The following is a 57,671-nucleotide window of genomic DNA, read 5'->3' as shown; positions in this document are numbered from 1 at the left end:
TACAAGTTCAGCGACGCGTTCACTGCTGCGTTCTACGCCTCCAACAACGAAGACGTGTTCAAGAAGCAATACCTGAACCTGAACTACGTTTTTGGCCTGCAGCCTGACCAGTCGCTGACGTTCGACTTCAACGGCTACAACACCAAGCTGGACAAGAACTACTCGGACGCAGCAGCGGCCGGCGAGCGCGACAACAAGATCTGGAGCCTGGCGGCGACCTGGGCAGTGGGTATCCACTCCTTCACCCTGGCCCACCAGCGCAGCACTGGCGAAACCGGCTACAACTACGGCGGTTATCGTAACGCCGGTGGCTTTGGTGATGGCGGCAACACCATCTACCTGGCTAACTCGTACTGGTCCGACTTCAACGGTAAAGACGAGCGCTCGTGGCAAGCAGCCTACGGCGTCGACCTGTCTGGTCTGGTGCTGCCAGGTCTGAGCTACAAGACGGCGTACGTGCGCGGCGACAACATCGACGACGGCACTAACCGTGGTCGTGGCGAAGAGCGTGAAATCTTCAGCCAGCTGACCTACGTGGTTCAGAGCGGCCCGGCAAAAGACTTGTCGATCCGTCTGCGCAACTCGTTCCTGCGTGTTTCCGACAACGCCAGCAACTACAACGGCGATGGCAACGAAACCCGCATCTTCGTCGATTACCCGATCAACGTTTTCTGATGATTGTGGGGGGCGTGCTCAACGCCCCCTCTACTGACGACGTGGGACCGGCTTTAGCCGGGAAGTGGCCGGTACATCCAGTCCATGTTTATCGGCTGGAATGCCGCCTTCCCGGCTGAAGCCGGTCCCACGGCTGTACGCTGCTACGATCCTTCAGGTCAGGCTACTATGTGCCTCACCTTCAGCTGATCCGGTCACGCTTCATGGCCCTCGCTGCACCTCCCGACCTTTCCGACACCGATGTGCCCGTGCAACCGCTGGCGCGGACCTATCCGCGTGGGCGTTTTATCGAGCCTCATGAACACGTCTGGGGGCAGGTGCTGTACGCCACCTCCGGGGTGATGTGGGTCGAGACGCCTTTCGAGGCACTGGTCGTGCCGCCGCAGCGGGCGGTCTGGCTGCCACCGGGCGTTGTGCACGGCATCCGCGTCGTGACTGATCTTGAAATGCGCAATATCTACCTGCGTCCCGCCATCGCTGCGACTCTGGAAAAAACCGTGCAGGTGTTTGAGGTGGGGCAACTGTTGCGTCAGTTGATACTTGGGCTGGTCGAGCACGCCGGGGATCAGGAGTCGGCCTATTACGACGCACTGGTCAGCCTGGCGCTTCTGGAGTTACAGCGCGCCAAACGTTCGATCCTGAAGATTCCCATGCCTGATCATTCCGACCGCCGCCTGCTCAACCTCTGTCAGGCCGTCATGGGCGATCCATCGCTGACGATTCCTTTTGAGCAGCATGCCGAGAACGCCGGAGCCAGTGTTCGCACCCTGGCGCGTCTGTTTCAGAGTGCCTTGGGCATGGGCTTCGCCGAATGGCGCAGACAAGTGCAACTGGCCACTGCCGTCGCCGAGCTGATTCAAGGCGTGCCGGTGAGCACCATCGCCCGTTCACTGGGCTATTCGCCGAGCAGCTTCACCGACATGTTCCGCCGCGAACTGGGCGTCGCGCCGTCGCAGTATCCAGTGGTTTGAGGCCCATTCTGTAGGGCGAATGCAATTTCTGTGGGAGCGGATTCATCCGCGAAGGCGTTATTCCGGACGACGGATTTGCATTGGCTCAACCGTCGCCTTCGCGAATGAATTCGCTCCCACGGATTTTGCGTTCTGGCAGGCACTTCAGATTTTGAATAATCGGCAGCCATGATAGCCAAGACTGGCCGATATCCTGAAGTCCTTGGCCGATGGCCCTCATCGGCGGCCACTAAACTGCGTGCATCCAATGTTTCTGCCCGGTGTTCGCCATGAGCTACCTCATTTCCATTGTTATCGGTATCGCCGTCGGCCTGCTGTACGGCGCCCTTGATTTCCGTTCGCCAGCGCCACCTGCCGTGGCGCTGGTCGGTCTCACCGGCATGCTGCTGGGAGAAAAAATATGGCCAATGGGCAGACAGTTGTTTGCCACCTGGTTTTCCTGATTCATCCAATCGCACCTCTTGGAGCCTCTAATGAACGCACTGCAATTCTCCAAAACCGGCGACCTCGCCGCCCTGCAATACGTTGAGCTGCCAACACCGGTTCCTGCTCAGGGCGAGGTGCTGATCGAGGTCAGAGCCGCTGGCTTGAATCCTAGCGACGTGAAAAACGTCCTCGGGCGTTTCCCTTACACCACGTTGCCTCGTGTGCCGGGTCGGGATTTCGCTGGCGTGGTCATCGAAGGGCCGCAGGATCTGTTAGGCCAGGAAGTCTGGGGCACCGGCAAAGAGCCTGGCTTTTTTCGCGACGGTTCTCACGCACAATTTTTGACCTTGCCGGCCAAGGGCGTAGCGCTGAAACCCAAGGCCTTGAGCTTCAGTCAGGCCGCCAGCTTGGGGGTGCCTTACACCACCGCCTGGGATGCGTTGCAGCGTAGCGGCGTCGATGCTGAAACCCGCTTGTTGGTGATCGGGGCCAACGGCGCTGTGGGCAGTGCCGCGCTGGCACTGGGCAAGATTCTCGGCGCGCAGGTAGTCGGTGCGGTGCGCCGACCTGAGCAGCTGCAGGCTCTGAAAGCTCAAGGTTTCGAGGGTGTTCTGCTGAATGCGCCGGAAGATCTGGCCGCTCAAGTGAATGAGTTCTACAAAGGCGGTGCCGACGTCATCTTCGATACCACCGGCTTCTGGCTACCGGCGGCAGTCCCAGCGTTGGCAACCTTCGGGCGTATCGCGATCATCGCCGCTCCGGTAGACGGCCATGTGCAATTGCCGTCACTGGCGCTGTACCGCAAGGGCGGCTCGGTGGTGGGCATCAACTCGCTGCTCTACGACTGCCAGGCGTGCGCAAAAATGCTCGACCAGTTCGGCCGATATTTCGACCAGGGCACTTTGCCGCTGCCCACCGGCCTGCGCGAGTCGCCCCTCAGTGAAGGTCTGGCGCGGTACGCCGAAGTGAATCAGGGTGCGAGCGAGAAGATTATTCTGTTGCCGTGAGGTACCAGAAAACGACACAGGATCCGTGGGAGCAAGCTTGCTTGCGAAGGCGATATTTCCGGTTCCATAAATGTGCCGGATGTACCTGCCTCTTCGCGAGCAAGCTCGCTCCCACAAGGTCGCGCGAGCATTGGGTTACCGATTAAACCGCTCCACCAATGCCCGCAAGCCGCGCGACGTGGTTTCAAGCTCCGCGCCTCGTGCCACGGCGGCATTGGCGTTGCTGGCCGACTTGTCGAAAGTTGCCGCGACGTTATTGATCTGCCGCGAGATGTCTTCGGCAACGTGCGCCTGCTCTTCGGATGCGGTCGCCATCTGGTGGCCCATGCTGCTGATGCGTGCGATGGCCTCACGAATGCCCTGCAGCGCATCCTGGGCTTCGATCACCTGAGCCACACCTTTGTCGGCTTCGCTGATGCCCAGCTTCGCAATGCTCACCGCTTCATCGGCGCCTTTTTTCAGCGACTCGATCACCGCCTGAATCTGCTGGGTGGATTCCCGGGTCTTGCCCGCCAAAGCGCGCACTTCATCCGCCACAACGGCAAAACCACGGCCTTGCTCGCCCGCCCTGGCTGCCTCGATGGCGGCGTTGAGTGCCAGCAGATTGGTCTGGTCAGCAATCGCCTGAATCACGCCCGCAGCCGACATGATCTGCTGGGTTTCATTGGCCAGGTTATCCACTGCATTGCTGATATTGGTGACCGTCCCCGCGAGCCGCTGAATCGCATCACGTGAGCTGCCAGCCACTTTACTGCCCTGTTCGGCCAGTTCGTTGGCGGTGTTCGCTTCGGTAGCGGTGTACTGCACATGCTTGGCGACTTCGTTGATCGATGCGGCCATTTCCGTCATGGCGGCTGCGGTCAGGTCGGTCTCGGCGCGCTGCTCCAGCAAGGCATGCTCACTCTGCGTGGACAGATGAGATGAATGCCCGGCAGCTTCGGATACCTGCGCGGCAAGGTCGCTCAAACGTGTCAGTGCGGTTCTGAGGCGCGCGTCTTCACTGATCAGAATCATCTCCAGGCGTGCGTTGGTGCCATAAGCGTCACTGTAAGTCAGGGCACTGACCGGATCGGTGAAAGCTCCCGGCGCACTGCGGATGATGCTCCCCAATTGCTGCTCGAAGCGCGCATAAGCCCAGCCTCCCAGCGCCAGGAACAAGACGGCGGTCGCCACCTGCGCAACCAGGCCGGGGAACAACACATTGACCCCGACACCCAGAATCGCCGCGATAGCGGGGACCGCCATCATGCTCAAAAACGCCCCTACATGACGCGAGGCCGTCACGGCTTTCTGGCCGGCACGCAGCCTGGCATAAAGCGCCTCAGCCCGGGCAACCTGCTCACGAGTAGGCTTGACCCTTACCGACTCAAAACCCACCAGGCGACCGTCTTCGAGGATCGGGGTGACGTAGGCGCTTACCCAGTAGTAATCGCCGTTCTTGCAACGGTTCTTGACGATGCCCATCCAGCTTTTGCCAGCCTTCAGGTAGCTCCACATCAGGCCGAAGACCGCTGCCGGCATATCTGGATGGCGCACCAGATTGTGCGGACTACCGATCAGCTCTGCCTGGGAAAAGCCGCTGATTTTGGCGAATTCCTCGTTGCAATAAGTGATTTTGCCTTTGGTATCTGTCGCTGAAATCAAGCGTTGTTCAACGGGGAAGGTTTGTTCTGTTTGAGTGATGTGCTTGGCCATCTTCAGCATCCATATGAAGTTATTGCAGGCGCCGTGAAACCCACTCGTAATGAATGGTTTCGGCCTTGGGTATATGCGGGTTAAGGATTAAATCCTTTAAAAACGGTAGTTTGGTGGATTTGCCAGGAATGCCCCATAGTGACTTCAGATAGGCCATTTAATCGGATAGCTGCTGTGCACAGCAGCAAACACACTCAAATGATGGGGGGAGTATAGATAGCGCTGTGCGCTTATCAAATGTCCCTTGAGGTTTCGTTGCGGTCACGAGAATTAACCGTGGATGCCTGCGTATCGGCTGCGAGGCGGGGTTCTGGAGGGGGAGGTGATAGGTGGTTAAACCCGTCGGAATCGAAACGCTAAGTCTGTAGCGCACGAGCAACGCGAGGCCGCGGTGGCGGTGTGTCAGGCAAACCGTTATCGCTGTCTCGCGTTGCTCGTGAGCTCCTGAAGGACTGTTTTTGCGTCGCGCCCTCACAACTTAAACGTGTCCACAACCCCCCTTAGCCGCGCGGCTTCCGAGTCCAGTTCACCGCAGGCCTTGAGCGTTGCGCTGAGGTTGTCGGTGGTGTGGCGGTTCAACTGGCTTATCTCGTGCACATCTCTCGTCAGCTGGCCGACGGCGGTAGTTTGCTCTTCAGTGGCGGCTGCGACTGTCAGGCACATCTCATCCATTTCACTGATGCTCGACACCACGCTCAGCAGGCTGGCGCCGGCCTGGGTTGCCACCTGGACACTTTGACTGCCGATTTCATGACTTTGCAGCATGGTTTGAGCGGCCTGGGTGGCACCAGTCTGTAGCGCCTCAATGACGGCGCGGATCTCCTCGGTCGCGTTTTGCGTGTGGTGGGCCAGGCTTCTGACTTCGTCCGCTACCACGGCAAATCCGCGCCCGGCCTCCCCAGCTCTGGCCGCTTCGATGGCCGCGTTCAAGGCCAGCAGGTTGGTCTTGCCGGAAATAGTCGAAATGACTTCAAGAACCTTGCCGATATTGGAGCTTTTGATGTTGAGTTCTTCGATCTGTGAGCGGGTCAGCTCGATGTTTTCCTGCAAGCGATTCATGGCGGTCACGGTGTTTTCAACCAAGCCGCAGGTCGAGTCGATTTGCGAACGGGCGTTCGAAGCGCCTTTGGATGCCGCCGAAGCACTTGACGCGATCTCCTGCGCCGCTGCGCCCAGCTGTTCGATCGCGGCCGCAACGCTGGTCGTATAGCCCGACTGATGCTCGGATTTTTCCACGGAGGAATTGGACGCTGACAACACCCGTCGCGTGGCCTCGCCCAATGCGTGGGTGGTCGAGGACACTTCGGTGATCGAGGCGTGAATCCGGTCACCGAAGCGATTGAAGCTGGTCGCCAGTCGCCCGAACTCATCGTTCGAGAGAATCGCCAGTCTGCGCGTCAAATCACCATCGCCTTGAGCGATATCTTCCATGGCGTGGCCAATCACATGCAGCGGCCGCATTAGCACACGAATCAGCAACCCGAGCAGCAGCAAGGTGATCAGGCCCGCTACAACGGTAGCGATGATCGCCGAATTGCGGAACGCGGAAACGCTGGCCAGTGCCGCTTGTTTGTCCAGGACGATACCGATGAACCAATCCTGCGATGGCAGGCCTTTGACTGGTGAGAACAGGGTGAACTTCGCTCCGTCGGCCGAGACGGCTTCCACCATACTGTCAGTGAGGGCCAAGGCGCTGCCCGGAAACAGCTCACCAAGGGTTTTGCCGATCATGGCCTTGTCGGGATGCACCAGAATCTTGCCCGCCTTGCTCACCAGAAAGGCGTAACCGCTGCCATCAAAGGCCTGAGCGTTGAGCGTCCGGGAAATCGTTTCGATGTTCAGATTCGCGCCTAGAACGCCGAATGCCTGTTGCCCGGAGGGGATGGCCGCGGCCTGAGTGATGATCCGGTAATCGATACCCGCGCCAACGTAGGGCTCGGTCATCGCGGTGCCGTTGGCGATGGCGTCCTTGTACCATTGCCGCTGCCGGGCGTCGTAGTCGGGAGGCATATCTCGCGGGGGGAAGATTTGAAAGGCACCCTCACGAGTGCCTACGTAGGCACCGATGAACTGCTCGTTCAGGACCTTGTTTTGTAATCGGGCGAGGGTGTTTTGCGCGCTGGGCTCCTGGCCTATCAGCTCGGCAATGCTCTTGAGCAGAATCAGTCGGCCGTCGAGCCAGCTTTGGATGTCGTGGGCCATGGATGCCGCCAGCGAGCGGGTGTTTTGTTCCAGTTTTTGTGCGTTGTCATCACGAAGACGAAAATCATTGAATACCGTAAAAGCGCAAAACACCGTCATGATCACTAGTGCGGCGATCAACAATATCTTCTGACTGAACTTGAGATTTTTCATCGCTCATTCTCCGGGAATGGATCGGTAAACCAGGTATCGAAGCGGCTGCCGATAAATCCCCGGGGCACGGATGAGCCGCCCCGGGATTTATTATTGACGAGCGTGAGGGTTCGCTTGAGCAAGTCGGATTGATTGATCAGAGGTACCGCTAAGTGTGAACTGGCTATTGATTGGCGAAGGGCAACGCTGTTACCACAAGGCCAATGTATAACTCAGGATCAGACGCGTTTCATCCAGGTCATTACCGAAGTTGGATCGGACTGTCGCATTGCGGATTTTCAAGCCAAGGTTTTTCAACGAACCGCTCTGGATGACATAACCGATATCCGTGTTGCGTTCCCACTCTTTACCGGAGTTGCTGCCTGCGACCAAAACATTGTCGCCGTTCACATAACGGCTCATGAACGTCAGGCCCGGAATACCCAGGGCGGCGAAGTTATAGTCGTAACGCACCTGCCAGGATTTTTCCTGGATGTTGGCAAAGTCATTGATCTGGACGAAGTTGACCAGATAAGGGTCGCTGTTGGCGATGTAGGGGAACGGATCATCACCGCTCATTTGCTGATAGGCCGCGCTGAACACGTTGGAGCCCAGGGTGTAGGAGACCATGCCGTTGGCGGCGCGGTTATCAAGGTTGCGGAAGTTGCCTTCCTCGGTGCTCTTGGAATAGCGCAGGTCGAATTTCAGCGATTGTTTATCTGCCAGAGGGATCTCGTAGACAACGCCGCCGAAGTATTGCTGATAGACGTTTTCCAGATTGCCGTAGTAAAGACTGGTGCTGAGGGACTTGGTGAAGTTGTACGTACCGCCGGCGAAGCGAAAATCGTCACTGACGCCACCGACACGGTTGCCGCCGAAGTCCTGATAATCAGAGGAGCTGTTGTACTTGATCTGTTGCAGCTTGCCGCCTTGCAGGACCAGCTTGTCGATGTCCCTGGAGGTCAGCATGGCACCTTCAAAAGTGGCGGGCAGCAGGCGTGTGTCGTTGCTCGACACCACTGGCGTACGGAAGGCCAGTGAGCCGACTTTCAGAACGGTTTCCGAGATTTTTGCCTTCGCGGTCAGCTCAAGCTTGGAGTATTCGTCCTGCGAACCGCGGCCGTTCTTCGAGCTGAGATCTGCGGGCAGCAGGCCGGTGCCACCGGAGCCATCGCCGCCGTCAAGCTTGACGCCCATCATGCCGACCGCATCGAGGCCAAAGCCTACTGTGCCTGCGGTGTAACCCGACTCCAGACGCAACAAGGCGCCCTGCGCCCACTCGGCGGCGTTATCCCGTTGGGCCGTGGGTGCGCCATTACGGAAGTCACGATTGAAGTAGAAGTTGCGCAGTTCCACACTGGCTTTGCTATCGGCAAGAAAATCTGCCGATGCCGTTAAAGGAAAAACCAACGTGCAAGTACTTACCCATGCAAAAGCTTTGTTGATCGACATGCTTTTTTACGCTCCAGATAACGGCAGATTTTTATGATTGAGTTTTATCGTTATTTTATGTGCACTGTTTCATCTACGGCTTTCGACGGGCAGCACGCGGCAACGGGGTAATTACCCCGTTGCGCGTACTGTCTGCAAAAAAGAAAAGCGTTTAACTAAACAACTAAGTTATTCAATGCGACCGATAACAGACCCTGCGTCGAAGTAAGCACCCGCCTGTTTGCCGATCTGCACGCTGCCAGCACAAGGCGCGAGAATCGATGTTTCCATTTTCATCGCTTCCACCACGGCGATGGGTTGGCCTGCAGTGACCGATTCGCCATCTTCGACCAGCCATGTGTGCAGGTTGCCCGCCAATGGCGTCAGTACTGCTTTTGCATCAGCTTCGGCTGCCGGGGCCGCGCTTTCGCTCGCGCTGCCAGGGGCACTGACGGCGACACCGCGCAACAGCGCGGCAGGCAGGCCCAGTTCGTGGCGCTTGCCGTCGATCTCGATGAAGGTGCGCAGCACGTCAGGGTCAGCCGACAACGCATTGCGTGGCGCGATGGTGACCTGTTCGGCGAAGTCGGTTTCGATCCAGCGCGTGTGCACGGCGAAGCGATCAGCGCCGGTGAAGTCGTCATGGTCCATGACGGCCCGATGGAACGGTAGCACCGAGGCGATGCCTTCAATTTTGAATTCAGCCAGCGCACGGCGGGCGCGGGTGATCGCCTGTTCCCGGGTCGCGCCGGTGACGATCAGCTTGGCCATCATCGAGTCGAAGGTGCTCGGCACGCTGGAGCCGCTGACCACACCACTGTCCAGGCGCACACCCGGACCCGATGGCGGCAGGAACTCGGTGATTTGCCCCGGCGTCGGCAGGAAGCCTTTGCCTGCGTCTTCGGCGTTGATACGAAATTCGAAACTGTGGCCGCGGGGTGTCGGCGTTTCGCTGAACGACAGCGGGAAGCCATCGGCAATGCGCAATTGCTCAATGACCAGATCGACACCGGTGGTTTCCTCGGTCACCGGGTGCTCGACTTGCAAGCGCGTGTTGACCTCAAGGAACGACAGGGTGCCGTCCTGGCTGAGCAGGAACTCCACCGTGCCCGCGCCGACATAGCCAGCCTTGGCGCAAATATCCTGGGCAGACTGGTGAATGCGCGCGCGCTGTTCCTCATTGATAAACGGCGCAGGCGCTTCTTCCACCAGCTTCTGATTACGACGCTGCAAGGAGCAGTCTCGGGTGCCAACAACGACGACCTTGCCATGTTTGTCAGCGAGGATCTGCGCTTCGATGTGGCGTGGACGGTCGAGGAATTGCTCGACGAAACATTCGCCACGACCGAAAGCCGCTTCGGCTTCGCGCACGGCAGAGGCGAACATTTCGGTCACTTCATCCATGCGCCAAGCGACTTTCATGCCGCGACCACCACCGCCGAACGCGGCCTTGATGGCAATCGGCAGCCCGTATTGCTCAGCAAAGGCCAGCACTTCGGCTGCGCTTTCGACCGGGCCAGGAGTGCCAGCTACCAAGGGTGCGCCGACCAGGTGAGCCAGCTTGCGGGCTTCAACCTTGTCGCCCAGCACGTCGATGGTTTCCGGGTTCGGACCGACCCAGATCAGCCCCGCGTTGATCACCGCCCGGGCGAAATCGGCCCGCTCAGACAGAAAGCCGTAGCCTGGATGGACTGCGTCGGCACCGCTGCGTTTGGCGACAGCGAGCAGCTTCTCGATATCCAGGTAGGTTTCGGCAGGGCGTTGGCCGTTCAGGGAATAAGCTTCGTCGGCATGGCGCACGTGCAGTGCGTCAATGTCCGCGTCGGCATAGACGGCGACCGACTGCACACCGTAGTCGCGGCAAGCGCGAGCGATGCGGACGGCGATTTCACCACGGTTGGCGATCAATAATTTTTTCATGAATTGTTCTTCGCATCGGCAGTTGAAAAAGAGGCTTCTGTGCTGGGCTGCATTTCTTTGAATGCATCCAGCGGGTTGAAGCGAATCTGCGCATTGACGGGTATTTGCCCGGCCAGATCCAAATGGTGGCTGGCCACTGAGCCAATCACCGGATAACCACCGGTCAAGGGATGGTCGGCCAGGAACAGCACGGGTTGGCCGCTCGCCGGAACCTGGATCGCGCCAACGGAGGTGCCTTCGCTGGGCAACTCCTGATGATTGCTGCGCTCAAGCGGTGTATCACCGGCCAGGCGAATACCGACCCGGTTGGACTGTGAGGTGACGCGCCACAACTGGCTGCTCAGACGCTGGATGGCATCTTCGGTGAACCAGTCGCTGCGCGGCCCCATGACCACATCGAGGGTGACAATGTTGTCGGTGGTCGGCAGCTCAAAGGCAGGGGCTTCGTTCAGGGATACGCTGGTGCCGGTAACAGGAGCGGTGAAACCCAGTCGATCGCCCGCCGCGAGCGCTTCAGGCCCGAGCTGTGCCAGGGTGTCGGTGGACAGGCTGCCCAGCACCGGCGTGACGTCAAAGCCGCCACGGATCGCCAGATAGCTGCGTAGCCCGGCCTTGGGTGAACCCAGGCTGACGCGGTCGCCCGCTTCCAGCTCGATGGGCTGGTAGTTGCTGGCAGGCCATTGCAGGCCGCTGGCGTTGGTGATGGTGACCGGGGTTTGCGCTCCAGTGATGGCGATCACTGCACGGCCATGGCAAATGAAGCTCAAGCCGCCGAGCACCGATTCCACGCAGGCCATGTCCGAAGGGTTGCCAACGGCACGGTTGGCCGAACGCAGCGCGCCAAGGTCCAGCGCGCCGGAGCGGGATACGCCTTGACCTGTCTGGCCGGGGCGACCCATGTCCTGCAATACGCTGTGCAAGCCGGGGCTAGTGATTTCCAGATACGTCCCGCTTGGGGCGTCAGAGTTTGCTGGCGTCGAAGGCGCGGGCAAACCGCTGGCTGGCAGCGGACCGGCGTCGGTGAAGCGGACTTTGTAGCCAGGGCGCAGCAGGGCAGGCTCGGCGCGGTTCAGGTCCCACATCTGCAATGGCGTGACGCCGATGATCTGCCAGCCACCGGGGCTGGCTTTGGGATAAACGCCGCTGAAGTCGCCCGCCAACGCCACGGCACCCGCCGGGATACGCGTGCGCGGTGTCTGCCGCCGAGGCACCTGGAAGCCAGCGCCGCCAGTCAGGTACGCGAAGCCTGGCGCGAAACCGCAGAACGCCACGCTGTAGTCGTGAGCCGTATGACGCTGTATCACCTCGGCACGGCTGATGCCCAGCAGGGTGGCGACTTCATCGAGGTCTTCGCCGTTGTAATGCACCGGGATTTCCACCCGACGGTGTTCGCCTTCGCGGCGCTGGCTGAGGTCCCGGCCGGCGATAAGGTTGACCAGCGCCTGACGCTCGATGGCACTGGGGCGGAACTGGATCATCAGTGTGCGTGCGGCAGGAATGATTTCCTCCACACCCGCAATGGGCTCGGCCGTCAGCGCGTCGAACAAGGCGAGGGTCTCGTCCAGATCTTTCAATTCGACGAGCAGGACGTCCAGGTTGACCGGTAGAAAACGCACAGGGAGCTCCTAGACGTGGTAAGTGCTGTCAGGCACGTCAGTGATGAACATATGGCCAGGCGAATGGGTGATAGCGAACGGCACACCCGATGCCATGACCGCAGCCTGAGGCGTGACACCGCAGGCCCAGAACACCGGCACTTCGCCGGGCTTGATGGTGACGGCGTCGCCGAAGTCGGGGCGGCTCAAATCCGCGATACCCAGTCGCCCAGGCTCGCCGACATGGACCGGAGCACCATGCACCGAGGGATAGCGCCCGGAGATACCGCTGGCTTCGGCTACGCGATCAGCCGGAATCGGACGCATGGAAACCACCATTTCCCCATGCAAGCGACCCGCAGGACGGCAGTCTCGGTTGGTGCGATACATCGGCACATTGCAGCCATCGGTAATATGTCGCACTTCGATACCCGCTTCTTGCAGCGCGGTTTCAAAGGTGAAGCTGCAACCGATCAGAAACGCGACCATGTCGTCGTGTTCAGCCCAGGCTGTGGTCGCGTCGCTGACTTCTTCCACCAGCTTGCCGTCGCGCCAGATGCGATACAGCGGGATGTCGGTACGCAGGTCCGCGCCTTCCGCAAGGATGGTGGTCGGGCTGCCGGCGTCGCTGACATCAAGGATCGGGCAGGCCTTGGGATTGCGCTGCGCATAGAGCAAGAAGTCGTAGGCCCAGTCGCGTGGCAAGGCAATCAGGTTGGCCTGAGTCATGCCCGGCGCGATACCTGCCGTGGGCCTGATCAGGCCGCCACGGTAGGAGGCGCGTGCTTCATGGGCGGCGGCGATGGCCGCCTTGCGTGCTCGCTCAAGGGCGTTCATGGGCGAACTCCAGTGAACGGCAGCAGTGAGACGTCGGCTTGTTCCAGAATGCGGCGCAGCTCGCGGGCCATCTCGACCGCTGACGGGCTGTCACCGTGAACACAGATCGAATCGGCTTCGATTCTGACCAGACTGCCATCAATGGCTTCGATGGTGCCGTCCTGAACCAGACGCAACATGCGCTGGGCCACAAGCACTGGATCATGCAGCACGGCCCCCGGCTCACGCCGGGAAACCAGGGTGCCTTGCGGCGTGTACGCACGATCCGCGAAGGCCTCGGCGATGCACTGCAAACCTTCGCTGCGAGCCAGCTCAATCAGGGGCGAGCCCGCCAGTGCCACCAACACCAGCGTAGGATCGATGGCGCGAATGGCTTCGATCACCGCCAAGGCTTGGCGGCGGTCATGAGCGATGGTGTTGTACAGCGCGCCGTGAGGCTTTACGTAGCGCACCGAGGTGCCCGCAGCCTTGGCCAGGCCTTGCAGCGAACCGATCTGGTAAATCACGTCGGCGGTCAACTCGTCGCTGGTCACGTCCATGTTGCGGCGGCCAAAGCCAACCTTGTCCGGGTAGGACACGTGTGCACCAATCGCGACGTTCTTTGCTGCGGCGGCTTTCACCGTTCGCAGAATGCCGGCTGGGTCACCGGCGTGGAAACCGCAGGCGACGTTGGCGCTGGTCACGATATCGAGCATCGCTGCGTCGTCACCCATGCTCCAGGCGCCGAAGCTTTCACCCAGGTCACTGTTGATATCTATGTTTGGCATTTCTTGTTCTCCTTGGCCTCTATCGAACTCAGACCACATTGAGGAAGGCGAAAATCGGCCCAATGGATTTGATCGCCATGTACCAGGTCAGCAGGCAGGTCAGGGCCCCCAGTACCAGCAGCCAGCGCGGGTAATGGTAGCCGCCCATCATGTCGGACCGGCGCCAGCCCACGTAGATGAAGAGGCTCAGACCGATGGGCAGGACCAGTCCGTTGAAACCACCTGCGAAAAGCAGCAGTGCGGACGGCGCAGTCCCCATGAGCATGTAGACCAGCAGCGATATGGCAATGAATACCGTGGTGGCGCGGTTACGACCCTGTTCGGTGATGTTCGGTTTGAACACCGAGATAAAAGAGATGGACGTGTAAGCGGCGCCGATCACGCTGGTGATCGCGGCAGCCCAGAGAATCAAGCCAAAAGCGCGCAGACCGAACTGCCCGGCCGCAGCCTGGAAGGCTTGTGCTGCAGGGTTGGCGCCTTGACCCGAAATGTCGATAACCACACCACTGGCAACCACGCCGAGGATGGCCAGAAACAGCACGTAACGCATCAGGCCGGTAACCAGGATGCCACTCAAGGCTGCTCTGGTAACGACTTCAAGATTCTCTTCGCCGGTTGTGCCACGGTCTAGCAGACGGTGGGCCCCGGCGTAGGTGATGTAGCCACCGACAGTGCCGCCGACGATGGTTGTGATGGTGGCGAAGTTAATCTGGTCAGGCATCACTGTCTGGTACAGCGCTTGACCCAGAGGCGGATTGGACGCAAAGGCAACGAACACCGTCAGGCCAATCATCAACAAGCCCAGCCAGACGATCAGCTTGTCAACAGCGAGGCCGGCACGGTGCGAGGAGAATATCCCGATGGCCAGCAGTGCACTCAAGCCCCCACCCCATTTGGGATCAAGGCCCATCAGCGCATTGAGTCCTAGACCGGCACCGGCGATGTTACCGACGTTGAACACCACACCACCGAAGATCACCAGTATTGCCAGCACATAGCCGCTGCCAGGAATCGCTTTGTTGGCCAGTTCTGCGGCGCGCATGCGGGTGAGGGTGACGATTCGCCAGATATTAAGTTGCACGACGAAGTCGATCAGGATCGACGCCAGGATACCGAACGCAAATGCGGCACCCATTTTCGCCGTGAACGTAGCGGTCTGAGTAATGAAGCCGGGCCCGATAGCGGAGGTTGCCATCATGAAGATGGCGGCTACTAAAGACGCCCGCCGCGTCTTTGTGAACTCTAGAGTGGTCGTTGTCACGGCTTCATTCCTACGGTGAGAGATAAACCGATAGAGCAATGTGCATGCCAGAATCCCAATATCGATCCTAAGCTGTAGGTGTATAAAGGAATTATTGTTGAACAATCCATGCGCCATGGTTGAGTCATCAGCACCATTTTGTTACTTCTTCTCTCGCACGTGCTACTTAATGACGCACGGTGCACGCTTCATCCCTTGTGCCCTGCACTAAGCTCTGATCGAATACCCGGCGCGGTTTTCTCATCCTGGATCCTTTATGAACGACTCTTCTCCCGCTCTTCCTCGTACCCTGGGAGAAACCATCACCCAAGAAATACGCAGAATGCTGGTCGAGGGCGAGCTCGTGCCGGGCCAGCGTCTATCAGAAGCCGCACTGGCGGAAACTCTGGATATTTCCCGTAACACCTTGAGAGAGGCATTTCGCGTCCTGACTCGCGAAGGCTTGCTCACGCACGAGCCCAACCGTGGGGTAACGGTGGCGGTTCCCGACATGAGCTCGATCATCGACATCTATAGAGTGCGTCGCTTCATCGAATGCACGGCGCTAGCCCAAGGCTACCCACAGCATCCCGGCACGGTGCACATGCGTGAAGCGGTGGAGTCTGGCGTTCGCGCCCGGGAAGCCCAAGACTGGGTCGCCGTTGGCACCGCCAACATGAAGTTCCACAAATCAATCGTCGAACTCGCCGACAGCCCACGCCTGGTGGTCTTCTACGACCAGATCTCCGCCGAACTGCGCCTGGCCTTCGGCCTCCTCAACGACCCCAAATTCCTGCACCTGCCCTACCTCGACATGAACGCCTCGATTCTCCAGTGCCTGGAAGAAGGCAAAGCTGGCGAGGCAACCAAGATGCTGGAGTCGTACCTGGTGCAGTCCGAGCGGACAGTGCTGGCGGCGTACGAGCGGAGTTTGAAGAGGTAATGCGGACGTCGTAACCACCGACGGCTCTCATCAAAAAAATAACTATCTGAATTGAAAGGCTCCTTTGTAGGAGCGCGCTTGCCCGCGATGGGGTATGCCTGCAAAAGATGTGTTGTTTGATACGACCCTATCGCGGGCAGGCTCCTACAGAGTCCCCTGGTGCAGTCCGAGCGGACAGTGCTGGCGGCGTACGAGCGGAGTTTGAAGAGGTAATGCGGGCGTCGTAACCACCGACGGCTCTCATCAAAAAAATAACTATCTGAATTGAAAGGCTCCTCTGTAGGAGCGCGCTTGCCCGCGATGGGGTATGTCTGCAAAAGATGTGTTATTTGATACGACCCTATCGCGGGCAAGCTCCTACAGAGTCCCCTGGTGCAGTCCGAGCGGACAGTGCTGGCGGCGTACGAGCGGAGTTTGAAGAGGTAATGCGGACGTCGTAACCACCGACGGCTCTCATCAAAAAAATAACTATCTGAATTGAAAGGCTCCTACAGAGTCCCATGTTTGCTGCGCGACGAACTCACTCCCACAGTGCATTTCAATCTGGATGTAGCCCAAGCGAACAGGGGCCGTGGGCGCCCCAATAAATTTGGCATCGCTCAGCGCTTGGCATCAATCGACCGCTGACATTTTCCGTACTGCACTTATTTGATGATGACGGTGACTTTGCCTTTTGATCGGCCCTGCTCAACGTACCGCAACGCTTCTGCTGTCGATACGAAAGGGAAGGAGCGATCAACGACCGGCTTGATGACACCAGCCTCGATAAGCGAGCTGATTTTTTGCAGTTGTATCCCGTTGGCACGCATGAACAAAAATGCATAGCTCACCCCATGTTTGCGGGCTTTTCTGCGGATGCCGCTGCTCAGCAGGCGCATGACTTGCCCCAGCACCCAGGACAAGCCTTGCTCTCGGGCAAACTGCGCAGTCGGCGGGCCCGAAAGGGAAATGAGCTGTCCGCCAGGCTTGAGAACCTTGATCGACTTCTCCAGGACATCCGCGCCGAGGCTGTTCAATACCACGTCGAAATCGCGCAACTCGTTGGCAAAATCCTGCTGTTTGTAATCGATGACCACATCCGCCCCGAGCGCTCTCACCCATTCGACATTGGCTGTACTGGTGGTGGTTGCTACGAAGGCGCCGAGGTGTTTGGCGAGCTGGATAGCAAGCGTGCCGACACCACCGGATCCGGCATGGATCAACACCTTCTGGCCCTTGCTCAGATGAGCGGTTTCAACCAGCGCCTGCCAGGCCGTCAAGGCAGCCAAGGGGATGGAAGCGGCAGCAGCCATGTCGAGATTTGAGGGTTTTAGCGCCAGCGCGTTTTCGTTCACGGCGATCAGTTCAGCAAAGGTTCCGATCCTTGCATCGGGAGGTCGTGAATACACCTCGTCTCCTGGCTTGAATCGCTTCACCGCCGCACCCGTGCCAATGACCACTCCAGCCAGGTCATTGCCCAAAACCAATGGGAATTTATAGGGAAGAATCAGTTTGAACTCACCCGTTTTGATCTTCGAATCCAGCGGGTTGACGCTCGCTGCGTGCACCTGGATCAGAACGTCATGGTCACCGACGGCAGGGTCGGGCACTTCGCCGATGATTCCATCCTGCTTGCCGTAGCGGTCGATAAAAAATGCCTTCATGTTGCTACCGCTCCTGTCGATGCCGTGAGGATTGGCTGCGGCCGCGCCCGATTGCGGGGCGAGGCCGACCTGCTCTGCGTGAGTCAGCCCTGAGTCAGATAGCGTTCAGCCACGACTGACTGCTTGAGCTGCGACAAAAGACCCTGACGCGCGGTTTGCAGGGCATCCCACCGCTCGCCTTCCTGCAGCGCAGGAATGGTCACCGTTTCGCGACGGTCAAAGCCGACCAGTGCGGCGTCGACCAGATCACCCACCTCCATGATGTCGCTCAAGGTGTTGATGTCGATACCGGCGCGGTCCCAAATCTCCGTGCGCGTGGAGGCTGGCAGCACGGCTTGCACATAAACACCCTGAGGCGACAGTTCCAGGCTCAGACCTTGGGAAAGGAACAGCACAAACGCCTTGGTCGCCCCATAGACCGACATGCCGAACTCAGGCGCCAGACCCACCACCGAACCGATATTGATGATCGCGCCGTCACCTGCTTTGCTCAGGCGTGGCGCGATAGCACTGGCGAGCCGCACCAGCGCGGTGGTGTTAAGGGCTACCAGCTGCGCAACGCTGTCGGTGCTTTGTTCGATGAAGGTGCCGGATTGTGCGGCGCCAGCATTGTTGACCAGGATGCCGATGCGCGCGTCATCCCGCAGGCGCGCTTCGACGGTGTGCAGGTCGCTGAGTTGAGTCAGGTCGGCCTGAAGCACTTCAACGGCGACGTTGTGTTCGCCACGCAACTTCGCGGCAAGGGCGTCAAGGCGCAAGTGGTCGCGGGCGACCAACACCAGATCGTGCCCGCGTTGGGCGAAACGCTCGGCGTAAACCGCGCCGATGCCAGTGGAAGCGCCAGTGATGAGAACAGTTGGGCGAGTAGTCATGAGGTCAGCTCTATATCAGGAACGTGGATTGAGATTGCTGCACGAATAAACCAGGCGCGATCAGTCAGTGCTTAGTTCGCGAAAGGAGTAAACAGAGTCTGGTCGCTCATGGGTGTTTGTTCCGTGCCGGTTGGTCGATGGTCATACCGCTGGCAATTAGGATGATGATCGAAATCTAAACTGTCAACGATTTTGATTATGATCAACATCTATGTATCATCCACCCATGAATTTCAGCGGTAGCGAGGTACCGAACATGCGAGTGTCCAAGGCTCAGGCCCAGGCAAACCGGGAACACATTGTTGAAACGGCCTCAGAGGTATTTCGCGAGCGCGGTTTTGACGGTGTCGGCGTGGCCGACCTGATGGCCGCCGCCGGTTTCACCCATGGCGGTTTCTACAAACATTTCGGTTCGAAAGCAGACCTGATGGCCGAAGCCTCGGCGAACAGCCTTTCGCAATCGCTGGCCAACGCCGAAGCATTGAGCGTGCAGGATTTCATCGATGTGTACGTCTCCAGAGACCACCGCGACGCCCGCGCTACGGGCTGCACCATGGCGGCATTGTGCGGAGACGCGGCGCGTCAATCAGGCGACTTGAAGTCCGCCTTCGCTGAAGGCATCGAGCGCATGCTGCAAACCCTCGGCGAAAAATACCCAACCGGACCCGACGCCGCGCCGGATGAGGCAAGGAAAAAAATGATCGACCTGCTGGCCCGCGCGGTCGGCGCAATCATCTTGTCCCGCGCCTGCCCTGACGACTCGGCGCTGGCTGATGAGATTTTAGAGGTGTGTCGTGGGGAGATGACGGGGTCTTTGGTTCGTCAGGCGTAGAGGGGTGGATATCGGGCTGAAGCATTCTTTGGCTCTGGTGCATCACTGCCTGTGGGTTCAGGAGCTGGCAGGGTTGACCTGCGGTCACTTCTCCGAGAGCACCGGTACCTCCGTTGTCAAAATTCTGAGAGGGACGATGTTGTAGGACTGAGGCGGACTGTTATTGCCCGTTTGGCCGAGAGATTGCTATCGCGAGCTACAGGTGCGGCGGATCAATTGGACCGAGCGCGCAGGCTGAGCGATAGCTAGCCATAAACAAAAGAGGCCCACTTTTGGTGAGCCTTTTCTGGTATTGCGGATGGTGCGGCACCAGGAGTCGAAAAAACCTTAACTACATGATTTTAAGAGATTTATTTTTAGTCGTGTCTATCTCTAAAATTATCCTTTGGCGCTAGGTCTGATTTGATGAGTGTGAGTGGGTCAATCTTAGACCGATTCCCCCGATTCCCCTGAGGCAACAGTAGGGCAGTAGGGCTCTGATGGCATTCGTGCCATTAGGCTTGGAAATCATGCTCAAGCAATGGGGGGATTCAGGGCGAAACGTCAATAGAAAGGTACGGAATGACTGAGTGCTGACGTTTTGCTATCATCTGGCTGCTGCCATTGAGATGGAGTTTTTGGCTCTAATGACTGTGTATACAACCGCTGCGGCTACAAATGTGCCCTGTACTCACGCACTCGTGATTGGTGTTAGCCGATATTTACATCTTTCTGGAGGTGAGTCTACTTCAGACTTTGGCCGTGAGCTGGAGATGGCTCAGTTAACTTCAGCTGCGAGATCTGCCTCTGATTTTGCAGCGTGGCTAATTGACAGTTACCGAAACTCGTCTGCACCGCTGTCTTCAGTTCGTATTTTACTTTCGCCAAATTTTGAAGCTGAAGAGGAAGTAAATGCCAATATTAAAGGCATGCTGACTGCAAGTTCAGAAGCCACCAGAGGCAACGCTGAACTCTATTTCGATCAATTTTCAACATCTCTGGCTAAACATACTGAAAACGTTGGGGTTGTGTATTTTGCCGGGCATGGTGTGCAGTTAACAAAGACGGGTGCAATTCTGTTACTTAGTGATGTTGGCGACCCTGCTCACCCTACAGAGTTGCACGGCTCGCTTGATTTAATGAGCTTGCATAAAAGTGCTAGTCATCCTGGGACAGCCCAAACGCAGTTCTGGTTTGCGGACGTATGCAGGCAGGAGCCTAAAGTCGCAAAGCAATTCGAGTATATGGTTGGTTCAATGCAGCGCAGCAAGAAAAACGGTCACGCCAAGAGCTCTACAATGTTTCTCTCTTCGATAAGTGGTGCTAAAGCTTATGGGCGCCCGGATGGAGTCACTCTATTTAACGAGGCACTTATGAACGGTCTTGTTTCGGGTGAGGCAGCGCAGTCTGATGGAGAAGATGAGTCGCCTTGGGAGGTAACAGCTACAAGTCTCATAGAGTATTTATCCTCTACTGTGCCAAAAAAAGCTAGGGCAGCTGGTGCTGAGCAGTTTGTAGAGAATACAGGGATCATTGAAAACGGCGTGTTGCATTCAATGATCGCTGCGCCAACTGTTGAGTTTGAGGCTGATGTAAGTCCACAGGCTCATCGCGGACACTGCACAAATTTCAATTTGAGATCTTCTAGTTGTACACATGTTGACAGCAATTCTGATTGGCCTTTCAGTACTTTTCTCCCGGCTGGCTTGTACAGCGCGGCATGGAACACTTCGCTTAGTAGTGCAACGTCGCAACGCCAAGCTTTACTAAATGTGCGTCCGCCTAAAAAAGTTTTGTCAGTTAAGCCCTAAGGGATAAGGATATGTTAAGTACTCAGGACAGCTGGGGAGCGATAAATATAATTGTTGACTCAAGGCTAAATTTCGCGGGCGACAAGACTAAAATAAAAATTAGAGATCAACAATTAAGGCTCTACCTCACTACTACTCCTAAACAAGTGCTCGTTCCTCCAGGGATCTATGAGCTGAGCACAGTCAAAGATAATGGGCAAGCTATTACTCAAATAGTTCAGGTCTCGGAAGACGAAAAAGCGGAAGTAAAATTTTACCTTAAAGCGGAAGCTGGTCCCGACGCCAGCCTCTTAGATAAGGATTTTGTCCACTTCATAAGTCCTGCTCCTTCAGGCCCCAAGACATCTGACATCAAGCTTGTTGAAATAACGCAAGGTGCACAGATTCACATGAAGGATGATCGGTGGGTAATTCGACAAGAAAATCCCATGGAACAACTTACTTCGGCTACGTTTGTCACCGAAAAAGGTGCAGTGATTGTTAACTTGCCGGTTAGCGGGGGTAATCACTTTCGCTCAATGTGGTGCCAAGTTTTTTCAAATCGTGAAGATAATTTTACTTATCCAAAGATAAAAATAGCACCAACACGTACTATAGCTTCTTCGATGGAGCAAATGTTAGATTCGGGACGAATATTCTATGCATCACAGGTGGCTTTCAATAGCATGAAAGCGCTTTTGGATAGATATCCAGATCCAACTGGGGCGATGCTAGGAGTAATTGCGCTATTTAAAGTTGGGCAGCTGTATCTTCATAAGCATTGGTTGCAAGAGTTCAATAATCGTTATGAGTGGCTGCCTGATGGGAAAATTTTTCTCGCGCTAATATTGGCAGAGTCAGAGAATGATGAACGCAGCGCGATTGAGCTCATAAAAATTGCGGCTCATCAAAAAATCTTATATAGCGATAGTTTTTCAGTGTTGCTTTCTTTAATTAGAACGCTTCCTGTTGAGAAAAGTCAATTTGAATCCATATTTAATATGGCGACTCTTATCGACTGGCGCTCTAGGTATCTCTGCTACTCCGAGTCGAGTGATCTTGATGTTTGAAATTACAATGCTCCCCGCTAGAGAGGGTGATGCGCTCTGGATCCGATGGGGTGATGTGGATAATCCAAGGCAAATGCTTGTTGATTCCGGAATAAAGGCCAGTGGTAGAAAGTTAAAAAGCTTGATAACGGCAATGCCAGAAGAGCGAAGACATTTTGATCTCATCGTTATAACTCATATTGATTGTGATCATATATGGGGGGCTATTAGCTGCTTCGTGGAACATCCTAAAATCCCTAACTTATCAATTTCTGACTTTTGGTTTAATGGGCGGAATCACCTTGTTGAAGGCCAGCATGCCCTCGAATCACTAGGTCCTATACAAGGAGATGAGCTTTCAAACTGGTTGGAATATTCGGGTCACTGGAATTTGGCCTTTGATAAAAGAGCTGTAAGCACTTCTTCGGATGGGCTGCCAATAAAAATTGTTCTGCCAGGAAACATGGTAGTTACTGTCATTGGGCCCACCCCAAGAAGGTTGCACGAATTAGCTCCTTCATGGCCAGAGGCGATGTCTGAGGCTCTGGAGGATGCCCCTCCTCCTGTAGTAGGCTTAGAAGAGCTTGGCGCAAGAAATAGCATCGATATATCCAGTCTTGAGGATTTGGATGAAGTAGCAGGCGAACAGTTTGTAGCCGATACTAGTGCTACTAATGCCAGTAGTATAACCCTTATCTTAGAGCACGATGGAAAGCGAGTTCTGCTCGCTGGTGACTCGCTAGCTGGTGATCTTGTTGGAGCGTTTGAAAAGTTTACTGATAAGCTTCCAATACGTTTTGATGCTGTTAAAGTTCCTCATCACGGTAGTGAAAAAAATGTAAGCAAGGAGCTAGTGGCTAGTATCAGTTGTGATAAATGGTTGATATCAACAGATGGTAACAAACACCATCATCCTGATATTGCTGCGATTGCCAGGATAATTACTTGCTCCAATGAGCCAAGCATATATTTTAATGTCCCTAGTATTCATAATGATCTTTGGGGTAAGAAGCGCTGGCAAGCTGAGTTTAAGTATCGAGCTTTTTATGGGGATCAAAATAAAGGGCTGACTGTAGAGGTGGATTAAAAATCTTGGTTTGGTGTAAGAAAGATTGAGATGCTTAATCCGGAAATGGTGGCTCTGAATTCGGAGCCCTGCTCCGGGTCGCATTTATGGGTCGCGGAAATACACAAGAAAATTTTTAATGTTAATTTAAATTTTTGGTTTTTTGTCTTGAGTTATATAGCAAAAAGTCCATTGTTTCCCTAATCGTCGAGAGAGCATAGCGCGTTTGGTCACTATGCTCTGCTAATAGATGATTCATAAACCAGTCTAGATGCTTTCTCTGCCAAGTCCACGGTGTCTCTCGCTGCCAGCGTCCCGCAATTTCGACCTAGATGATTTTTGCCTGTCGCACGTGGCGTTGCCGGGTTGCTTGCGAACCGGTAAGAACGCCAGGCTAAGAACAGCTCCATATCGAATGGCTTACTCATGTCCGTCCGCCAATGTAGGCAGAGACCACATCGATCCGACCGTGCCCCAGTTCGTAGCTGATTTGCCTTCGGGCCTCGCGATCGAGGTTCCTATCTACCTGGCAGCATTGGCCATCATTGATAGGTGCGAGGTGTTGGGTGATTTGCTCATACCGTTCACACGCAAAGGCGGCTCTTAACTCGTGGAAGCCTTTGAGGTGGTGTGTTTGCAGGATGTCTCGCGCAGGGCGAACGATTCGTCGATGGAAATCAAGGTAGCATTAATTCTGCGCGATCAAGTTGCGGCTGCCGTCGGGCGAGACTTGTTCAGCGAAGCTCAGCGCCTCACGAATATGATCATTCACCGTAATCCAGCGTGGCGCTGAAGCACCCGAGCGGCCCCCCTTGGTGCCGTCCTGAATGTTAATCCTATCTAGGTGGTTAGCCTCGCGGTTTAACCGTGGCAGATCAGCCGGGATGGCTTCACGCAGGCGCATGCCGGTGGCTCTTGCCAACAGGACGATCGCGGCGGCCCGTTTCTGGTCACGACTGCAAAGTGCATCGACGATCTGCTTGATCTGCTCATTGTCTTGGCCCTGCGGCACTGAGTGGCGAATCCCGGTGCGCTGCATACCCAATGCCTTGCTCGGGCTGGGCAATTTCACGTACTGATCACCGCGAAGCGCCGCCATGGTTCTATTAACGCTGGATAGCCGATTTTGTGCGGTGCTGACGGCGAGATCACCGCGCTTAACCATGTCGCGCAGATACGCCGCATGGTCGGCCAACACCTTTCGATCTATCTGCCGCGCATCATTGATACCTGGCCCTTGTTCGGAGCGGCACCATTTCACGAATGCCTGCCACCGATCACAGTGTGCCTTCACCGTGCCGTAGTGGCCGCCGCCGAACATGTCTTTCAGCGCTTGTGATCCTGCGTAGCTCAATTGCCTGCCGTAGCCGAAATTACGACCATCGTGTCTACCTACTAATGCCATATCGGTCACCTCACCATCTGCTCTCCAGTCCTCGCCCCACGTCATCCCGCCACGAATGCTGAGTGTTATCAGGGATCAAGGCCCCTGCGACCTGTGGGGGTTGTCCACTAACGCGGGACTGGCGGCTCTTTTACGACCGGGAGTTTGGGCATCTCATGATCTGGCCTCCTGAACACTTCCGAGGAAGTGGGCGGGTGGAGGCTGCGCTGGCTGACGAGACCGGTGCCGCGAGATCCTGAGTCGGGTGAAGGCAGTGATGCGATGACCGGGGCATGCCTGACTGTCAGTCAGGTGCAGCCCATTCCATAATCAGCTTCGCTTTGGCGGCTGGCTTAGGTGTCTGTCATGCCGATTGTTACGAGGGAAACGCTGCAGCGCATCGGTAGGTCACGCCATGGAGTTGCCGCAATGAACGTAATGCATCAGATGCGCCAAGAGCGGAGGTGTCATGAGAGCCCTATCGACTAAGGGCTTGGGTGGGACGGTAGGCTGATAATCCTGTTATCCGCACTGGCTCAAGCCCGCCGCTTCAGCTCTTTAACGCGCTTGATCACAAACTGTTCGAATAGCTCGTGCATGCGCACTGCATCGTACATCTCGTATTTGGTAAACGCGCGGATGATTGCGCCGCATATTTCGGGTTCGTCGAGCGTTTTGTTTTTACCGTAGGCTGCAGCGAGAATGCCGTTCATGTTTTGCAGGTAATCCTGCATGGCCGTGTCATTCAGGATCTGTGCATAGACTTCGCGCCAAGGTCTTTTGTCTGTTTCTTCTATGTCGCGGCCGATAAAAATCCAGCTCATATAGAACTGACCATCGAGCTCAAAGCGTTCGAAATAGCAGTCTGTCGGGAATATTTCCCTGGTGACCAACGCATCTCGTTCGGGCGGGTAGGGCGCTGTTTGAGACCTTCGAGGGTTGAAGACTTTCGATGAGCTGTCTACCTGTATGCAGATCACAGGTTGAGGCAATGGGCGCAGTATCTTATTAAGCGTTGCTTCTCTGGAAGCCCCACTCAGAGCAAGGACGGAGCGGAAATATTGTTCCACGCTGGATGCACGGTTGAACTCTTCAACTAGCCAGTCGGATGGCATAAGCAGCTCAGCCGCAAACCGATTCGCTTCGGTTTCCATCAGGCTGTACGCGGCATCGACTTCTGCGTTTTCCAGATGGGAGACGATTGTGCCGTTGTGCCAAGGAATGACGATATGCCCAATTTCATGGGCCAGAGTGAATTTTCGACGCGTTACCGGGGCGCTTGAGTTGATCAGTATTCGGGGTTTGGCCGCTGCGCCGATGCCAATTGTGATTCCGTCAACGCCGAATGGCAGATCAAGGTACTCAAGGTCTCCGTATACGCGGGCAAGCTGTTCCAGGTCGTAGGGCGGTTTAAGGTTACGGATGGCCAACACTCGATTGGCCATCTTCTCTTCTGGAGCCACTAGACTTTGCCCACACTACGCAGCCAGGCTTCAACTTTGGTGGCTTCTGCGACAGACCTTGCACGCGCCGCAATGGCAAACTTGCCTTGAGCTAGCTGAGACTCAAGCGAGGTGCCGTATTTGTGGGCCGTCAGTACAAAAGGCAAAACGGAAGGGGTGGTGGCCCACAGTTGGTACTCTTCCCACTCCATGCCCAGGTATTCATGCAGCTGCATATCAGTCCCTTGGCGACCTTCGTGCCAGTCTTCCACGAACCGGTCTATCTCTTCTTCAAGTACGTCGCCTTTAAGGCAAAGCTCAACAAAATTCATATGAACCTCTCAGTTCGGTTTGATCCTTCGCCCGCGGACGGCCGGTTTTATGGCAAGTCCGGTATGAGGGCAGACCGAGCCAGTAGGTGTCTGAGGCGTGGTTTCGTTTCAAGAAATCATGCAGGCCGTCACGTGGTGGGATTAGGGAAGCGGAAACGAAAAAACCCGCCAGAAGGCGGGTTTTCGGGGGTTCCAGAGATTTTGAAAGCCTTCTCTGGAACCTTGTATGGTGCCGGCACCAGGAGTCGAACCCGGGACCTACTGATTACAAGTCAGTTGCTCTACCAACTGAGCTATACCGGCGTAGCGCGCGGATTATACACAGTGGGTAAAAGCTGGATACCCTTCCCGCCAAAAAAACTGGGAATCTGATCTTTAGAACGCCTCAACGTTTGATGGCGCACGAAATCTCCTTCACGGGCTTGGTGGATAACATTCCTTGTTCTAGGCCGGGCATTGTGACAGTCGGGTAACTGCTGAAGGGGTTTATGCACCATGGATGAGCAGGTTTTGGATGGCCAATTAAGTTCTGACTAGAAGCAAACTGCCGCGGATCACTTCGCCCGCAGCGAATCAACGTCTCCCGGTCCGGGTGCTCACGTCCACCCATACGGCCAACACTAGAATGCTGCCTTTGACGATCATCTGCCAGTAACTGTCGACGTCGAGCATGGACATGCCGTTGTCCAGGCTGGTGATGACCAGCGCGCCTAGGAGGGCGCCGTAGACCGTACCGGAGCCGCCGCGCATGGAGGTGCCGCCGATGAAGCAGGCGGCGATGGCGTCGAGTTCGCCCATGCTGCCGGCCGAGGGCGAGCCAGCGGCCAGGCGTGCTGTGTTGACCACGCCGGCGAGGGCGCACATGACGCCCATGATCCCGAAAATCCAGAGCTTCACGGCTTGCACATTGATACCGGACAGACGTGTCGCTTCCATGTTGCTGCCCACGGAATAGACGCGTCGGCCGAACACGGTCTGGCTGGTCACGTAGCTGAACCCGCCCAGTAGAACCAGCAGAAGCAGGACCGGCACGGGAATGCCGTCGTAGCTGTTGAGGGTCAGGACGAAGCCGGCCAGCACCGCGCCGATCAACAGTACGCGGACTACGTCACGCACCAGTGAGTGTGCCGTCAGGCCGTGAAGGGCGCGATTGCGCCGTTGTTTCCAGGTCAGGAATAACGTCAGTGCAAACAGCAGAATGCCCAGGCCCGTGCCGACCGTGTGCGGCAAATAACCCTGGCCGATATAGACGAGCTCCGGCGACACCGGGGCGATAGTCGTGCCGCCGGTAATCCCCAGCAAAATGCCTCGAAAAGCCAGCATGCCCCCCAGCCCGACGATGAAAGACGGAATGCGTAGGTAGGCCGCCATATAGCCGTTGGCGAGGCCGATCAACAGTCCGCACAGGGCGACAAGGCTCAGGTTCGCCAGCAACGGTATGTGGTAGATCACGTCGAGAATAGCCGCGACGCCACCGAGCAGGCCCAGCAATGAGCCGACTGATAAATCGATCTCGCCGCTGATGATGACCAGCACCATGCCGCAGGCGAGAATCCCGGTAATGGACATCTGGCGCAGCAGATTAGAGAGGTTGCGCGGTGTCAGGAATCCGCCCTCGGTCTGCCAGCTGAAGAACAGCCAGATGAACGCCACGGCAAACACCAGTGCGAGCATCTTGTAGCGGGTGAAGAGTTGTTTGACCTGATTCATTTACGCGGATTTCCGATCATTATTATTCTTATAGCCAGCAGGCTGGCTGAGTGCGGCGGCGAGCAACTGTTCCTGAGTGAGTCCGTGATTGATGAAGTCGCCACGCAACTGGCCTTCGCCGATCACCAGTACGCGGTCGGAAACGCCGAGCACTTCGGCCAGCTCCGACGACACCATGATGATCGACACACCTTCGGCCGCCAGCGCCCCCATCAGCTTGTAGATCTCGTACTTGGCGCCGACATCCACACCTCGGGTGGGCTCATCGAGAATCAGCACCCGGGGTTTGGTCAGCAGCATCTTCGCCAAGACGGCTTTTTGTTGATTGCCGCCGGACAGACTGGTAATCGGCAGGAACGGACTCGCGGTCTTGAGGTGCAGGCGCGAAATTTCCCGATCGATGCTGCCTAGTTCGGCTTCGGCATCAATGCGGGTCAGCTTCGAGTAACTGTCCAGTACGGCCAGGGTGATGTTCTGGCCGACGCCCAGGTCTGGAACGATGCCCTGACGCTTGCGGTCCTCGGGCACCAGGCACAGGCCGGCGCGGATTGACTTGAGCGGCGTGCGGGTGTCGATGAGTTGGCCTTCCAGCCAGACTTCGCCTTCATGGCGGCCGGGGTAGGCGCCGAACAGCGCTGTCACCAGTTCAGTGCGGCCAGCACCGACCAGCCCGGCGATGCCGAGAATTTCCCCGCGCTTGAGGCTGAACGAAATATCGTCGACCCGTTTGCGCCTGGGGTTGTCGACGTCGTAGCAGGTGATGTGGCGAGCCTCGAAAATCACCTCGCCAATGTCGTGTGGCTCGGTGGGGTAGAGATTGCTCATTTCCCGTCCGACCATTTGAGTGATGATCTGTGGAATATCCATGTCCGCCATGGCGGTCGTGGCGATGTGTTTGCCGTCGCGGATCACCGAAATGGTGTCGCACACGGCGGCCACTTCATCGAGCTTGTGGGAAATGTAGACACAGGCAACACCCTTGGCTTTGAGTTCGCGGATGATGTCCAGCAACACTTCGATTTCCGAACGGGTCAGGGCCGATGAAGGCTCGTCGAGGATCAACAGGCGAGCGTGCTTGTTCAGTGCCTTGGCGATTTCCACCAGTTGCTGATAGCCGCCGCCGTACTGCGAAACCGGCAGCGATACGTTCATGTCCGGCACTTTCAGTTCACGCATCAGGGCTTCGGCGCGGTGGATCATCGCCGGATAATTCATACGCCCACCGGGCAGCGTCAGCTCATGGCCCATAAAAATGTTCTCGGCCACCGACAGGTCGGGAACCAGCGTCAGTTCCTGGTGAATGATGACGATACCGGCGGCTTCCGTTTCGCTGATCGATTGCGCCTTCAGGGGTTGACCGTCCCAGAGGATTTCACCGTCCCAGGTGCCATGGGGGTAGACCGCCGAAAGGATCTTCATCAGCGTGGATTTGCCTGCGCCGTTCTCGCCGCATAGCCCGACGCACTCACCCGGCTTGACCTTGATGTCGATGCCATTGAGCGCTTTGACACCGCCGAAGGTTTTGACGATACCGTTCATTTGCAGCAGATAGTCGGACATGGCAGAGACTCATAAGCGGCAGGTACGAGGCCGGTCCGCAGGAGCAAGTTCGCTCCTGCAGGTGACATTACGGGGCGATGATCACTGCCCGGTAATCTGCGCCTTGGTGTAAAACCCGTCTTGTTCCAGCAAGTCGATGTTGTCCTTGGTCAGCGGAGTCGGAGTGAGCAGGATGGTGTCGACTTTTTTGCTGCCATTGTCGTACTGCGAGCTGTAGGCGGGTTTCTCGTTACGCGCCAGTTGCACCGAGAGCTTGGCCGCTTCGGAGGCGATGAGTTTGAGCGGTTTGTACACGGTCATGGTTTGCGTGCCGGCGATCACTCGCTTTACAGCTGCGAGGTCTGCGTCCTGCCCGGAAATTGGCACCTTGCCGGCCAGTTGCTGAGAGGCCAGTGCCTGGATGGCGCCGCCTGCTGTGGCGTCGTTGGAGGCGACGATACCGTCGATTTTGTTGTCGTTGCGGGTCAAGGCGTTTTCAACAATGCTCAGCGCTTCGGTAGGGTTCCATTCCTTTACCCATTGTTGCCCGACGATCTTGATATCGCCCTTGTCGATGGCGGGTTGCAGCACTTTCATCTGGCCTTCACGCAGGACTTTTGCGTTGTTGTCAGTGGGCGCACCACCGAGCAGAAAGTAATTACCCTTGGGCGCGGCGTGCAGCACGCCGCTGGCCTGCATCTCGCCGACCTTCTCGTTATCGAAGGAAATGTAGGCGTCGATATCCGCGTTGAGTATCAGGCGGTCATAGGACACGACCTTGATGCCGGCTTTCTTCGCTTCGGCCACCGCATTGGTCAGCACCGTAGCGTTGAACGGCACGATGACGATGACATCCACGCCACGGGAAATGAGGTTCTCGATTTGCGAAATCTGCTTTTGCTCGTTGGCATCGGCAGACTGAACGAAGACCTTGGCGTCCATTTTCTCCGCCGCGGCAACGAAGTAATCGCGGTCACGCGACCAGCGTTCCAGCCGCAGATCATCAATGGAGAAGCCGATTTTCGGGTGGGCAGCATCGGCCATTACCGGTAGCGACAGCAGCGCCAGGGCGCTGGCCAATAGCGCGCGTTTTACATTCTTCATGGTGGTGCGTCCTTTTATTTTTGTTTGAAAGACACTGCCTGACGATGATTCTCGGGCTAGTACAACTGTAGGTAAGCGTTAGACGCAGCGAGCACAGATTTGTCGTGCGAATGTCACAGCTTTGTTGCGCCCGCAGACTCCGTTGGCGATCAGCGATAGATGAACTGGTTGACGACGTTTTCGAGCATTTCCTGCCTGCCGCTGACGGCCCGCGGATTCAGTTCGTTGGCGAAGGCATGTTCGGCCAATGACTGGAGATTGAACGCACCCGTAAGCACCGCCTGTCCGAACGGCTGCTGCCAGCCGGCGTAGCGTTGATCTTTGAGCTGCTGAAGCTGATCGTTCTGCACCATGGCGGCTGCCCGTTCCAGGGACAGGGCGAGGACGTCCATGGCGCCGACGTGACCATGGAACAGATCGATCTCATCGAGGCTCTGCCGACGAACCTTGGAGTCGAAGTTGTACCCGCCATTCTTGAACCCGCCGGCCTTGAGAATTTCATAGGTGGCCAGGGTCATTTCTTCGACGCTGTTGGGGAATTGATCGGTGTCCCAGCCGTTTTGCGGATCACCGCGGTTGGCATCGATGCTGCCGAAAATACCCAGCGAGACGGCTGTTGCAATCTCGTGATGAAAGCTATGGCCGGCCAGGGTCGCGTGGTTCGCTTCGATGTTGACCTTGATTTCTTTTTCCAGGCCGAACTGCTGGAGAAAGCCAAACACCGTGGCGCTGTCGTAATCGTATTGGTGCTTGGTCGGCTCCTGCGGCTTGGGTTCGATCAGCAGGTCGCCTTTGAAACCGATCTTGTGCTTGTGCTCGACCACCATGCGCATGAAGCGCCCCAGTTGTTCGCGTTCACGTTTCAAGTCGGTATTGAGCAGGGTTTCGTAGCCTTCGCGACCGCCCCACAACACGTAGTTCGAGCCTTTCAGGCGTTGGGTCGCGTTCATGGCGCTGAACACCTGGGCAGCGGCGAAGGCAAACACTTCGGGGTCCGGGTTGCTGGCGGCGCCGGCGGCAAAGCGCGGATTACTGAAGCAGTTGGCGGTGCCCCACAGCAGTTTGATCCCGCTTTCTTCCTGGTGTCGCTCCAGGTGATCAATCATTTGCGCGAAGTGGTTGCGATACTCCTTCAGCGAATTGCCCTCCGGGGCGACATCCGTGTCGTGGAAGCAGTAATAGTCGATGCCCAATTTGGAGAAGAACTCGAACGCGGCGTCGGCTTTGCCAATGGCAAGCTCCATCGGGTCGCCGGCGTGTTGCCACGGGCGCTTGAAAGTTCCTGCGCCGAACACATCGGAACCCGGCCAGACGAAGGTGTGCCAATAGCAGACGGCCATGCGCAGGTGTTCGCGCATGGGTTTGCCGAGGATGATTTTGTCGGCGTCGTAATGACGGAAGGCGAGGGGAGAATCGCTGGCAGGGCCTTCGTAGCGAATCTTGTCGACATCGGGGAAGTACGGCATTTGCAATGTCCTTGTTGTTCTTGGCGGTGTCTCGATACTAGCAACGGCCCCATGCCTGCTGATTGTGAAAATCACCAACGCGGGGTGCGATTTTGCGTATTGAGATTCGTCGTCTGCGCGCCTAGTCTGTAAAAACCGCCTCCGTGAGAAGGGGCCCCGGAACAAGCATAAAAACAATGAAAACAGTACCGCCTGTTCACCGCATCGCACTGTTGTTCAACGGGAGCAAGATCTATGACCGGGGCATCATCAGCGGTATCGGCAACTACTTGAGCAGCACCCGCGCGTCTTGGGACCTGTTCCTGGAAGAGGATTTTCTCTGCCGGTTGAAAGGGATCGAGCGCTGGCAAGGTGACGGGATCATTGCCGACTTCGACGATCCGCTGATTGGCGAGGCGTTGGCCGACCTCAAGTTACCGGTGGTGGCAGTGGGTGGTTCCTATCAGGATGAGCGCGCCTATCCAAAAGGAATTCCTTACGTCGCCACCGACAATAACGCGCTGATCACCCTGGCTTACCAACACTTGATCGAGGTGGGGCTGCAGCGTTTCGCCTGCTTCAGCCTGCCTGAAGCGCAGGTCAATCGCTGGGCCCAGGAACGGGAAAAATCCTTTCGACGACTGATGCAACGTGACGGCTTGCACGCTGAGGTCTATCGCGGCATGGGCACCAGTGCGCCGCTCTGGGACAGCGCCGTCGAACAACTGATCGCCTGGCTGCAAAGTTTGCCCAAGCCCATCGGTATCATCGCCGTCAGTGACGCCCGCGCCCGGCAGTTGCTGCAAGCATGCCTGACCGCCGGGATCGCCGTACCGGAGCAGGTGGCGTTGATCGGTATCGACAACGACCCCCTGACACGCAGCCTGACCCGAGTCCCCCTGAGTTCTGTTATCCAGGGCACCGAAACCATGGGCCGCACCGCCGCGCAGTTACTTCACCACATGCTGCACGGCATGCCGTCCACGGGCACGCACATCCTGATTCCGCCTGATGCGATCAACGTGCAGGTGTCGAGTTTGCACCAACCTTTGGGCAACCCCTACGTCATGCAAGCGCTGCTGTTTATCCGCCAATATGCCTGCCAGGGCATCAAGACGGCGCAGGTAGCGGCTTATGTCGGCGTGTCGCGCTCATCGCTGGAGTCGCACTTTCGCACCGTGCGAGGCTGCAGCGTGCACGACGAGATTCTGCGTTTCAAATTGGCGGCGGCCACCAGCGGGCTGGAAAATACCGACACCGCGATTGCGGACGTTGCCCGCAGTTGCGGCTTCAAATCCGCACAATATCTGCACACGGTGTTCCGTCGCGAGTTCGGATGTACACCGCGTGAATATCAGCAGGGTTTTCAGTCCGGCGTCTGCAGCGATGCCGCCAAGGTTGGCTGAAGTTGTGGTTTTACCCACGCCGCCTTTGGAAGAGACAATTGAAACAATGGAATTGACTTGCATGACACTCGGCTCGTTTCAGTGAGAAAACGAGATGTCGTGTGTCGGTCAATTTGAGAGGTGATCGAGAGATCAGATACAGAAGGGTGTGTAACGTACTGCTTTGTATGGTGCCGGCACCAGGAGTCGAACCCGGGACCTACTGATTACAAGTCAGTTGCTCTACCAACTGAGCTATACCGGCGTGATGGGCGCTGAGTATATAGATATTTTTGTCGCTGTAAACCTTAGCTCACTGATTTCGTTTAAAAATTTTCCGAATGGTTCTGGCTGCTGGGTTCCGCTGGCGGGATTGGGCTGTTGCGGGTGTATCGGCGCGGGATTCGGAAGCTGGAGGGCGGTTGGTCGGGGGCTTTGGGGTTTTGTGGGGTTTTGTGCGTTGGGCTTCAGCTTAGGGGTGTGGGGCGGTTTCTCGGGGGAAAGGTTGTTAAGATGGCGCGTCGCCACGGATAGCTTGTTCAATGCCCAAAACACGCACTTATTACGACGAGCTTAATGTCTCGCGGGATGCTTCGGCTGATGAGATCAAGCACGCCTTCAGGAAGCTTGCGCAGCAGTTGCACCCGGATCGTAACCATACGGCCAATTCCTCGGATTTGATGGCAGTGGTCAATGCTGCGCATGACGTGTTGGCCAATCCGCAGAAGCGTGCCGAGTACGACGCGACGCTGATCCGCGAGGCGCAGCTGGCTCGGCAGGCTGCGGCGCAACGGCGTCAGGCCGGGCCGCCGCGTGGGCCTGCGCAGCCGTCTGCCAAGCCTCAGGCTCGTGCTTCGGCCAGGCAGCAAAACAAGAAAACCAAACCTCCCAAGCGTGGCAGTTCTCTGCGTTGGGCGGCGGTGTTTTTGGTGGCGTGTGGGGCGGGCGCCTGGATGGGTTACGACCGTGATGCGAGCAAGGCTGCGGTGGTGCCGCCGTTAGCGCAAGAGCAGCCGATTGTTGTGCAGCCTCCCGTTGCTCCTGTGCCTACCCCTGCGCCTACCCCTGCGCCTGCCCAGTTGCCGGTGAGCGGGCCGGTAAAAATTGTCGAGCCGGGCGAAACTGAGTGCGTGCCGCCGCCACTTGATCCGCTGGGTGCGCCTTGGCCTGTGGCGGCCAGTTATATCGCGGGGATGCCGATGTTGCGCGATGGCGGCTGGTCGGAGATCACGGTGGATAACACTGGTGGTGACAAGCCGGTTTACGCCAAAGTCACCGACGCTAGCGGCAAGCGGGATTATCGTCATGCCTATATTCCGGCCCGTAGTCGTTTCACGTTCGGGCGGATGGACGTCGGTTATTACCAACTCAAATACAAGATGCTCGACACCGGCTGCGCGTATGCGTCGAGTCGGATTCGTCTGGAAGAGAGTCTGGTAGGTGACCGCATCAAGTCGAGTATGTACAAGCTGACGTTGCGCAAATTGGCGAATGGTAGTTCGCAGTTTTCCAATGTGCGCAGTGAGGAGTTTTGATCGGCAGGGGATCGGGTGATCCAATCGTCCGGATTTGGCCCGGACCAAGCACCCCTCTCACAAGAGTGATCTCAATATTGGCGCGACGACGTGGGACCGGCTTTAGCCGGGAAGGCGGCACTTCAGTCAACAAGCTAGCCAGGGAGTGTGCTGGCCTCTTCCCGGCTAAAGCCGGTCCCACGACGATTCGCGCCAATTAGAGCCCGCTTTTGCAGGACATGTCTCTTTCTTTTGAAGGACTTTTCCGAGAGAATCCCCGGCCTCTTGCGCCTCTCAAATTCGGTCTCTAGTCTGCGCCGGTCGCTGCCCATCAGCGATCGGGTTTAGTCGCCCGGCAGTTGAGTTAAGGCGCATGTGTCACCGTTTTGGTGGCTGTGCGCAGGGCACCTTCGGGTGCGCCGGTTTCTTAGCTCGCCGGTCGACTAACCTGCGTACAGCCGCCACCTTTTCGTTTAGTCGCGACGGGGTGGCAGCCAGACTATGGAGAGCTGAGTCATGTTGAATACCTTTACCGAAATCCCTGATGCCCCCGAGCCGGTGCTCAAGCCGTCGGCCGTCAAGCGGGCGCTGTCGTATTACCTGCCTGTCTGCACGCCGCAAAGTGAAGAAGCAGGGGAGTTCATCGATATCGAGGCCACTCTTAATCATGCATCGGAGTTTTTGCGTTGCGCGGCGGCCACGGCGTCGGAGTTGGGCGAGATGTTGAGCGGATCGAATCGCGATCTGGCGCTGACGGCCATGCACATGGTCGAGATGGCCAAGGTGATGGTGGATCGGTCGCTGGAGTGTGTTGAGGTGGTTTGAGTCGCCGGTATAGAAACTGTGGGAGCAAGCTTGCTGGCGAAGGCAGTAGTTCAGGCTCAAGAGATGTGCCGGATGTACTGACGTCTTCGCGAGCAAGGTGGAGCGCCACCCCGGCCGCTCCCACGGGTATCTAACGCAGTGAATCAGATCAACAGACGCAGCACGTCCGGCATCATGCTCATGGCCGCGAGGTTGTTGATGACCATCATGTCCAGCAGCTTGAGGACCATGAACGCCAGGATCGGTGAGATATCCAGGCCGCCCAGGTTAGGCAGGATGCGGCGCAGTGGGGCCAGCATCGGCTCGGTGATCTGGTTGACCAGTTCAGCGCCAGGGTTGTGGCTGGCAGGGGCGACCCACGACAGGATCACGCTGACGATCAGGGCAAAGAAGAAGATCTTCAGGAACAGCGCAGTCACGCCGATGATCGACCAGATCAGCAAGTGCAGCGGGTCACCTGTTGTGCCGTAAGCCAGCAGGAGGGTCAACGCCATCAGAATCATCTGCACGATAATCGCCAGCACCAGCGACGACATGTCCAGGCCAAACACGCTCGGGATAATCCGGCGCAGGGGTTTGAGCAATGGCTGGGTGGCGCGGACGGCGAACTGGCTCAGCGGGTTGTAAAAGTCGGCGCGCACCAGTTGCAGCACGAAGCGCAACAGGATGATCAGCAGGTATAAGCTGCCAATGGTTTGCAGTATGTAGATTGCAGCGGTGTTCAGTCCGATCATTCGGTCTGCTCCTCAATGGCCTGAAAGAATTACTTGTCCAGTTGCTCGGCCAGTTCTGCCGAACGATGTGCGGCGGCAGTCAGGGCGGTTTCCACCAGCGCTTCGAAGCCGCCAGCCTGGAATGATTTGATTGCAGCTTCCGTGGTGCCTGCTGGCGAGGTTACACGGCGACGCAGCTCGGCAGCATCCACATCGCTGCCAGTGGCCATCAGCGCAGCGCCCAGCGCGGTTTGTTGGGTCAGTTGTGCGGCCACTTCCTGTGGCAGCCCGAGTTTCACGCCTGCGGCAGTCATGGCTTCGATCAACAGAAAGAAGTACGCCGGGCCGCTGCCGGAAACGGCGGTGACCGCGTCCAGTTGTTGTTCTTCTTCCAGCCACAGCGCGATGCCGACGGCCGACAACAGTTGCTCGGCTTGAGCGCGCTGGGCTTCGTTGACTTGCTCAGTGGCATACAGACCGCTGACGCCCTGACGCAGCAGCGCCGGGGTGTTGGGCATGCAGCGCACGATGGGTTGCTCGCCCAGCCAGTTTTTCATGCTGGCGCAGGTGATGCCGGCCGCAATGGAAACTATAAGCTGATGGGGCTTGAGGCTCGAGCGCAACGCTTCGCACACGGCTTTCATGGCCTGTGGTTTGACGGCGATCAGGACCACATCGGCGCCTTCGACAGCTTCGGCGTTGTCAGCAAACACAGCGATGCCGTGTTCTGCAGCGATTTTGCCGCGTGTTTCAGCGCCAGGATCGCTGGCGCGGATCGAATCGGCCTCCACGCCCTGGGCGCGCAGCCCTCCGATCAGGCTGGCGGCCATGTTGCCGGCGCCGATAAAGGCGATGCGGGTAGTGCTCATGTCGGATTCCTTGGGTCAGAGGTCATGGCTGGCCGTAGTCACGGGCGCCAAAAAGGGCAGTGCCGATCCGAACCCAGGTCGCGCCTTGTGCGATGGCGGCCTCCAGATCGTGGCTCATGCCCATGGAAAGGGTGTCCAGCGGCAGGTTCAGTTGCTGTTGCAAGTCACGGACCGCCGCAAAGGCAGCGTTCTGTTCGGCGCTGTCATCAGTCGGTTCCGGGATCGCCATCAGGCCGCGCAGCTGTAGGTGCGGTAATTGGCTGATGGCCTGGGCCAAGGCTGGCAGGTCGGCAGGTGTGCAGCCGGACTTGCTGGCTTCGCCACTGACGTTGACCTGGATGCAGATATTGAGCGGCGGCAGGCCTTCGGGGCGCTGCTCGGACAGACGTTGCGCGATTTTCAAGCGATCCACTGAATGCACCCAGGCGAAGTTCTCGGCGATAGCGCGAGTCTTGTTCGACTGAATGGGGCCGATGAAATGCCAACACAAGGGCAGGTCGGCCAATTCGGCCTGTTTGCTTAATGCTTCCTGCAAATAATTTTCACCAAAGTCGCGCAGGCCAGCCGCGTAAGCTTCACGCAGTGCCTCTGCGGGCTTGGTTTTGCTGACCGCCAGCAAGCCGATGGTGGCCGGATCGCGCTGCGCCGCTTGGGCGGCCGCGTTAATTCGCTCGCTGAGCGTTGAAATGTTCGCTGCTATCGTGGACATTGATTTGCGCCAGCAGGGCTAAAGTCTGCGGCATTCTATGTGATTGAGGAGCTGTATGGATATTACCGAGCTGCTGGCTTTCAGTGCCAAGCAAGGCGCATCGGACTTACACCTCTCGGCCGGGCTCCCGCCGATGATTCGTGTCGACGGTGATGTGCGCCGGATCAACCTGCCTGCGCTGGACGCCAAAGCGGTACAGGAACTGATCTACGACATCATGAACGACAAGCAACGTCAGGATTTCGAAGAGCTTCTTGAGACTGACTTCTCGTTCGAAGTGCCAGGGGTTGCGCGCTTTCGGGTCAATGCTTTCAACCAGAATCGTGGCGCGGGTGCCGTGTTTCGGACCATCCCGGCGAAAATCCTTAGCCTTGAAGAATTAGGCATGGGAGAAGTGTTTCGCAAGATTACCGACGCTTCTCGGGGCCTGGTATTGATCACTGGGCCAACTGGCTCGGGCAAGTCCACCACGCTGGCGGCGATGATCGATTACCTGAACGTCAATCGGCATCATCACATTCTGACTATCGAAGACCCGATCGAATTCGTTCACGAGTCCAAGAAGTGTCTGGTCAACCAGCGTGAAGTGCACCGCGACACACTGGGCTTTTCCGAAGCCTTGCGCTCGGCACTGCGGGAAGACCCGGATGTGATTCTGGTGGGTGAGCTGCGTGACCTGGAAACCATTCGCCTGGCGCTGACCGCCGCGGAAACCGGCCACTTGGTCTTCGGCACGTTGCACACCACCTCGGCGGCGAAAACCATTGACCGGATCGTTGATGTATTCCCTGCGGCGGAAAAGGCCATGATTCGCTCGATGCTGTCCGAATCCCTGCACGCAGTGGTTTCCCAGACGCTGCTCAAGAAGGTGGGTGGCGGCCGTATTGCGGCGCACGAGATCATGATGGGAACGGCGGCGATTCGTAACCTGATCCGCGAGGACAAGGTCGCGCAGATGTATTCAGCGATTCAGACCGGCGGCTCGCTGGGCATGCAGACGCTGGACATGTGCATGAAGGATCTGGTCGCCAAGGGCTTGATCACCCGCGAGGCCGCGCGTGAGAAGGCCAAGATGCCGGATAATTTCTGAGGAGGGGGGCAGCGGCGTCGCAAATTTGTGGGAGCGAATTCATTCGCGAAGCGCGTTTGTCAGGCAATAAACATGTTGGCTGACCTGACGCCTTCGCGAATAAATTCGCTCCCACAGGATCTATAGCGTCGTTGCTTAACGCTGAACAACCCGCAACGGTGCGTTCTGCTTAGGCAAAACGCGTTTAGCCACCATGTAGTGGCTGTTCCAGTACGGTTTTTTCAGCGTATCGACGGTCACGGCCTTGCCACGGCGAGGGGCGTGGACGAAGCGGTCGTTGCCCAGGTAAATGGCGACGTGGTTGACCTTGCGGCTTTTGATGTTGAAGAACAGCAGGTCGCCGGGCTTCAAATCCTTGCGATCCACTTTCTGCCCGTGACCTTCGGCCATGGCGTTGGAGGTGCGCGGCAAATTCACTTCGCTAACGTCGCTAAATGCATATTTCACCAATCCGCTGCAATCCAGGCCTTTACCTGGGGTGCTCCCGCCCCAACGATAAGGTGTACCGACAGCTTTCAGAGCGCGGCTGACTACCGAGTTGCTCTGTTTGGCGTTGGGCGCACCGATGATCTGGGCGTTGGCGACGGTTTTCGAATTCTTGATGGGCGCGTTGCGTTGAATCTTCGCCCGGGTGCTGCGGCCTTTTGGAGAGATGACAGGCGCAGGCTCGTTAACATGATTGGACGCGATGGCTGGCGAAGAATGGGTTTTCGCGGTGTAGCCGGTGAAGCTCGCGGGAAGTTGTTGCTCACGATTGGTGGCATGAGCGGCCAGAGGCATTAGCAGGCAGATGGTTAGCCATGACTTGAAAAATGGACGCATTCGGCAGGGCTCTTGTGGGTTAGCGCGCAACTTTATAACAGCTTTTTCTGTGATTCTGATCACCGTTTACGAATCCAATATGGAGCGATCGTTTCACTTTGCGCGACAAACTCTCGCAAAAACCGCAGCAATCCCTTGTGGTACAAGGGTTTGGAATAAGCGCCAGAGGTTCCTGCCATACGTCGGATGAACACGAGAAAGTCACAATCTTTACGAATATTTTTTTCTATCAACCTAAATGAGGGCGCAAATGAACACCTATCAAGTTGAACCGCAGCGTCAGGACACCCACAGCAAAGTGTTGGGCTACCTGTTGTGGATTGTCGGTTTCACCGGCTCCCACCGCTTCTATTACGGCAAGCCGGTCACCGGTACGATCTGGTTTTTCACCCTGGGTCTGTTTGGCATCGGTTGGCTGATCGACCTGTTTCTGATCCCGAGCATGGATCGCGAAGCAGACCTGCGTTTTACCGCAGGTTCCACTGACTTCAGCGTCGCGTGGATTCTGTTGGCGTTTCTGGGGGTGTTCGGCGTGCACCGCATGTATCAGGGGAAATGGATCACCGGGATCATCTACTTGTTTACAGGCGGGCTGTTTCTGGTGGGTGTGCTGTATGACTTCTGGACGCTGAACGACCAGATCTCGATCAAGAATGCACGGCGTGGTTAACGCAACCTTGTGGGTTTGGATGTCTCAAGGTCGGGCGCGGCTACCTGTGGGAGCGACCGGGGTGGCGCTCCACCTTGCTCGCGAAGGCAGTATTCCTGCCGCAGAAATATATCGGGATGTCCCGGCCTCTTCGCGAGCAAGGTGGAGCGCCACCCCGGTCGCTCCCACAGGTGATCACCAAATCTGTGTGGGGCAAGCACCACACAGGGTTGATCTGAGTCCGTTAGCCCGTATGCGTAATCCGCCCATCCACCAACGTGTAACGCACCGCGCCGGGCAGGCAATGGCCGAGGAACGGGCAGTTTTCGCCTTTGGACAGCCAGGTCTCGCCCGCCACGGTTGAGGCCGCCGGGTCGAACAGTACGATATCGGCTGCCGAGCCCGCGCTGAGTTGGCCGGCTGGCAGGCGCAATGCCGCTGCCGGGCCGCTGCTCAGGCGAGCGATCAGGGTCGGCAGGTCCAGCAGGCCATCTTCCACCAGCGTCATGGCCAGTGGCAGCAGTAGCTCGACACTGCTGATGCCCGGCTCAGTCGCGCCAAACGGTGCCAGCTTGGCGTCGCGTTCGTGTGGCTGGTGATGGCTGGAAATCGCGCTGATCACGCCGGACTTCACCGCTTCACGCAGGCCGTCGCGGTCCGCGCGGGTGCGCAGCGGCGGTTGCACGTGATACAGGCTGGAGAAGTCGATCAACGCTTCGTCGGTCAGGATCAACTGATACAACGCTACATCAGCCGTGACCTTCAGGCCGCGAGCTTGCGCCTGGGCAATCAAGGCCGCACCGCGAGCACTGGTCAGCTGGCTGAAGTGGGCGCGCACGCCGCTTTGTTCAACCAGCAGCAGGTCCCGGGCCAGGGCCACGGTTTCAGCGGTTTCCGGAATGCCGGCCAAACCCAGAAAGCTCGCGGTCGGGCCTTCGTGAGCCAGACCTCCTTCGGCCAGATCGCGATCCTGTGAGTTGAAAATCACCGTCAGGTCGAAGGTCGCCGCATATTCCAGCGCCCGACACAGGGTACGAGTGTTGCGGAAGCTCTCCAGACCGTTGCCAAAGGCGACGCAGCCCACATCGCGCAACGCGACCAGTTCGGCCAGTTGCTCGCCTTCCAGGCCCTTGCTCAGCGCGCCTATGGGGTAGACCTTGCTGTGCCCGGCTTCGCGAGCGCGGTCGAGGATCAGTTCGGCCACCGCTGAGGTGTCCAGAATCGGCTTGGTGCGCGGTGGGCAGCACAGGCTGGTCACGCCACCCGCCGCTGCGGCGCGGGTCTCGCTGGCAATCGTGCCTTTGCGGCTATAACCCGGTTCGCGCAGGGCGACGTTCAGGTCAACCAGCCCGGGCGCGGCGATCAGGCCGGTGGCGTCGATTGTTTGTAGGGGTTCGAAACCGGCCGGCGCGGCACCGATTGCGAGAATCTTGCAGGCTTCCAGGTGCAGATCGGTGACTTGGTCCAGCCCGCTGTTAGGGTCGATGACGCGAGCGCCGAGGATGCTGAGCTTCACTGGGCGTTCTCCTGTTCGAATTGTCGTTGCGCGGTCTGGCCGCTCATGGCCATGGACAACACGGCCATGCGTACGGCGATGCCGTAAGTCACCTGATTGAGAATCACCGAATGCGCGCCGTCGGCCACTGCCGATTCGATTTCCACGCCACGGTTGATCGGGCCAGGGTGCATGACGATGCAATGCGGCTTGGCTCCGGCCAGACGCGCCGTGGTCAGGCCAAACAGGCGATAGAACTCGCCTTCGCTCGGCAGCAAACCGCCCTGCATGCGTTCACGTTGCAGGCGCAGCATGATCACTACATCGACGTCTTTGAGGCCTTCCTTGAGGTCGGTGTAGACCTTCACGCCGTATTGTTCAACACCCACCGGCAACAAGGTTTTCGGGCCGATTACGCGGATGTCCGGGCAACCCAGCGCCTTGAGCGCGATCATGTTCGAGCGCGCCACCCGCGAGTGCAGAATGTCGCCGACGATGGCCACGGAGAGGTTTTCAAAACCGCCCTTGTGACGGCGAATGGTCAGCATGTCGAGCATGCCCTGGGTCGGGTGCGCGTGGCGGCCGTCGCCACCGTTGATGATCGCCACTTCCGGGCAAACGTGCTCGGCAATGAAATGCGCTGCGCCCGAATCTCCGTGGCGCACGACGAACATGTCGGCAGCCATGGCTTCCAGATTGCGCAGGGTGTCGAACAGCGTCTCGCCCTTGCTGGTGGAGGACGTCGACACATTGAGGGTAATCACGTCCGCCGACAGGCGCTGGGCCGCCAGTTCAAAGGTGGTGCGGGTGCGCGTGGAGTTCTCGAAGAACACGTTACACACGGTCTTGCCGCGCAACAGCGGGACTTTCTTCACCGCCCGGGCGCCGACTTCCAGAAAGGAGTCGGCAGTGTCGAGGATTTCGGTGAGCAGCTCGCGTGGCAAGCCATCGAGGGACAGGAAATGGCGCAGCTGACCTTGATGGTTGAGCTGCAGCGGGCGCTTGGCGTCGAGGGGCGTCATCGCAAAGGACTCTTTCAAGGGCGGTTAGAGGGCGGCGGAAGCGGTGGACAGGTCTTGCAGCTCGAGGGCCAGCGGCGACGGGCCGCTCAACTTGACTCGTTCGTGGGCGGCCAGCGACAGGGTCGCGCCGACGATGTCCGGGCTGATGGGTAACTCGCCAGCGTCCAGATCCAGCAGACAAACAAGGGTCACGCTGGCGGGGCGGCCGTAGTCGAACAGCTCGTTGAGGGCGGCGCGGATGGTGCGGCCGCTCATCAACACATCATCGATCAATACCAGGTGCTGGCCTTCGATCTCGAACGGCAGCTCGGACGGACGCACTTGCGGGTGCAGACCGTTCTGGCTGAAGTCATCGCGGTAAAAGGAAACATCCAGCGTACCCAGCGGCGTGTCGCGGCCAAGGGCTTCAAGCAGCGCCTGCGCCACCCATACGCCGCCAGTGCGAATGCCGATAAACCGCGGCTCGGTCACGCCGCGCTTGCTCAGATGAGCGTTCAGGTCGGTGGCCATCTGACGGATCAGTTCGGCGGGGTTGGGTAGGCTCATAAAAGTTGCTCCTTGAAGTGCCCGAGCCAGGCCCACTTGGCGAGTCGTGTTGTGGCATGGCTCAGACTGAAACCGGGATTCTGGAAAAGGGTGAACACGTCAGGCATTGAAGAGTTCGGAATTGGCATCCAGCCAGCCTTGCAACAGCAGCATGGCGGCGATGGCATCCACCGGGTTGTCTTTATAGCTGCCCTTTTGTCCGCCACGGCTCATTCGCTCGCCTTTGGCTTCAAACGTGGTCAGGCGCTCGTCATGGGTATAGACCGGAACATTGAAACGGCCATTGATCCGGCGGGAAAACTTCTCGGCCTTGACGCTCATTTCGCTCGGGGTGCCGTCCATGTTCAATGGCAGGCCGACCACGATGGCGTCCGGCTTCCACTCGCGGATCAGGGCTTCGATCTGGCTCCAGTCCGGCACGCCTTGCGTGGCCTTGAGAGTGCATAGCTCGCGAGCCTGGCCAGTGATCACTTGGCCGACCGCGACGCCGATCTGTTTGGTGCCGTAATCAAAACCGAGCAGTAAGCGCAATGCGGCCATCAGGCGTGGCCTGCCTGGCTGGTCAGCAGGTTGAGGTTGATGCCCAGGCGCGCGGCGGCGGCATCAAGACGGTCGTCACTGTCCACATCAAACAGAATGGCGGGGTCGAACGGGCAGGTCAGCCAGGCATTGGCAGCCATTTCAGCCTCCAATTGACCCGCCTCCCAGCCGGCATAGCCGAGGGTGATCACATTTTGATCAGGGCCGTAGCCGTCTGCGATGGAAAACAACACGTCCTGCGAAGTCGAAAGCGACAGGCCGCCCAGTTCGACGGTGGCCTGAAAGATCTGCCCGCTGGGATGCAGCACAAAACCGCGATCCGTCTGGACCGGACCGCCGGTGTGAATGGCGATTTCCTGGCAGCGCGCGGGCGCGGGCAGTTCCGGTCGTAACTGCTCGAGAACGTCAGCCAGGGTCAGGCTTTGCGGGCGGTTGATCACCAGACCCATGGCGCCATTGGCATTGTGCTCGACGATGTAAGTCAGCGTCTGCGCAAAGTTCGGGTCGACCATGTGCGGCATGGCAATCAGGAATTGATGCTTGAGGTAACTCGCAGATACGTTTTTCATGAGCCCTAGTGTGGCGCTGCGCGGCGGGCCTGACAACTGGCAGTTCTGACAGGTCCGCAGGTTTGTGAAGGAGCCGTCAGTTGCTGGAAAGCTTGTCGCCCCGGGCGAATTTCCAGGTGCGGATGATTTCCAGGCGATCAATGTCGGCAAGATCGCCGGTGAACGGCGCAAATGGTGCCGCCAGACGCACGATTCGCTGCGCGGCTTGATCAAGGAGCGGCTGTCCGGAGGACTCCAGCACCAGAACTTCGTAAAGCGAACCGTCGCGATTGATTGAAACCATTAGACGCAAATTGCCATAGATCTGCTGGCGACGGGCTTCTTCGGGGTAATTCAGGTTACCGACCCGTTCGACCTTCTTGCGCCAGTCGTCTTTGTACCAGGCGCCCTTGTCGCGCATGGTCGAGGCGGCGTTGAGGCGGTGGATCTTGGGCCGTTTGGCGTATAGCTGCTGTTCGTTGGAGAGCTCGGCTTCGAGGCTGGCGATTTCGCTGCTCAATTGCGAGCTGTCAAATTCGGGCGCGGCCTTGGGCGTCGGGTCAGGTTTGACCTCTTCGCGTTTGGCGACGGTTTTTTGCGGCGATGCGGCCTTGGTGGCGACGACGGTCTTGGCCGACTCCTGTTTGACCACCGGCTTGGCGGCGGGAGGCGGCGTGACCTTGTTGATTTTGGTGTCCTGAAACGGCGCAAGCTCGGTGGTCTTGGGGATCGCCGCTTTGTCCAGCGTACCGCTGCCTTGCTGATTGTCCTGAGCGAGAAAGTCAGCCTCTTTGGGCTTGGTTTCGCTTTTGAACGTGGCGAGGGTTATTTCAAGCGTCTTGCTGATCTGCTCGGGTTTGACGTAGGTAAACCCCACGCCAAGGATAATCGCCACGTGAATCAATGCCGCAATCAATAGGGTAAAACCCAGACGATCAGCCGGGCGCACCCTTGATGGGGAAAGTTCGTATGGGAGATCGGCAGCAGTCATCAGCGGTTTAGTGTCTCTTGGGGTACATCAAATGCGGTGCATCATAACTCTGTTGGAGCGAGGCTTGCCCGCGAAGGCGTTTAATCGATTGGCATATTCATCGCCCGACACACTGCCTTCGCGGGCAAGCCTCGCTCCAACAAACCTTACTTCCTGGCGCTGAGCTTCTTCTCGATCACATCCATCAACATGCCGCCAATGTTCGTGCCGAAGGCATTGTCGATTTCCCGGATGCAGGTCGGGCTGGTGACGTTGATTTCAGTCAGATGCTCACCGATCACATCAAGGCCGACGAAGATCAACCCTTTTTCGCGCAAGGTCGGGCCAATCTGTTCAGCGATCCAGCGATCTTTATCAGTTAATGGACGCGCTTCACCGCGACCGCCAGCAGCCAGGTTGCCACGGGTTTCACCGGCGGCCGGGATGCGGGCCAGGCAATACGGTACAGGTTCGCCGTCGACCATCAGGATGCGTTTGTCGCCGTCCTTGATGGCAGGCAGATAACCTTGCGCCATGATTTGCTGAGTGCCGTGTGCTGTCAGGGTTTCCAGGATGACGGAGAGGTTCGGATCGCCCTCACGATGACGGAAGATCGACGCACCGCCCATGCCGTCCAGCGGCTTGAGGATTACATCGCCGTGCTCGGCGGCGAATTCACGCAGGATGTCCGAGCGACGGCTCACCAGAGTCGGCGGGGTCAACTGCGGGAACAGTGTGGCGAACAGCTTTTCATTGCAGTCGCGCAGGCTTTGCGGCTTGTTGACGATCAACACGCCAGCGGTTTCGGCCTGTTCCAGCAGGTAAGTGGCGTAGACGAATTCCATGTCGAACGGCGGATCCTTGCGCATCAGGATCACGTCCAGGTCATCCAGACCTGCGTCGACTTCGGCATCCAGCTCGAACCATTTGGCCGGATCGGCGAACACTTTCAGCGGTTTCATGCGGGCGCGGGCCTGGCCGGCGCTTTGATACAGATCCTGCTGCTCCATGTAGAACAGCGACCAGCCACGTTCCTGGGCGGCAAGCAGCATGGCCAGTGAGCTGTCCTTTTTATAGGAAATGCGCTCAATCGGGTCCATGACAATCCCTAGGCGAACGCTCATGGGCAAATATCCTCTGGTCGATTACGGCCGCGACGGCCTTCAAATAGGCGTCAGGGTGGCGCTCCGCTTGCGTGGGGTCAAGAGGCAAGCATGTCGCGGCCGGCTTTATGGATTGAGTGGGGAGAGTGTGCTAAAAAGGCTCGGCGTCTGAATCGGCCTTTGGCCCCTGTAGATCCGGAGTTCGCGGCACGTTCAGGCTCCCGGTGCCAGGCAGAACAGGCCAAAACACGCCGCGGCGATGCAAGAGCAGACTATGGAACAGCATTCATCAGCACTGAAAGTCATGGTTATCGATGACTCGAAGACCATTCGCCGCACGGCCGAGACGCTGTTGAAAAATGTCGGCTGTGAAGTTATCACCGCAATTGACGGCTTCGATGCGTTGGCCAAGATCGCCGACAACCATCCGCGAATCATCTTCGTCGACATCATGATGCCGCGCCTTGATGGCTATCAGACCTGTGCATTGATCAAGAACAACCGGGCATTCAAGTCGACACCGGTGATCATGCTTTCGTCCAAGGACGGCCTGTTCGACAAGGCCAAGGGGCGGATCGTGGGTTCTGATCAGTTTTTGACCAAGCCTTTTAGCAAGGAAGAACTGCTCAACGCGATCAAGGCTCATGTACCGGGGTTCGTTGCAGTAGAACAGCAAACATCGTGATGCTCGCCCTGAAAGGTAGCGGGCATCCATCCTTATGGGGAACACCATGGCTCGAATCCTGATCGTCGACGACTCGCCGACTGAAATGTACAAATTGACCGGCATGCTGGAAAAGCATGGTCATGAAGTTCTCAAGGCCGAAAACGGGGCGGACGGCGTTGCCCTGGCCCGCCAGGAAAAGCCCGACGCGGTATTGATGGACATCGTCATGCCCGGCCTCAACGGTTTTCAGGCGACCCGCCAGTTGACCAAGGATGCGGACACCAACATGATCCCGGTGATCATGATCACCACCAAGGATCAGGAAACTGACAAAGTCTGGGGCAAACGCCAGGGCGCACGGGACTACCTGACCAAACCGGTGGACGAAGAAACCCTGATGAAAACCCTGAACGCGGTACTCGCCGGCTGATCGCCGGTTTGTCATGGCTGAGTCGCAAACTGCCTTCCAGTTGTTGTTCGACATCGATAAACGCTGTCGGGCGCTAGCGGCGGGCCTGCCTTTTCAGGAAACCCGCCAGCAGGACTGGAGCGGTATCGGTTTCCGCATGGGCGAGCGTTGCTACGTGGCGCCCATGGGTGAAATCAGCGAGATCCTTCATGAACCGCGTTATGCCGTGCTGCCAGGGGTCAAGCCCTGGGTCAGGGGCGTTGCCAACCTGCGCGGCCGACTGCTGCCGATCATGGACCTGTGCAGCTTCTTCGGTGACGAACTCTCGCCGGTGCGCAAACAGCGTCGCGTCCTGGTGGTGGATCATCAGGATGTCTTCGCCGGGCTGATGGTTGATGAGGTGCTTGGTTTGCAGCATTTCAGCCAGATCAGCCTGATGCCGCATCAAGCCAGCGAGCCCGCAGAGCGCATCACCCCGTTCATTCGCGGGCAATTCCTGCGAGAACAAGCCTGGCTGGTCTTCAGTCCCGCAGCGCTGGCGCAATCGCCAGGCTTCATGGACGTAGCACTTTGAACGAAACTTTATCTGCCAACGGCTTGGGTGAGCCGGCTGCCTTGGACCTGTGGGAGCGAATTCATTCGCGAAGACGGCATTCCAGGCAAGACAAATGCATAGGATTTAGCCGTCCTTTCGCGAATGAATTCGCTCCCACAGGTTTGGCGCCAGGCGCTGGTTTTTTTGTTTTTTGGATAAGCCATCGGCTAGTTCATACAGGGGCCTGATTCATGAGTAAGCCAGGCAAGTCACTGGAAGGCGCACGCAGTCGCTCGCAGATCCTTGTGCTGTTCGTCGCGCTGATTGTTTTCATCATATTGCTGTTCGTCAATTTCGCTTACCTCAACACTCAATCGACCTACGACAAGCAATACATCGGTCACGCGGGCGAGTTGCGCGTGTTGTCGCAACGGATCGCCAAGAACGCCACTGAGGCCGCCGCTGGCAAGCCTCAGGCCTTCAAGTTGCTGGCCGATGCGCGTAACGATTTCGACATGCGCTGGGGTTTCCTGCGCAAGGGCGACAAAGCCACCGGCCTGCCGCCAGCGCCACTGGCTGTGCGCGACGAGTTGCAGGCGGTGCAGGCTGATTGGGAAGCGCTGCGCAAAAGTACGGACGTGATTCTCGCCACCGAGCAAACCGTGCTGTCGCTGCATCAGGTAGCGGCAACCCTGGCGGAAACGATTCCACAGTTACAGGTGGAGTACGAGAAAGTCGTTGAGATTCTGCTGCAAAGCCGCGCCCCTGCCAGCCAAGTGGCGGTGGCTCAGCGTCAGTCGCTGCTCGCTGAACGGATTCTCGGCTCGGTCAACAAAGTGCTGTCGGGCGATGACACGGCCGTGCAGGCGGCCGATACGTTCGGGCGCGACGCCAGTCAGTTCGGGCGGGTGCTGAGCGGCATGCTTGAGGGCAACGTGACGATGCGCATCGCCCAGGTCGACGATCCGGATGCCCGAGCGCGGCTTGCGGAAATCGCCGAGCTGTTCCAGTTCGTGTCCGGTTCGGTGGATGAAATTCTCGAAACATCCCCTGAGCTTTTTCAGGTTCGGGAATCCGCGAGCAACATCTTCAACAGCTCGCAGACCCTGCTGGACGAAACTTCGATACTGGCCAACCGGCTCGAACATCTGGCCAGCGCTCGCTCATCCAACACCATCGGCGGCTATGTGCTGGGCTTGCTGGCCCTGATGTCGATCATCCTCATCGGCCTGGTGATGGTGCGCGAAACCAACCGGCAGCTGCGCGAGACCGCTGAGAAGAACGAGCGCAATCAGAACGCGATCATGCGTCTGCTCGATGAAATCGAAAACCTCGCCGACGGTGACCTGACGGTTGCCGCGTCGGTGACGGAAGATTTCACCGGTGCCATTGCTGACTCCATCAATTACTCCATCGACCAGTTGCGCGAGCTGGTGACGACCATCAACCTGACTGCCGAGCAGGTGTTCGGTGCGGTCAAAGATACTCAGACGACCGCCACCCAGCTGGCCGCAGCCTCCGAGCATCAGGCGTTGCAGATTGCCGCCGCGTCCACCGCCATCAACCGCATGACGGGCTCCATTGACCTGGTGTCGGCCAACGCCCGCGAGTCCTCCTCGGTGGCCGAGCGTTCGGTGACCATCGCCAACAAAGGCAACGAGGTGGTGCATAACACCATCAATGGCATGGACAACATTCGCGAGCAGATTCAGGACACCTCCAAACGCATCAAGCGTCTTGGCGAGTCGTCTCAGGAGATTGGCGATATCGTCAGCCTGATCGATGACATTGCCGATCAGACCAATATTCTGGCCCTGAACGCGGCGATCCAGGCCTCCATGGCCGGTGATGCGGGGCGTGGTTTTGCCGTGGTGGCGGATGAAGTGCAGCGGTTGGCCGAACGTTCATCCTCGGCCACCAAACAGATCGAGACGCTGGTGCGGGCCATCCAGAACGACACCAACGAGGCGGTCATCTCCATGGAGCAGACCACCACCGAAGTGGTGCGCGGCGCCCGTCTGGCGCAAGACGCCGGGGTAGCGCTGGAGGAAATCGAAGGTGTCTCCAAAGTGCTGGCGGCGCTGATCCAGAGCATCACCAATGCCGCGCAGCAACAGGCGGACCTGGGCGAGCAGATTTCCCAGACCATGACCGTGATTCAGCAGACCACCTCGCAAACCACCTCGGGAACCGCCGCTACCGCACGCAGCATGGGCAACCTGGCGAAGATGGCCAGCGCAATGCGTCGCTCGGTATCGGGCTTCACCTTGCCGTCGTCACGGGACCACGGCTAATGTTCAAAAAATGTACAGCGCCCGCAAATACAGCACCCGTAGGAGCGCGCTTGCCCGCGATGACCATCTCGCAGGCGACAAACGTGCCAGCTTTGAAATCGAATCGCGGGCAAGCGCGCTCCTACGGGAAATTTATTCCTCTTTCGGCGCACAAGCAGGCAGCAGAACCAAACGAGTCGGGGATTTGAATCGTCATGGTTGATCGGCACGATTACGTAGCGCTGGAGTGGGTCAAAGGCGAAATCGCCGAGACCCTCAAGCAGGCCCGCCACGCCCTTGAGGCGTTCATTGCCGATCCCCGTGATAACGCGGCGATGGATGAGTGCCTGGACTACGTGCATCAGGTGCATGGCAGCCTGCAGATGATCGAGTTCTACGGCGCAGCATTGCTGGCCGAGGAAATTGAGCAACTGGCGCTGGCCTTGCAGCAGGACCGCGTCGGTCAGCAAGCCGAGGCCGAGCAACTGCTGACTCAGGCACTAACGCAACTGCCGGTCTACCTGGACCGCATCCATTCAGCTCGCAGGGACTTGCCGCTGGTGGTATTGCCCTTGCTCAACGACTTGCGCAGTGCCCGTGGTGAAAGCCTGCTCTCGGAAACCAGCCTGTTTGCCCCGCAGCTGCTCAGCGTGCCAGCCCTGGATGCTCAAGAGCTTGAACGCCGCGACAACCCTGAGCTTCCCGCCTTGCTGCGTAGATTGCGGCAAACGTTGCAAGCGGCACTGGTGGGCCTGTTGCGCGAGCAAGATGTGCAGGCGCAATTGGGCTACATGGGCAAAGTCTTCGCCAGGCTCGAACAACTCTGCGATGACGCTCCGCTGGGACCGTTGTGGCAGATCGCTTCGGCGCTGGTTGAAACCATGGTCAATGGCAATTTCACCAACAGCCCGGCCTTGCGCAGCCTGTTCAAGGATGCCGACAAGGAGCTCAAACGACTGCTGGAGCAAGGCATCGCGGGTATCAACCAGCCCGCCCCCGATGAGCTGCTGAAAAGCCTGCTGTTTTATATTGCCAAATCCGACAGCCTTGCGCCGCGCATGGTCGACCTTAAAGACCAGTACGGGCTGGACGAAGCACTGCCTGACACCTCGCTGCCCAAACAGGAACGAGAAAGCATTGAAGGGCCCGATCGCGATGCCATGCGCTCGGTGATCACGGCCTTGTGTGAAGAACTGGTGCGGGTCAAAGAGCGTCTGGATGTATTTGTTCGCGGCGACCGCCACTCGGTCAGCGAGCTGAACGGGCTGCTGCCACCGTTGCGGCAAATCGCCGATACCCTGGCGGTCTTGGGTTTCGGCCAGCCACGCAAGGTCATCATCGATCAACTGGCGGTGGTCCAGGGCTTGGCCCAGGGCCAGCGCGAGCCCAGCGATGCGGCGCTGATGGACGTCGCCGGAGCGCTGCTTTATGTGGAGGCAACGCTGGCCGGCATGGTTGGCACCGTCGAACCCGCCGGCCGTGAAGAAAGCCGCTTGCCTACCACCGACCTGACGCAGATCCACCAGCTGGTGATCCGTGAGGCCCGAGTCGTGCTGCAGCAGGCCAAGGATGTGATCATCGATTACATTGACGGCGAATGGGACCGCCAACGTCTGGAGCCGCTGTCCGCGTTACTGGTACAAGTGCGCGGGGCACTGGCGATGATCCCGCTGGCTCGTGCCGCGAGCCTGCTGGCCGCCTGCAACGAATACATTCACGAACACCTGCTGGTTGACGAAACCCGCCCGGCCTGGACCCAGCTCGACAGCCTGGCTGACACCATCACCGGCATCGAGTATTACCTGGAGCGCATGGGCGAAGACCATGAGGCGCCAGGCGAGCAGGTGCTGGACATGGCGCAGGAGAGCCTGGCGCGGCTTGGCTATTCTCCCATCCTGGATGCGCAGGAAGTGCCGCTGCTGGATGAAGTCATCAGCCAGGACGAAATTCTTGAGCTGAAAGCCCGCAACGCACTGATCAGCCCGGCGCAAACCATCGCCGACGTGTTGGCCAGTCCAGTCAGCGCCGTCAACCCGCCAGCGCGCCACATGCCCGCCAGTTTGCTGCCGCCTCCGGCCGATGAAGAAGGGGTGGATGACGAGCTGCTGGAAGTCTTCCTCGAAGAAACCGAAGAAGTGCTGGCGGCGCTGCACGAATACCTGCCGCAATGGATCGGCTCGCTCACCGACGCACGTTGCAACACCACTGCGCTGACTGAAATTCGTCGTGCCTTTCACACCCTCAAGGGCAGTGGCCGGATGGTGCGCGCGCTGATTCTGGGCGAGCTGGCCTGGGCGGTGGAAAACCTGCTCAACCGGGTGCTGGAAAAAAGCGTTGAACCCAACGCGGATGTTCAGCAGTTGCTCAATGAAGTGCTGCTGTTGCTCCCGGACATCATCAAGGACTTTGCCGAGGGCGCTCAGCACCAGCGTGACGATGTAGACCTGCTCGCCGCCCGCGCTCATGCGCTGGCCAAGGGTCAAGGTGCCCTGACATTTGCAACGCCCGCTGCCGGTGATGAAGACGAAGAACTCGACCCACATCTGCTGGAGATTTTCCGTCAGGAAGCCTTGAGTCATCTCGACAGCCTCAAGCGCTTTCTGGATGGCAGCGCGCAGGATCCTTCGCCCGCCATCAGTGATGAACTCCTACGCGCGCTGCATACCCTCAAAGGTAGTGCTTCCATGGCGGGCGTGACACCCCTCGTCGAACTGGCCAGCCCTCTTGATCAGTTGGTGCGTGAATACAAAGCGCACACGATCGCCCTGAGTCAGCCGGAACTGAAGTTGCTGCGCAGTGCCGAGCCTCTGTTTCTCAAAGGGCTGGCGCAGCTATCAAGCCATCCGCTGGGACCGATCCCTGGCGCATCGAAATTGATCGAAGCCGCTAATGCTCTGCTGCAAGAGCGTTTGGCGGCGGTGCTCAGCGCATCGAACAACGGGCTGCGCATCAAGCGTAACCCGCAGTTGATCGAGAGCTTCCTCGCCGAAGGCATGGACATCCTGCTGGATGCCGAAAGCCTGTTGAAACGCTGGCGCGAGCATCCCGGTAAGCGTCAGGAACTCACGGCGCTACTGGATGAACTGACCACCCTGGGCCACGGCGCGCATCTGGCTGATCTGCCGCAAGTGGACGAGCTGTGCGAGGCGCTGCTCGACCTGTATGGCGCTGTGGAAGAAAGCAGTCTGGCGGTCAGCGAGGTGTTTTTTGATGAGGTCGAACATGCCCACGAAGCGCTGATCAACATGCTCGATCAAGTGGCGGCGGGGCAGGAAGTCCAGGCGCGGCCCGAGCGGGTTCAGGCCTTGCGTGAGCTGCTTGATCAAGCCTTGGACCCATCCGCCACCGGGCTGATCAAAAGCGACGGCAGCCAGGCGCAGAGCATTACCGATCTCGCCGAGGCCACCGCGCAGTTGAGTCATCGTCAGGCCGTTGAGTTGGACTGGAACACGCTGGATGACGAGATCGTCGAGATCTTCCTCGAAGAAGCAGTGGATATCCTCGACAGCGCCGGGCAAGCCTTACAGCGCTGGTTCGATGAGCCGGACAGCACCTTGCCTCTACCGTCATTGCAGCGGGATCTGCACACCCTCAAAGGTGGCGCGCGCATGGCAGAAATCGGGCCGGTGGGCGATCTGGCCCATGAGCTGGAAGCCTTGTATGAAGGGCTGACTGACCGTCGTTACAGCTATTCGCCAGAACTGGCTGCGCTGTTGATCAGCAGCCACGATCAGCTGGCACAGATGCTTGAACAGTTGCACAACAAGCAGGCTCTGGATGATCCGACCGAACTGATCGCGGCCATCAACGAAGTACGGCTGGGCAGCTCCCCGAATCTTGCCAGCGAGCTGGACCCCGATGTCGAGACTTCCAGGCCACAGGCTGATGGGCCAGATACCGAGCTACTGGAAATCTTCCTCGAGGAAGGCTTCGACATCATAGAAAGCTCTGGCGCCGCCATGGCGCGCTGGCAGGCTGAACCCGATAACCTGCTGGAAGTGGAAAATCTGCTGCGCGACCTGCACACCCTCAAAGGTGGCGCACGCATGGTTGAAATCGCCCCGATTGGCGACCTGGCCCACGAACTTGAATCGCTTTATGAAGGCCTGTCAGCCGGAGTGCTGCGCCCGCATCCACTGATGATCAGCCTGTTGCAAAGCGGCCATGACCTGCTGGCTGACATGCTGGATGCCGTGCGCGCCGACAAGCCCATGCCCAGCGCCGAGCTGTTGATCGAAAGCATCCGCAAACAGGCCGACCCTGCGTCCGCGCCGGTGGCTGAAGTAGAGACGCCAGTGCCGGTGCCGGTGCCTGTTCCGCCAGCGCCTGAAGCGGCAATTGAGCCAAAAACGGTGTCCGACACCGAGGCCGAGCGTTCAGCCACCGAGATGGTCAAGGTGCCTGGCGAAGAGCTGGAGACGCTGGTGAACCTTGCGGGGGAAACCTCGATCTTCCGCGGGCGCATCGAGCAGCAGGTGCTTGATGCCGAAGGCACCCTGGCGGAAATGGCCACCACCATCGAACGGATGCGCGATCAGTTGCGACGTCTGGACATGGAAACCCAGGGCAGCATCCTCAGCCGTGAACAGGTGCAGGCTGAGCGGCTAGGTTATGAAGATTTCGATCCGCTGGAAATGGATCGCCATTCGCAGTTGCAGCAGTTGTCCCGAGCGCTGTTCGAGTCTGCGTCCGACCTCATGGACCTCAAGGAAACCCTCGACAGCCGGGCCAGCGACGCCCAGACCCTGCTACTGCAACAGGCCCGGGTCAATACTGATCTGCAGGAACGCTTGATGCGCACCCGTATGGTGCCGTTCGAACGCATGGTGCCGCGACTCCAGCGCATCGTGCGGCAGGTGTCCGGCGAGTTGCACAAAAAAGTCCACTTTGAGGTGGGCAACGCCGAAGGTGAGATGGACCGCAGCGTGCTTGAGCGCATGGTCGCGCCCTTGGAACACATGCTGCGCAACGCCATCGACCACGGTCTGGAAAGCACTGAAAAGCGTTTGGCGGCAGGCAAACCGGAGGTGGGCAGCATCACCCTGGATCTGAAGCACGAAGGCGCTGATATCGTCATCGAAATGACCGATGACGGTGCCGGTATCGATCTGGACGTCGTGCGCCGCAAAGCTCGCAAACGCGGCATGATCGGCCCCGATGCCAACCCAAGCGATCATGAAACCTTGCAGTTCATTCTGGCCCCCGGGTTTTCCACGGCAGAAACCATTACGCAGATTTCCGGGCGCGGCATTGGCATGGATGTGGTGCACGCCGAGGTCAAGCAACTGGGCGGCACCATGGTCATCGAATCGGTGCCGGGGCAGGGCGCGTTGTTCCGGATTCGCCTGCCGTTCTCGGTGTCAGTCAACCGGGCGCTGATGGTCCAGTGCGGCGAGGAGCAATACGCCGTGCCGCTCAACACCGTCGAAGGCATCGTGCGGGTTTTGCCCAACGAACTGGAAGCTTGCTACCAGGCGTCGCCGCCGCGTTATCAATACGGTGAGCGCAGTTACGAGCTGCGGTATCTGGGTGAGCTGCTCAACAATAGTCAGCCGCCGAAACTGATCGGCCAGACCCAGCCGTTGCCAGTGCTGTTGGTGCATGTTCAAGACCAATGGGTTGCGGTGCAGGTCGATGCGCTGGCGGGCTCCCGGGAGATCGTGGTGAAAAGCCTCGGCCCACAGTTTGCCCGGGTTCAGGGTATTTCCGGGGCGACCATCCTCGGCGATGGTCGAGTGGTGCTGATTCTCGACCTGCTGGCGCATATTCGCTTGCTGCACAGTCGGCTGATGGCGCAGCAGGCCTCGGGGGTGGTCACGCCTGCTTACAGCGAAGCCGAGCAGGCCCGACCATTGCTGGTGATGGTGGTAGACGATTCGATTACGGTACGCAAAGTGACCAGCCGCCTGCTGGAGCGCAACGGGATGACGGTCCTGACCGCCAAGGATGGGGTAGACGCCATGGCGCTGCTTCAGGATCGAGTGCCTGACATCATGCTGCTGGACATCGAAATGCCGCGCATGGATGGCTTCGAAGTCGCCAGCCAGGTCCGCGCTGACCCACTACTCAAGGATCTGCCGATCATCATGATCACCTCCCGCTCCGGCCAGAAACACCGCGACCGGGCCATGGCGGTTGGCGTCAACCAATACCTGAGCAAGCCGTATCAGGAGTCGATGCTGCTTGAAAGCATCGCCCATTGGAGCCAGGCCAATGCCTAACGCCGCTCGCTCAAGCCATTTGGCGACCCTGACGGGGCTGATTCTGCCGCTGGACGATCGCAACCTGCTGCTACCCAACGTGGCGGTTGCCGAACTCATCGACTATCAGGATTGCAGCGCCGAACCGGGCGCGCCGCAGTGGTATCTGGGCCAGATCAGCTGGCGCCAGCACAGCCTGCCGCTACTCAGCTTCGAAGCCGCCTGCGGTGCCCGGGCTCGAGTGGGCGGCCGCGCGCGCATCGTGGTCCTCAACGCCTTGGGCGGCCGCGACAACCTGAAATTCATCGCCCTGCTGATCCAGGGTATCCCGCGCTCGTGCAAGGTCGACAACCAGCTCAGCTACGTCGACGTACCCTTGGCCGAGCTGGAACTGGCGGCGGTGCAGGTGGGCGAAACCGTCGCCAAAATTCCTGATCTGGTGAAGTTTGAGCAGTGGTTGGTGGAGGCGGGGTTGGTGTAGCTCAAATCTGATGCTCCTACAATTGGCTCCTACAGAATTTGGCGTGAGCCGATTAAAACGGCTATTCGGCTCAGGTTATGAGCCGAATAGCGATAGCGCTCTGCCGAACATCCCGTGGTTCGCAGCCTTCGGCAGTTTCCACAGAGGTTGCATTTTTCAGTCACACCGCTAGTCATTTGTGGGAGCGAGCTTGCTCGCGAAGGGGTCAGCACATCCGTCAGATCATCAGGGCCTGAAATACTGCCTTCGCAAGCAAGCTTGCTCCCACAAGGCTATGG

The 57,671-nt window shown here is 58.1% G+C and carries 47 protein-coding genes, 2 tRNA genes and 3 pseudogenes (1 of these 52 running past the window's edge); 20 read left to right on the top strand and 32 right to left on the bottom strand.

The features are described from left to right. From IV01_RS20995 to IV01_RS21005, 4 genes are all read left to right on the top strand, one after another. Positions 1 to 675, top strand: partial view of an OprD family porin gene (locus IV01_RS20995; protein WP_032626199.1) — the 3' portion only. 606 nt of this gene lie to the left of the window's left edge; 675 of the gene's 1,281 nt are visible here — the last part of the coding sequence; its start codon lies beyond the left edge, outside the window; its stop codon occupies positions 673 to 675. Between the two features lie 203 nt (positions 676 to 878). Further along, the gene (locus tag IV01_RS21000) at positions 879 to 1,646 is read left to right on the top strand and encodes an AraC family transcriptional regulator (protein ID WP_032626322.1); all 768 of its coding nucleotides are present in this window, start codon (positions 879 to 881) and stop codon (positions 1,644 to 1,646) included. 269 nt (positions 1,647 to 1,915) lie between these two features. Further along, entirely contained in the window at positions 1,916 to 2,089 is a 174-nt protein-coding gene (locus IV01_RS26150; RefSeq protein WP_080290211.1) for a DUF1427 family protein, read from the top strand. Between the two features lie 30 nt (positions 2,090 to 2,119). Next, a complete protein-coding gene (locus IV01_RS21005) occupies positions 2,120 to 3,079 on the top strand; it encodes a quinone oxidoreductase family protein (protein ID WP_032626195.1) in 960 nt (319 codons plus the stop codon). A 135-nt stretch (positions 3,080 to 3,214) separates the two neighbouring features. On the opposite strand, the gene IV01_RS21010 is transcribed toward IV01_RS21005, so the two are convergent. From IV01_RS21010 to IV01_RS21045, 8 genes are all read right to left on the bottom strand, one after another. After that, entirely contained in the window at positions 3,215 to 4,780 is a 1,566-nt protein-coding gene (locus tag IV01_RS21010) for a methyl-accepting chemotaxis protein (RefSeq protein ID WP_032626319.1), read from the bottom strand. A 465-nt stretch (positions 4,781 to 5,245) separates the two neighbouring features. Then, positions 5,246 to 7,129, bottom strand: a complete 1,884-nt coding sequence (locus IV01_RS21015; RefSeq protein WP_032626193.1) for a methyl-accepting chemotaxis protein — start codon at positions 7,127 to 7,129, stop codon at positions 5,246 to 5,248. Positions 7,130 to 7,318: 189 nt separating this feature from the next. Then, positions 7,319 to 8,560, bottom strand: a complete 1,242-nt coding sequence (locus tag IV01_RS21020; protein ID WP_032626191.1) for an OprD family porin — start codon at positions 8,558 to 8,560, stop codon at positions 7,319 to 7,321. A gap of 168 nt (positions 8,561 to 8,728) precedes the next feature. Then, positions 8,729 to 10,459, bottom strand: a complete 1,731-nt coding sequence (locus tag IV01_RS21025) for an acetyl/propionyl/methylcrotonyl-CoA carboxylase subunit alpha (RefSeq protein WP_032626189.1) — start codon at positions 10,457 to 10,459, stop codon at positions 8,729 to 8,731. Beyond that, a complete protein-coding gene (locus IV01_RS21030; RefSeq protein ID WP_032626186.1) occupies positions 10,456 to 12,075 on the bottom strand; it encodes a 5-oxoprolinase/urea amidolyase family protein in 1,620 nt (539 codons plus the stop codon). Before IV01_RS21030 ends, IV01_RS21025 begins: the two co-directional genes overlap by 4 nt. Positions 12,076 to 12,084: 9 nt before the next feature. Further along, positions 12,085 to 12,891, bottom strand: coding sequence for a putative hydro-lyase (locus IV01_RS21035; protein WP_032626184.1), 807 nt, complete (start codon positions 12,889 to 12,891; stop codon positions 12,085 to 12,087). Continuing rightward, positions 12,888 to 13,658 carry a LamB/YcsF family protein gene (locus IV01_RS21040; RefSeq protein ID WP_032626182.1) on the bottom strand — a complete coding sequence of 257 codons (771 nt, stop codon included), beginning with the start codon at positions 13,656 to 13,658 and terminating at the stop codon, positions 12,888 to 12,890. The genes IV01_RS21035 and IV01_RS21040 overlap by 4 nt, the downstream gene beginning before the upstream one ends. Positions 13,659 to 13,686: 28 nt before the next feature. Next, entirely contained in the window at positions 13,687 to 14,919 is a 1,233-nt protein-coding gene (locus tag IV01_RS21045; protein ID WP_032626179.1) for an NRAMP family divalent metal transporter, read from the bottom strand. Positions 14,920 to 15,175: 256 nt separating this feature from the next. Between IV01_RS21045 and IV01_RS21050 the strand changes: the two genes are divergently transcribed. After that, a complete protein-coding gene (locus IV01_RS21050) occupies positions 15,176 to 15,841 on the top strand; it encodes a GntR family transcriptional regulator (RefSeq protein WP_080290209.1) in 666 nt (221 codons plus the stop codon). A 644-nt stretch (positions 15,842 to 16,485) separates the two neighbouring features. Here the strand turns inward: IV01_RS21050 and IV01_RS21055 are convergent. Both IV01_RS21055 and IV01_RS21060 read right to left on the bottom strand, forming a co-directional pair. Further along, a complete protein-coding gene (locus IV01_RS21055; RefSeq protein ID WP_032626175.1) occupies positions 16,486 to 17,484 on the bottom strand; it encodes an NADP-dependent oxidoreductase in 999 nt (332 codons plus the stop codon). An 83-nt stretch (positions 17,485 to 17,567) separates the two neighbouring features. Further along, a complete protein-coding gene (locus tag IV01_RS21060; protein WP_032626173.1) occupies positions 17,568 to 18,356 on the bottom strand; it encodes an SDR family NAD(P)-dependent oxidoreductase in 789 nt (262 codons plus the stop codon). A 256-nt stretch (positions 18,357 to 18,612) separates the two neighbouring features. Between IV01_RS21060 and IV01_RS21065 the strand changes: the two genes are divergently transcribed. The 4 genes from IV01_RS21065 (at position 18,613) to IV01_RS21075 (ending at position 23,093) form a co-directional block, all read left to right on the top strand. Continuing rightward, the gene (locus IV01_RS21065; protein WP_032626317.1) at positions 18,613 to 19,188 is read left to right on the top strand and encodes a TetR/AcrR family transcriptional regulator; all 576 of its coding nucleotides are present in this window, start codon (positions 18,613 to 18,615) and stop codon (positions 19,186 to 19,188) included. A 569-nt stretch (positions 19,189 to 19,757) separates the two neighbouring features. After that, the gene (locus tag IV01_RS26620; RefSeq protein ID WP_154232182.1) at positions 19,758 to 20,978 is read left to right on the top strand and encodes a hypothetical protein; all 1,221 of its coding nucleotides are present in this window, start codon (positions 19,758 to 19,760) and stop codon (positions 20,976 to 20,978) included. A gap of 11 nt (positions 20,979 to 20,989) precedes the next feature. Then, positions 20,990 to 22,027: a hypothetical protein gene (locus tag IV01_RS21070; RefSeq protein WP_032626171.1), complete on the top strand. Its 1,038-nt coding sequence runs from the start codon at positions 20,990 to 20,992 to the stop codon at positions 22,025 to 22,027. Then, positions 22,020 to 23,093, top strand: a complete 1,074-nt coding sequence (locus IV01_RS21075; RefSeq protein ID WP_032626168.1) for an MBL fold metallo-hydrolase — start codon at positions 22,020 to 22,022, stop codon at positions 23,091 to 23,093. The genes IV01_RS21070 and IV01_RS21075 overlap by 8 nt, the downstream gene beginning before the upstream one ends. A 121-nt stretch (positions 23,094 to 23,214) precedes the next feature. Here IV01_RS21075 and IV01_RS26980 read toward each other — a convergent pair. The 9 genes and pseudogenes from IV01_RS26980 to xylA form a co-directional block, all read right to left on the bottom strand. Continuing rightward, positions 23,215 to 23,500: pseudogene (locus IV01_RS26980) on the bottom strand (hypothetical protein). Next, a pseudogene (locus IV01_RS0124605) lies at positions 23,497 to 24,477 on the bottom strand (integrase domain-containing protein). The pseudogenes IV01_RS26980 and IV01_RS0124605 overlap by 4 nt, the downstream one beginning before the upstream one ends. A 515-nt stretch (positions 24,478 to 24,992) precedes the next feature. After that, complete coding sequence (locus IV01_RS21080; protein WP_032626166.1) at positions 24,993 to 25,901, bottom strand: ImmA/IrrE family metallo-endopeptidase; 909 nt, start codon at positions 25,899 to 25,901, stop codon at positions 24,993 to 24,995. Positions 25,902 to 25,918: 17 nt separating this feature from the next. After that, complete coding sequence (locus tag IV01_RS21085) at positions 25,919 to 26,230, bottom strand: hypothetical protein (RefSeq protein WP_032626163.1); 312 nt, start codon at positions 26,228 to 26,230, stop codon at positions 25,919 to 25,921. A gap of 227 nt (positions 26,231 to 26,457) precedes the next feature. After that, positions 26,458 to 26,533 (bottom strand) — tRNA-Thr (locus IV01_RS21090). 270 nt (positions 26,534 to 26,803) lie between these two features. Next, positions 26,804 to 27,940 carry a sugar ABC transporter permease gene (locus IV01_RS21095; protein ID WP_032626161.1) on the bottom strand — a complete coding sequence of 379 codons (1,137 nt, stop codon included), beginning with the start codon at positions 27,938 to 27,940 and terminating at the stop codon, positions 26,804 to 26,806. Then, positions 27,941 to 29,500 carry a D-xylose ABC transporter ATP-binding protein gene (gene xylG / locus IV01_RS21100; RefSeq protein WP_032626159.1) on the bottom strand — a complete coding sequence of 520 codons (1,560 nt, stop codon included), beginning with the start codon at positions 29,498 to 29,500 and terminating at the stop codon, positions 27,941 to 27,943. An 81-nt stretch (positions 29,501 to 29,581) separates the two neighbouring features. After that, positions 29,582 to 30,583, bottom strand: coding sequence for a D-xylose ABC transporter substrate-binding protein (gene xylF, locus IV01_RS21105; RefSeq protein WP_032626156.1), 1,002 nt, complete (start codon positions 30,581 to 30,583; stop codon positions 29,582 to 29,584). 149 nt (positions 30,584 to 30,732) lie between these two features. Further along, the gene (gene xylA / locus IV01_RS21110) at positions 30,733 to 32,049 is read right to left on the bottom strand and encodes a xylose isomerase (protein ID WP_032626154.1); all 1,317 of its coding nucleotides are present in this window, start codon (positions 32,047 to 32,049) and stop codon (positions 30,733 to 30,735) included. Between the two features lie 176 nt (positions 32,050 to 32,225). On the opposite strand from xylA, the gene IV01_RS26975 reads away from it, so the two are divergent. Next, positions 32,226 to 33,434: a XylR family transcriptional regulator gene (locus IV01_RS26975; protein WP_032626152.1), complete on the top strand. Its 1,209-nt coding sequence runs from the start codon at positions 32,226 to 32,228 to the stop codon at positions 33,432 to 33,434. Here IV01_RS26975 and IV01_RS26970 read toward each other — a convergent pair. Together IV01_RS26970 and IV01_RS21120 are read right to left on the bottom strand one after the other, a co-directional pair. Then, positions 33,381 to 33,497, bottom strand: a pseudogene (locus IV01_RS26970) (ParA family protein); the annotation flags it as partial. The gene IV01_RS26975 and the pseudogene IV01_RS26970 overlap by 54 nt on opposite strands. 105 nt (positions 33,498 to 33,602) lie before the next feature. Then, positions 33,603 to 33,678: transfer RNA gene (locus IV01_RS21120), tRNA-Thr, on the bottom strand. Positions 33,679 to 33,955: 277 nt separating this feature from the next. Here IV01_RS21120 and IV01_RS21125 point away from each other — a divergent pair. Next, positions 33,956 to 34,948: a J domain-containing protein gene (locus IV01_RS21125; protein WP_032626150.1), complete on the top strand. Its 993-nt coding sequence runs from the start codon at positions 33,956 to 33,958 to the stop codon at positions 34,946 to 34,948. 495 nt (positions 34,949 to 35,443) lie between these two features. Continuing rightward, positions 35,444 to 35,752 carry a DUF6124 family protein gene (locus IV01_RS21130; RefSeq protein ID WP_032626149.1) on the top strand — a complete coding sequence of 103 codons (309 nt, stop codon included), beginning with the start codon at positions 35,444 to 35,446 and terminating at the stop codon, positions 35,750 to 35,752. 143 nt (positions 35,753 to 35,895) lie between these two features. Here IV01_RS21130 and IV01_RS21135 read toward each other — a convergent pair whose 3' ends face one another. The 3 genes from IV01_RS21135 to IV01_RS21145 are packed head-to-tail and all read right to left on the bottom strand — an operon-like array spanning position 35,896 to position 38,043. After that, complete coding sequence (locus tag IV01_RS21135) at positions 35,896 to 36,486, bottom strand: YggT family protein (protein WP_032626146.1); 591 nt, start codon at positions 36,484 to 36,486, stop codon at positions 35,896 to 35,898. A gap of 29 nt (positions 36,487 to 36,515) precedes the next feature. Then, a complete protein-coding gene (gene proC / locus IV01_RS21140; protein ID WP_032626144.1) occupies positions 36,516 to 37,334 on the bottom strand; it encodes a pyrroline-5-carboxylate reductase in 819 nt (272 codons plus the stop codon). A 22-nt stretch (positions 37,335 to 37,356) separates the two neighbouring features. Continuing rightward, positions 37,357 to 38,043, bottom strand: coding sequence for a YggS family pyridoxal phosphate-dependent enzyme (locus IV01_RS21145; RefSeq protein WP_032626141.1), 687 nt, complete (start codon positions 38,041 to 38,043; stop codon positions 37,357 to 37,359). Between the two features lie 55 nt (positions 38,044 to 38,098). On the opposite strand from IV01_RS21145, the gene IV01_RS21150 reads away from it, so the two are divergent. Then, positions 38,099 to 39,133, top strand: a complete 1,035-nt coding sequence (locus IV01_RS21150) for a type IV pilus twitching motility protein PilT (protein WP_032626139.1) — start codon at positions 38,099 to 38,101, stop codon at positions 39,131 to 39,133. A 135-nt stretch (positions 39,134 to 39,268) separates the two neighbouring features. Here IV01_RS21150 and IV01_RS21155 read toward each other — a convergent pair whose 3' ends face one another. After that, positions 39,269 to 39,955 (bottom strand): C40 family peptidase, encoded by a 687-nt coding sequence (locus IV01_RS21155; RefSeq protein ID WP_050507289.1) that lies wholly within the window; start codon positions 39,953 to 39,955, stop codon positions 39,269 to 39,271. A gap of 250 nt (positions 39,956 to 40,205) precedes the next feature. Here IV01_RS21155 and IV01_RS21160 point away from each other — a divergent pair, with 250 nt between their 5' ends. After that, positions 40,206 to 40,625, top strand: a complete 420-nt coding sequence (locus IV01_RS21160) for an NINE protein (RefSeq protein ID WP_032626137.1) — start codon at positions 40,206 to 40,208, stop codon at positions 40,623 to 40,625. Positions 40,626 to 40,848: 223 nt separating this feature from the next. On the opposite strand, the gene IV01_RS21165 is transcribed toward IV01_RS21160, so the two are convergent. From IV01_RS21165 to gshB, 7 genes are all read right to left on the bottom strand, one after another. Beyond that, positions 40,849 to 42,120, bottom strand: coding sequence for a dihydroorotase (locus IV01_RS21165; RefSeq protein ID WP_032626135.1), 1,272 nt, complete (start codon positions 42,118 to 42,120; stop codon positions 40,849 to 40,851). Beyond that, entirely contained in the window at positions 42,117 to 43,121 is a 1,005-nt protein-coding gene (locus tag IV01_RS21170; protein WP_032626133.1) for an aspartate carbamoyltransferase catalytic subunit, read from the bottom strand. Before IV01_RS21170 ends, IV01_RS21165 begins: the two co-directional genes overlap by 4 nt. A 24-nt stretch (positions 43,122 to 43,145) precedes the next feature. Then, complete coding sequence (gene pyrR / locus IV01_RS21175; RefSeq protein WP_032626130.1) at positions 43,146 to 43,667, bottom strand: bifunctional pyr operon transcriptional regulator/uracil phosphoribosyltransferase PyrR; 522 nt, start codon at positions 43,665 to 43,667, stop codon at positions 43,146 to 43,148. 99 nt (positions 43,668 to 43,766) lie between these two features. Next, complete coding sequence (gene ruvX, locus IV01_RS21180) at positions 43,767 to 44,207, bottom strand: Holliday junction resolvase RuvX (protein ID WP_032626129.1); 441 nt, start codon at positions 44,205 to 44,207, stop codon at positions 43,767 to 43,769. Then, a complete protein-coding gene (locus tag IV01_RS21185) occupies positions 44,207 to 44,776 on the bottom strand; it encodes a YqgE/AlgH family protein (RefSeq protein ID WP_032626127.1) in 570 nt (189 codons plus the stop codon). Before IV01_RS21185 ends, ruvX begins: the two co-directional genes overlap by 1 nt. Before the next feature lie 76 nt (positions 44,777 to 44,852). Beyond that, positions 44,853 to 45,746 (bottom strand): energy transducer TonB, encoded by an 894-nt coding sequence (locus tag IV01_RS21190; RefSeq protein ID WP_032626124.1) that lies wholly within the window; start codon positions 45,744 to 45,746, stop codon positions 44,853 to 44,855. A gap of 146 nt (positions 45,747 to 45,892) precedes the next feature. Further along, the gene (gene gshB, locus IV01_RS21195) at positions 45,893 to 46,849 is read right to left on the bottom strand and encodes a glutathione synthase (RefSeq protein WP_032626122.1); all 957 of its coding nucleotides are present in this window, start codon (positions 46,847 to 46,849) and stop codon (positions 45,893 to 45,895) included. Positions 46,850 to 47,102: 253 nt separating this feature from the next. Between gshB and pilG the strand changes: the two genes are divergently transcribed. The 6 genes from pilG to IV01_RS21225 all read left to right on the top strand — a co-directional run bounded on the left by pilG (position 47,103) and on the right by IV01_RS21225 (position 57,393). Further along, entirely contained in the window at positions 47,103 to 47,513 is a 411-nt protein-coding gene (pilG, locus tag IV01_RS21200; protein WP_032626119.1) for a twitching motility response regulator PilG, read from the top strand. A gap of 46 nt (positions 47,514 to 47,559) precedes the next feature. Then, entirely contained in the window at positions 47,560 to 47,925 is a 366-nt protein-coding gene (pilH, locus tag IV01_RS21205) for a twitching motility response regulator PilH (protein ID WP_002551739.1), read from the top strand. Positions 47,926 to 47,938: 13 nt separating this feature from the next. Beyond that, a complete protein-coding gene (locus IV01_RS21210) occupies positions 47,939 to 48,478 on the top strand; it encodes a chemotaxis protein CheW (protein WP_032626117.1) in 540 nt (179 codons plus the stop codon). Positions 48,479 to 48,690: 212 nt separating this feature from the next. Further along, positions 48,691 to 50,733: a methyl-accepting chemotaxis protein gene (locus IV01_RS21215; protein ID WP_032626115.1), complete on the top strand. Its 2,043-nt coding sequence runs from the start codon at positions 48,691 to 48,693 to the stop codon at positions 50,731 to 50,733. 194 nt (positions 50,734 to 50,927) lie between these two features. Then, a complete protein-coding gene (locus IV01_RS21220) occupies positions 50,928 to 56,933 on the top strand; it encodes an Hpt domain-containing protein (RefSeq protein WP_032626113.1) in 6,006 nt (2,001 codons plus the stop codon). Next, positions 56,926 to 57,393 carry a chemotaxis protein CheW gene (locus tag IV01_RS21225; protein WP_032626111.1) on the top strand — a complete coding sequence of 156 codons (468 nt, stop codon included), beginning with the start codon at positions 56,926 to 56,928 and terminating at the stop codon, positions 57,391 to 57,393. Before IV01_RS21220 ends, IV01_RS21225 begins: the two co-directional genes overlap by 8 nt. Positions 57,394 to 57,671: the final 278 nt, after the last annotated feature.

The organism is Pseudomonas syringae (assembly GCF_000737245.1).
In the GTDB taxonomy this organism is placed as follows: domain Bacteria; phylum Pseudomonadota; class Gammaproteobacteria; order Pseudomonadales; family Pseudomonadaceae; genus Aquipseudomonas; species Aquipseudomonas syringae_J.
Note: the sequence above shows the minus strand (reverse complement) of the source record. Positions and strands in the feature narration are given on the sequence as shown.

Bases quoted from the DNA above. Each gene is read 5' to 3' on its own strand.
- IV01_RS21135 (WP_032626146.1), bottom strand. From the start codon at position 36,486: ATGATCGGACTGAACACCGCTGCAATCTACATACTGCAAACCATTGGC.
- IV01_RS21095 (WP_032626161.1), bottom strand. From the start codon at position 27,940: ATGAATCAGGTCAAACAACTCTTCACCCGCTACAAGATGCTCGCACTG.
- xylF (WP_032626156.1), bottom strand. From the start codon at position 30,583: ATGAAGAATGTAAAACGCGCGCTATTGGCCAGCGCCCTGGCGCTGCTG.
- IV01_RS21220 (WP_032626113.1), top strand. From the start codon at position 50,928: ATGGTTGATCGGCACGATTACGTAGCGCTGGAGTGGGTCAAAGGCGAA.
- IV01_RS21145 (WP_032626141.1), bottom strand. From the start codon at position 38,043: ATGTCCACGATAGCAGCGAACATTTCAACGCTCAGCGAGCGAATTAAC.
- pyrR (WP_032626130.1), bottom strand. From the start codon at position 43,667: ATGAGCCTACCCAACCCCGCCGAACTGATCCGTCAGATGGCCACCGAC.
- IV01_RS21075 (WP_032626168.1), top strand. From the start codon at position 22,020: ATGTTTGAAATTACAATGCTCCCCGCTAGAGAGGGTGATGCGCTCTGG.
- IV01_RS21015 (WP_032626193.1), bottom strand. From the start codon at position 7,129: ATGAAAAATCTCAAGTTCAGTCAGAAGATATTGTTGATCGCCGCACTA.
- IV01_RS21050 (WP_080290209.1), top strand. From the start codon at position 15,176: ATGAACGACTCTTCTCCCGCTCTTCCTCGTACCCTGGGAGAAACCATC.
- IV01_RS21185 (WP_032626127.1), bottom strand. From the start codon at position 44,776: ATGAAAAACGTATCTGCGAGTTACCTCAAGCATCAATTCCTGATTGCC.
- IV01_RS21155 (WP_050507289.1), bottom strand. From the start codon at position 39,955: ATGCGTCCATTTTTCAAGTCATGGCTAACCATCTGCCTGCTAATGCCT.
- IV01_RS21055 (WP_032626175.1), bottom strand. From the start codon at position 17,484: ATGAAGGCATTTTTTATCGACCGCTACGGCAAGCAGGATGGAATCATC.
- gshB (WP_032626122.1), bottom strand. From the start codon at position 46,849: ATGAGCGTTCGCCTAGGGATTGTCATGGACCCGATTGAGCGCATTTCC.
- xylG (WP_032626159.1), bottom strand. From the start codon at position 29,500: ATGTCCGACTATCTGCTGCAAATGAACGGTATCGTCAAAACCTTCGGC.
- IV01_RS21070 (WP_032626171.1), top strand. From the start codon at position 20,990: ATGTTAAGTACTCAGGACAGCTGGGGAGCGATAAATATAATTGTTGAC.
- IV01_RS21160 (WP_032626137.1), top strand. From the start codon at position 40,206: ATGAACACCTATCAAGTTGAACCGCAGCGTCAGGACACCCACAGCAAA.
- pilH (WP_002551739.1), top strand. From the start codon at position 47,560: ATGGCTCGAATCCTGATCGTCGACGACTCGCCGACTGAAATGTACAAA.
- IV01_RS21150 (WP_032626139.1), top strand. From the start codon at position 38,099: ATGGATATTACCGAGCTGCTGGCTTTCAGTGCCAAGCAAGGCGCATCG.
- IV01_RS21125 (WP_032626150.1), top strand. From the start codon at position 33,956: ATGCCCAAAACACGCACTTATTACGACGAGCTTAATGTCTCGCGGGAT.
- IV01_RS21085 (WP_032626163.1), bottom strand. From the start codon at position 26,230: ATGAATTTTGTTGAGCTTTGCCTTAAAGGCGACGTACTTGAAGAAGAG.
- IV01_RS21210 (WP_032626117.1), top strand. From the start codon at position 47,939: ATGGCTGAGTCGCAAACTGCCTTCCAGTTGTTGTTCGACATCGATAAA.
- pilG (WP_032626119.1), top strand. From the start codon at position 47,103: ATGGAACAGCATTCATCAGCACTGAAAGTCATGGTTATCGATGACTCG.
- IV01_RS21020 (WP_032626191.1), bottom strand. From the start codon at position 8,560: ATGTCGATCAACAAAGCTTTTGCATGGGTAAGTACTTGCACGTTGGTT.
- IV01_RS21170 (WP_032626133.1), bottom strand. From the start codon at position 43,121: ATGACGCCCCTCGACGCCAAGCGCCCGCTGCAGCTCAACCATCAAGGT.
- IV01_RS26150 (WP_080290211.1), top strand. From the start codon at position 1,916: ATGAGCTACCTCATTTCCATTGTTATCGGTATCGCCGTCGGCCTGCTG.
- IV01_RS21225 (WP_032626111.1), top strand. From the start codon at position 56,926: ATGCCTAACGCCGCTCGCTCAAGCCATTTGGCGACCCTGACGGGGCTG.
- ruvX (WP_032626129.1), bottom strand. From the start codon at position 44,207: ATGGCCGCATTGCGCTTACTGCTCGGTTTTGATTACGGCACCAAACAG.
- IV01_RS21060 (WP_032626173.1), bottom strand. From the start codon at position 18,356: ATGACTACTCGCCCAACTGTTCTCATCACTGGCGCTTCCACTGGCATC.
- IV01_RS21000 (WP_032626322.1), top strand. From the start codon at position 879: ATGGCCCTCGCTGCACCTCCCGACCTTTCCGACACCGATGTGCCCGTG.
- xylA (WP_032626154.1), bottom strand. From the start codon at position 32,049: ATGCCGTACTTCCCCGATGTCGACAAGATTCGCTACGAAGGCCCTGCC.
- IV01_RS21215 (WP_032626115.1), top strand. From the start codon at position 48,691: ATGAGTAAGCCAGGCAAGTCACTGGAAGGCGCACGCAGTCGCTCGCAG.
- IV01_RS21130 (WP_032626149.1), top strand. From the start codon at position 35,444: ATGTTGAATACCTTTACCGAAATCCCTGATGCCCCCGAGCCGGTGCTC.
- IV01_RS21065 (WP_032626317.1), top strand. From the start codon at position 18,613: ATGCGAGTGTCCAAGGCTCAGGCCCAGGCAAACCGGGAACACATTGTT.
- proC (WP_032626144.1), bottom strand. From the start codon at position 37,334: ATGAGCACTACCCGCATCGCCTTTATCGGCGCCGGCAACATGGCCGCC.
- IV01_RS21080 (WP_032626166.1), bottom strand. From the start codon at position 25,901: ATGGCCAATCGAGTGTTGGCCATCCGTAACCTTAAACCGCCCTACGAC.
- IV01_RS21035 (WP_032626184.1), bottom strand. From the start codon at position 12,891: ATGAACGCCCTTGAGCGAGCACGCAAGGCGGCCATCGCCGCCGCCCAT.
- IV01_RS21005 (WP_032626195.1), top strand. From the start codon at position 2,120: ATGAACGCACTGCAATTCTCCAAAACCGGCGACCTCGCCGCCCTGCAA.
- IV01_RS21025 (WP_032626189.1), bottom strand. From the start codon at position 10,459: ATGAAAAAATTATTGATCGCCAACCGTGGTGAAATCGCCGTCCGCATC.
- IV01_RS26975 (WP_032626152.1), top strand. From the start codon at position 32,226: ATGAAAACAGTACCGCCTGTTCACCGCATCGCACTGTTGTTCAACGGG.
- IV01_RS21040 (WP_032626182.1), bottom strand. From the start codon at position 13,658: ATGCCAAACATAGATATCAACAGTGACCTGGGTGAAAGCTTCGGCGCC.
- IV01_RS21190 (WP_032626124.1), bottom strand. From the start codon at position 45,746: ATGACTGCTGCCGATCTCCCATACGAACTTTCCCCATCAAGGGTGCGC.